Raw genomic sequence first — 57,671 nt, 5'->3', positions numbered from 1 at the left:
GCAGGTAACCGCAACATCTGCGGTGGTTTTTCGGTACTCACTTTGTCGGTATGCATAATATTGATTCTCCTGTTTTAAACGCCACTACCCCTGATGATTTGCCTAACGCTTGCATTAGCAATGCTAAAAAGCAGCACACCAGAAAATCCAGCCATAAAAAAAGCCGCTCTAAGAGCGGCTATAAATCGAAATTTTTAAGCTTATTTCCGCTCGTATTTTCCCAAAATTGCTGCCCAGATACGCGCAGCCACAGGTCGTACCACATTTGGTGATACGATGGGAGACACAACGGAAACCACTTTGACTAAGTTCATGCGCTGATCATGCGCTTAAATTTTGACAGGTGCAAGACATTTCCAGATAAACTCAAAAAAATTTAAAGCACTGGAAAACCTTGAAATTATTAATAACGCCAAAAGTTAAAATCACATCAGGCCCTGTTTTTAAATTTTATGTTAAAGGTTCTCGTTGCTATCTGAATGCAATACTTGCTGCACACGCTGCTGCAATACCGGAATAACTTCTGCTTCAAACCAGTGATTGCGCCGTAACCAGAAAATATTACGCGGGCTTGGATGGGGCAAGGGAATGATATGCGGCCAGAACTCGCGCCAGTTCATCACATTTTTGGTGAGCGAATCATGGGCTGCTTTTAAGTGATAGGCCTGCGCATACTGGCCAATTAAAATGGTGAGCTCAACATTCGGCAAGGCTTTTAATAGCTGCTCATGCCATGTTTTAGAACATTCCAGACGTGGTGGCAAATCACCCGACTTGCCCTTTCCCGGATAGCAAAACCCCATTGGCACAATAGCCACTTGGCTTGCATCGTAAAAGGTTTCACGGCTGATTCCCAGCCAATGGCGCAAGCGGTCGCCGCTGGCATCATTAAATGGAATCCCGCTATCATGTGCTTTCCGACCCGGCGCTTGCGAGGCAATCAGAATTTTTGCTTGCGGGTTGACTTGCAAGATTGGTCGCGTGCCATGTGGCAAAAAATCAGCACACTGCGTACAGTGCCGAACCTGCTCAAGCAAGCCTTCAACCTGGGAGATATCAGTGGTAGAAATACGACTACAGTTCTGGGACAAAGGTTATCCATATATGATCAGATCAGCTTTTAATGGGGGCTCATCAGCAGCTTCTCAATGTAATAAACTCTTAGTCATTGTCAGATCATCGTATTATTAATGACCTGAAAAATACAAAACGCTAAGCCTCTGGCTGATGACAAACCGCTTCTATATTGTGTCCATCCGGGCCGATGACAAATGCGCCGTAATAGTTGGGATGATAATATTCACGAATACCGGGCGCACCATGATCAGTTGCTCCGGCAGCCAGTGCAGCCTGATAAAACTGACGTACCTGTTCACGGTTTTCCGCCACAAATGCAAGGTGCATGCCCTGTTGTACCGGAATTTTCTCACCCAGCCAGAACGATGGCTTTGCATCCTTGCCAAAACCTGCCCAGCCGTGGGTTTCAGTAATAAGCTGAATGCCAAGCGGCTCTAATATGCTGCAAAAAAATTCCTTGCTGGTCTTATAATGACTGACAGAAAGTCCAATATGATCAATACACATGGTTTTTAATTCCTTCATTTAGCGATAATGATTTTTGGTTTTTGCAATAAAAATGATGATTAAAACTTTTTATATCAGTGTTTTTTAGCGGATTGCTGAACGCAACACAATCAATTCAATTTATAAGACCAATCAAAAAGCAGTTACCCCAAGTCCTGCTTAATGATATGTTTTGCAGCCTGATAACCCCACCAGGCAGCTTCCTCAAAAATCGAATAGCCTGATAAATCAGCGTGCGCAAATAACAGACGTGAGTGATGTTGCTGTAGGGCAAGCAATCCCGTATTTTCAAAGCGTCGGGGTAAAGGAGTTGCCATTGCATGACCACGGACGGTGATATTAACATGCTCAACACATTGCCAAAATCGCTTGCCATACACTTGCAGCAAGTCATCACTGGCTTTTTCAAGCAGCTCCTTCTTGCTCGCATGACGCAACCAGTAACGAATCTTGTCAGGCTTGTCAAAATCAAGCGCTGTGTAGGCAGTGAAGACAGTACGCGGTGGTTTCGCCACCCGTATCCACTGATGGGTTGCAACCACATAACCCAGTCCTTTGCCCTCATACACCACATTATCCCAGGCCAGTGGCTCATTTTTTAGTTCTTCAGGATATTGCTTTAACGTAAAATTGGACACCAGCCAAGGCGCATACGCAGGTAAGTGCTGGCTGGGATCAAAACCATACTGCTGAATATTCTCAACAAGGCGGGCTGCCATATAGAGCGGCATAGCACAAATCACCTGTCTGGCTTTAAAACAGGCAGTATGTATCTGCTGGCCGTAATAGCTTGCTGTCCATACTTCAACATAATCTGGATGTTCAATAATCTTGGTGGCAAAACCAGCCATTGCCTGTGGTATGGGCTGAGATTGAAATTCCTGAATATTTGTGCCCTGAAAATTGATATAGGCCCTGATTTTATTGGACAAACCTGCCAAGCCATCAGGCCACACCAGATAACTGGCATGTTCCGCTTGGGACTGCACCCGTGAGGCAAAGTAATGCAGTCCTGCCCAAGCCGATACCTGATCAATTCCCTGCCCGTAATCATCCCGACAGCAGTAATTCAGATACCAACGCAACGTAGCTGAGTGATAGTCATTTTGATCCAGCCATTGCCTAAAAGTGAGCTGATCCAGTTGTCGCCACTGTGCATCCTGTGAAGAAAGCGCCACTGGAATTGCAAACAAGGGCTGCTTATCCTGCCCTGTCGAACGGCCTAACTGGTGAACCAATTTAAAAAAACGGATGCTGTCCTGATCCTGCGCAGGCAATAAATCACTAAGCCACTGACCCTGATATAATAGCCGCCCCTCAGGCGCATTGGTTAGCAGCCGTTCATCATACGCAGGTCTGGCCTGATCCATATTTTGCTTAAGAATGCCTAGATCAGACAGCAATTCCCGCACATGACTGGACTGTTCAGATGGTAAGCTCAGGTAGTGCGCACCTGTTGGAAAGCTGAGTTCACGGTCATACCCCCCTGCATTGTTACCATTGGGTTCTGGTCCTTCCAGCATCACAAATCCAATTTTTCCCTGTTTCTTTAGCTGCCATGCGGCAGTTAGTGCTGCGGCGCCACTCCCTAAAATGAGGATATCGCATTGATGCTCAGTCACAGGTTTATGATGTATCGGGTGATCCCGCAAATAATGCCCCGCTGCCATGCCCGGATAATCCACATTAACTGGCGGCAAGCCACCGAATTTATGCTGATAAATCGACCAGGGAATCAGGGTTGCACCACTTAAGCCCAATGCATGAGCCATAAATCGACGTCGGGAAAAATAGGGTATTTTCATGCAAATTTCTGGTTTTTAGCCTTAGCGTATGTTCTGGTGCCAGTCCTGCTCAAAATAGCTGACCAGTGCCTGTGTATTCAGATAATTGGGCTGCACCTGTTTGGGCTGCATATCCTTGGGAAAAATAAACATATCCTGAGTGGATGCCTGATCCAGAAAACGGGTTGGCACCTGATAACTGCGTGGAATCTTAAAATCATTAATTCGCCCTGCCAGCACAAATCCCCACTCACCAAATGAAGGCACATAGGTATGATAGGGTTTGGTATAAGCTCCGGCTGTTTTTAGGGTTTCTACTACGCACCAGAAGGCATGTGGCGCAAAATAGGGTGAGGTTGACTGCACTACCAGCTTGCCATGTTCAGACAAATGCCGGAGTACCATGCGATACATCGGCACTGAATACAGCTTCCCCAGTGAAAAATTGGAGGGATCAGGTAAATCAATAATAATCACATCAAACTGTTGTCGATTGCTTTCCAGCCATTGTCCTGCATCAGCATGCACAATGTGCATTTTAGGATTACGAAAGGAATTGTGATTCAACTGGGCCAGAGTTGCTGACTGTTTAAATAAATCAGTCATTTGCTGATCAAGGTCAATCAGGGTAATTTTTTCAACCTTTGGATATTTTAAAACTTCCCGGGCAGCCAAACCATCACCACCACCCAAGATCAGCACCTGTCTGGCATGTGGGACCATTTCCATTGCAGGCAGCACTAGCGCCTCATGGTAGCGATGCTCATCCCTCGACGAAAACTGCAAATTGCCGTTTAAAAACAAGCGCACATCATCATGCCAGCGCGTCAGGACAATACGCTGGTAGCGCGTACTTTTGCTATAAACCACTGGATCGCCAAAATAGGATTGTTCAGCCCAGAAAGTGAGTCGGTCAGCAAATAAAAAACCGGTTACCAGCATCAGTAATACCACCGATGCCTTGAGTTGAAGCTGTCTGGCATACTGCAATTGGTGCCTAAATACCCGGATCGTCAGCATGGCAACCAGTACGTTTAAGATCCCAAACAGTAATGCTGTCCGTGCCATGCCCAGTTTTGGTGCCAAAATCAGTGGAAACAACAGTGAAACCGCCAGTGCACCCAGATAATCAAAGGTGAGCACCCGGCTAACAATTTCCTTAAACTCGGCCTGATGCTGGTTTAAAACCCGCATTACCAGTGGAATTTCCATGCCGACCACAGTCCCAATCAGCAAAACCACCGCATACAGCACCATGCGAAATGGTGCATCGGCAAATGAAAAAATAATAAATAGCAGCAGTGCCGATAGTCCGCCAATCAAGCCAACCAGAAGCTCAATATCCACAAAACGGTGTAAAATATCTTCATCTTTAATATAACGGGTCAAATGGGCGCCAATTCCCATCGCAAACAAATAAGCCCCGATAATGGATGAAAACTGTAAAACAGAATCCCCCAACAGGTAACTGGCCAGTGCAGCAGCAACCAGTTCATACGCCAACCCACAGGATGCCACCACAAAGACTGAAATAATTAAAGTTCGATTAAGCATTTAAAATATTAATCATTTGTTTATTATAAAGTAGCTTAACATAGCTTGATTCACATCGCCTGACTCCCATTACTGCAAGGCACATCTTAGGTAACGATGGGCTGAGGCAAATACTGACAATACCCATTTGTGGGAACTTAAATGACAATCATACTGACACAATATCTTTTATATCTAAAATACATGGGCTTAAGCTTGTTTGTACTCATGATTTTTGCGGTGGTTTACGTTAAGGTCACTCCGGTTAAGGAAATTACTCTCATCCGTGAAGGTAATATTGCCTGTGCCTTATCATTTGGCGGTGCACAGATTGGCTTTAGTATTACCCTGGCTTCCAGCATCATGCATACCATGAATATTCCCAGCTTTCTGGTCTGGTCGTTTGCAGCAGCGCTAGTGCAAATCCTGATTTTCTTTGCTGGCAGTCGCCTGATTCGGGATGCCAGCATGCACTTGCAGAACAATAATATTGCAGTGGGTGCATTGTTTGGCTCCCTGTCACTGTCTGTTGGGCTAATCAATGCCGCTTGCCTGAGTTAAACTACACATATCCCATGATATGGGTTTATTGAATTTATTTGATTATAACAACTGACTTGCATCACCTTTAGGAGAACAACAATGTCACTCGGCAGCTTTATCAAGAAACAGTTTATTGACGTCATCCAGTGGGCAAAACCCGATAACGAGCTGTTGATGTGGCGCTTTCCCATGCAGGATGAGGAAATTCAAAACGGCGCCAGTTTGACGGTGCGTGAATCACAAATGGCATTGTTTGTGAATGAAGGGATTGCTGCCGATGCCCTTGCGCCGGGTTTGTATACTTTAAATACCCGTACACTTCCGGTGCTGACCAACCTGAAACACTGGGACAAGCTATTTGAATCACCCTTTAAATCGGATGTGTATTTTTTTAATACTCGATTGCAACTGTCCAGACGCTGGGGTACGGCGCAACCTGTTACTGTTCGCGATCAGGATTTTGGCATGGTGAGCCTGCGTTCCTTTGGCATGTATAGCTACCGGCTGGTCAATCCTGCGCTATTTTTTCGTGAAGTTAGCGGTGTTGGCAGTGAATACACAGGTGCTATGCTGGAAGAACAACTGCGCAATATCATTGTGACCCATTTAAGTAGTGCCTTTGGTAACTCGGACATTCCCTTTATTGACATGGCAGCCAATCAGGTGTTGCTGTCCCAGAAGATGACTGAAGTGCTGGCGCCTTCATTCGAGCGTCTGGGCCTATTACTGGACAGCTTTACCGTAGAAAGTATTACCCTGCCCGAAACGCTGCAAAAGAAGCTGGAAGAACGTATTTCAATGGGCATTATTGGCGACATGAACCGCTATACCCAGTACCAGACAGCCACCAGTATTCCGCTGGCTGCCCAGAATGAAGGTGGACTTGCAGGTATTGGTGCAGGTTTGGCGGCTGGCATGGGCATGGGACAACTGATGGGCAATGCTATGAATGCTTCTCTATCGGGCCAAACACCTGCGCATAATCCGCAAGCGGCCACCGCAACACAGCCATCAGGCAATGAAAATCCTCAGGCAAAACTGGCAACCCTGAAAACCTTGCTGGAACAAAACCTGATTTCCCAGCAGGATTATGATGATGCCAAAGCGGAAGTCTTGAAAAAATTATTGAGTCAGTAATTTGGACTAATTGCAGAGGTCTTAGCGGAAAACCTGATGGATTCAATTTTTTCAACAGTCTGCCCCTGTTGTGGTGCACCAGTAGCAGTCTATTCGGCAACTGCAGTGGTGGTGGTGTGCCAATATTGCCAAAGCTCACTGGTGCGCACAGAGCAAAGCCTCACTGATAGTGGTAAAAAATCCGCGATCATTGAGGATTACTCTCCACTTCAACTGTATAGCTCAGGCACTTTTGAGGGCAAGGCCTTTACCCTGATTGGCCGCTCACAAATCCGTTATGACCGCGGCGTATGGAATGAATGGTATGCCCTGTTCAGTGATGGCAGCTATGGCTGGCTGTCAGAATCAGGCGATCAGTATGTGTTTACCCGCTTGCAAGGCAAGCTGCCCCCTGCCTATAAACTATCGTTTCAGCAGCTAAAAGCAGGCAAAAGCGTCCTTAACTATCAAACCGTACGCTATATGGCAGCCGATGTGCGGCAAGCTACAGCAGCTCAGGCCAATGCACAGGGCGAACTCCCCTATCCAGTTAAACAGGATCAGGCTTTAAAAGTTGCAGACTTTCGCAGCGAGCAGCGCTTTATTACCCTGGACTTTAGTGAAAATGGCCAGCAGCCCATTGTCTACGCAGGCACAGTGACCACACTGGATACGCTTCACTGCCAGAATTTGCGCTCCAAAGACACCATACTGCAACAGGCAGGCAAGTTAAAAGGTGAGCAAAAAGCCAGCCAGTGTCCACAGTGTGGCAGCCGGATTATCTGGGCGCAGCAGATGACCGAGGATGCCATTTGCAAAAGTTGTCATGCGCATATTGATTTAAGCACCGATCAGGCTCGTGTTATCGAAGTCTATAATTTTCGCCAAAAGACTGAAAAGGCCTTTAGCCTGTCACTGGGTGAGACTGGCAAGATTGATGACGTATGCTGGACAGTCATTGGTCTGGTTAAAAAAACCGAAATTGAAAGCAGCGATGCATGGCGCATCATGTTGGGTGAAAGTAGCCGCATGTCTATCACTACAGAGGGCTGGCTGGAATACCTGCTGTATAACTCGAAAAAAGGTTTTCTATGGCTAATTGAAACAACCCAGCATGAGTGGGCAATCTCAACCACTTTAAATCAATGGCCAAAATTGAACCTGAATCAACAGCCCTACAATGATAATGGGCAACTGATGGGCAAGTTATATGATTACGGGGGCCGGGTTGATTATGCAGCAGGCGCTTTTTACTGGCAGATTCAGCCTGATGACATCACCTGTTATAGTGATTATGGCACTGAACAACTCAAGGTTTGTGCTGAATATAGCAAGTACGAGATGGCATGGAGTAGCAGTAAGGCAGTCAGCGCTCAGCAGGTAGCCACATGGTTTCAAAAACCAACATTGCTGTCAGCAACGGCAGGACAGCGAACAACGACAGAACAGCGTAATCGGGCTGCCCTTAATCGGGTTAATCGTAAAAATAAATTCCAGCAAAAGTCCGGTAAAGGAGCCGCCATATTCTTGCTACTAGCTTATGGATTAATTAATCTTCCGGCATTTTTTATGAGTTTTTCCAGCACGATTAGCCTGCTCATTGTTTGTGGGGTCAGTTATCTTATTTATGTGCTTTTAGGAAAGCCATTTGATCAAGAAGCATAATAATGAAAGAGACATATTTCTGGTTTTATGTAGCCATTATTATATTAGCTACCTTATTTAATTACTGGCTGGTCAGTGAGAATCGTGGCTGGAACTCCAGCACCTCAGGGGGCGGCCATTACAGCAATACCGGAAGCTGGCATAAATAATATGAATAGCCAGAATTTAATTGCAATTGGACAGCATAGCTTATTAGATCTTTATGGGATTAACGCTGATCTGGCCTGCAATACTGAAAAAATTGAAGTTATACTTCGTCATGCTGCAAAAATTGCCAATGCCACTGTTTTGCAATCACATTTTCACTCTTTTGGCCTGTATCAGGGCGTTACTGGTGTTTTGCTGCTGAGTGAATCGCACATGAGTATTCATACTTGGCCAGAATATCAATTTGCCGCGATTGACATTTTTATGTGTGGAGAACATCAGATTGAGGTGGCTTTAAGCTATTTACAAGAAGCTTTTGAAGCCGAACACAGTAAATTAAGTAATTACAGTAGAGGAATACCTTAATGAATTTTTTCATTAAGGTATTTAAACCTTTAACGTAATAAACCTAACACAGGACATTTATAAGGTACTTTCGTACCTGCGCCATCAATTGCCCTATAGGTTAATGCCTTCAGATTTTTGCGGTACGGTAAATTCTCAGGCAAAACAATATTCCAAACCAAACCTAAATTACTTAATGCATTTAGCGCCCACCAACCTGGATCAGGCTGATTATCATAAATTCCTAAAATTGCTGATTCTGGATAGGCATGATGATTGTTGTGCCAGGATTCACCCATGGTAATGTATGAAGCCCATTTTACATTATGCCCCTGCACAGCCGCTCCTACGACCTCATTGTCCATTTCACCATGGTTATGGGCAAAATAGCCAATCAGCCAATGCCCTGTTACAGAAACCACAATTCTTGCAGAAATACCCCAGATAACCCAAGATATACCTCCAAGTGCAAATAAGATTAGCAGTAATGGAAGCTGTTGCAGCATCCATGTTTTTTCCATAAAGCGGTAAACTGGATTATCTCTTAAAGACTTTTCAGGTACAAAAACAGGCGGATGCTTGAGCTTTAAATCACAATATAATTGCCACCAACCATCTTTCCAGATCGTTTCGCCATGACGTAAATAAGAATGGCAATCTGCCTGCCGTTGTGCCCAATCTCTTAAATCATGGGTGTATACCATCCCGAAAGGTCCAGCCAGGCCAACAAGTGTCCCTAAATGCACAAATCTTAGGGCACTGATAGCTGTGATGGATTAGCTTACGATGCATTCCTAATGAGTGCCCAAAGCATAGCGTTGCAGCAGTCGTAAACAAAAATACCAGTAAAGTCTCTAAAGAAAAGGTATAGATTCCACCAATGATAGTAATGGCTAGATGGGTGAAAATCCATAATGATTTTATAGGTGACCATCTCACCTGCCCATCAACCGCATTGGTTAAAGGACTTTGCATCTTGATGCGAGCTATTTCAATTTTTTCTATCATTACAAGCTCCTAACAGGGCTTACTACGTTTAATTTGTTATTAGTTGATTTATACTGCTTATTAAAATAATTTCCAATAACTTTGTATACATACTCAAATTTAAATATTTATAACCTGATGAAATAAGGCACTGCCGATATCACCGCTCCAATTAAAATGAGCAATCCTGTGTTTTCCACAAAATACGGAAAAATCATTAATATCAGACCACATAAAAATGGCACAATGGTTTTTTGCTTTTTGCCGTAGATAAAGTAACCCAATCCAATTGAGCTAAATAGTACACCGAGCAGTAGCTGACTGGTTTCCATCACGCTGTCCTAATTCATAATCATCTGTTTTTTACTTTCGTTTGCTGATACAAAGCAAACGTTCCATTTTAGGAATATCCGAAACTTATATAATTGTTTTAGTCAGAGCTATCAATATGAAAATTTTAAATTTTTACACTTTATTTTCTTTAATACTGCTTTCAACCATATCAATAAGTAATGCTGCTCCTGCGCCTTATTCTGCCACCAGTGAACCAAAAGTCTGGGTTGGCCAAATCTACGCATCCTACCTCGCCGCACAACATTCCACAGCAGCGATAAATCAACCTGAAAATTTTACGGATGTTATTATTCATCGTGCTACTCCTCAGTTAACCAAATTATTAAAACTGGAAAACACTTGCACGCAGCAGGAAGGAATCTGTGCATTGGATCACGACTTTATTGTTGCTGGACAAGATTATGAAATTAAAAAACTAACCATTTCAAAGTTTATAACCGATAAAAATAAAGGTTATCTCAAAGTAAATTTTGAAAACTTTCATGTACCAACTCAGGTAACTTTTGAATTTCTAAAAATTAACAATAACTGGAAAATCAATAACATCATTTCTGGTGTGATTAATCAGCAATCATCTAACCTTCAGCATGATCTTAAAACCTATTTCAATAAATCCGCTCAACAGTAGCACTTCTACGCCTTAGCAGAAGTGTAAATTTATTGACGCCTCTGCTTTTGAATGGTTTTTTCCAGCGAATCGGCAAAGGCCTTTTTTTCCTTATCCGAAATGGGTGGTGGCCCGCCAGTCTGTACCCCTGCCCCACGCAGTACTTCCATATAGTCACGCAAATGCAAACGTGCACGTACATTGTCCGGTGTGTAAATATCTCCACGCGGATGAATGGCAGTGCCGCCTTTTTCAATCACCTGTGCGGCCAGTGGAATATCCTGTGTCACCACAATATCACCAGCCTGCATACGCTCGACAATTTCACGGTCTGCACTATCCGCTCCATGCGTCACCTGAATGGATTTAATCCGGATAGACGGCTTAATGCCCAGTGGCTGATTGGCGACAAACGTAACGCCCAGCAAGTGACGATCCGATGCCCGAAAAATAATATCGCGCAAAATGCGAGGAATAGCATCGGCATCAATCCATAAATGAAAACTGGCAGGTGTTTGTGGTTCGGTCATAATAGGTTAAAGATTGAAATTTTCGTTAAGCCTAAAATGGATGGCTCAACAAAGCAATTATGATTTTTTATTCTTATCAATAACAGTGAAGTCTGATACCCCACTGTCATTGCAACATTACGAATCAGCGCGGTGCCATACGGATTGCACCATCCAGACGAATCGTTTCACCATTCATAAAGCTGTTTTCAACGATGTGCACGGCAAATTGGCCATATTCACTCGGATGTCCTAAACGCTTGGGAAACTGGGTCATTTCAATCAATGGCATTTTCACCGAATCAGGTGAGCTATTCATCAGCGGGGTATTAAAAATTCCCGGTGCAATGCAGTTTACTCGCACGCCAATCACTGACAGATCACGCGCTAACGGTAAGGTCATCCCAACAACACCGCCTTTAGATGCTGAATACGCCACCTGACCAATCTGACCATCAAAAGCTGCCACGGATGCAGTATTGATAATCACGCCACGCTCGCCATCCTCATTAACCGGTGTATTATGCTGCATGGCTTCAGCCGCTAGACGGGTGACGTTAAACGTGCCAATCAGGTTAATCTGAATTACCTTGGCAAACGTGCTTAACGGATGCGCCCCATTTTTACCCACGGTACGCGTTGCCGAACCAATGCCAGCGCAGTTCACACAAATATGTAAGCCACCAAACAGAGACACCACTTGCTGAATCGCTGCATGCACAGCCACTTCATCGGTTACATCAACGGCTAAAGCACGCACATTATCGCCATGTGCCGCATTTAAACGATTCGCTACTTCATCGCCTTGCTGCTGGTTCAGGTCAAAAATCACCACCTTGGCGCCCTTGTTTACAAAGGCTTCTACCGTTGCCAAGCCCAGACCTGACGCGCCACCAGTAACAATGGCCACTTTATCCTGTAAATGCATTACCTGCTCCTTATTACCACTTAGGGGATTCATCTAAAAACCGAAAAATCATACCTGAGATTCATCCAAAATTTATTAGCATTATTTGCCACAACCTAGGCCAAAAACACCGCTTTATCGGCTCTACAAAATTTTACGTAGTATAGATTTTCTATAAAAATTAACTTTAACAATAACTTATTAATATCATAATTTAAAATGATGAGTATAACATAATCATATTTTACCTAAATACTTTGCCTAATTTACAAATCAATCAATTGATTTTTAAAGATTTTTTAATATAGCAAGTCACTTATTGGTATAAAAAGGTATCTTAAATAAAAACTGCTTTTGTGGTTTAATAGACCAACAATTTTTCTGGCGCTGTAATTCGTGATCCGAATATGCGCTTCTACATTAAAGATAGGCCTCACCATGACCAAAGTGAACGCACCTGAATTCGTTCGCCACCCTAAACTGATCGCTTGGGTGGAAGAAATTGCAGCATTGACGCAACCTGACCGCATTGAATGGTGCGACGGCAGTGAAGAAGAAAACCAACGCCTGCTGGACCTCATGGTTGCAAACGGCACTATGCGCAAACTAAACCAAGAAAAACATCCAAATTCCTATCTTGCTAATTCCAGCCCATCTGACGTTGCCCGTGTTGAAGACCGTACCTTTATCTGCTCTGAAAAGCAGGAAGATGCCGGTGCAACCAATCACTGGACTGATCCGGCTGAAATGCGTCAAACCTTGAATGGTCTATTTGAAGGCTGTATGCGTGGCCGCACCATGTATGTGGTTCCTTTCTCCATGGGTCCACTGGGAAGCCATATTGCACACATTGGGATTGAGCTGTCTGACTCTCCTTATGTAGTTGTCAATATGCGTATGATGGCGCGTATGGGCAAAGAGGTGTACGACGTGCTGGGTACTGATGGTGAGTTTGTGCCATGCGTACATTCAGTGGGTGCGCCGCTTGAAGCTGGCCAGCAAGATGTTACCTGGCCGTGCAACGATACCAAATACATCGTTCACTACCCTGAAACCCGTGAAATCTGGTCTTATGGTTCAGGTTACGGTGGTAATGCATTGCTGGGCAAAAAATGTCTGGCGCTGCGCATTGCTTCAGTCATGGGCCGCGATCAGGGCTGGCTGGCTGAACACATGCTGATTCTGGGCTTAACCAGTCCACAAGGTGAAAAACATTACGTTGCGGCAGCATTCCCATCTGCCTGTGGCAAGACCAACTTTGCCATGCTGATTCCACCAGCTGGCTTTGAAGGCTGGAAAGTTGAAACCGTCGGTGACGATATTGCCTGGATTAAGCCGGGTGAAGATGGCCGGCTGTATGCCATTAACCCCGAAGCTGGTTTCTTTGGTGTTGCGCCAGGTACTAATACCAAAACCAATCCGAACTGTATGGCTACCCTGAACCAGAACGTGATTTATACCAACGTTGCGGTGACTGAAGATGGCGAAGTATGGTGGGAAGGTTTAAGCAAAGAAGCACCAGCAGGTCTTACAGACTGGACTGGCAAGCCGTGGACACCTGAATCTGGTAGCAAGGCTGCGCATCCAAATGCCCGCTTCACCGTATCTGCCAGCCAGTGTCCATCCATTGATGCGGACTGGGAAAACCCAGCCGGTGTCCCGATTTCTGCCTTTATCTTTGGTGGACGTCGTGCCGATACTGTACCTTTAGTGGTAGAAGCATTTGACTGGGTGGATGGCGTATATAAAGCTGCGACCATGGGTTCTGAAACCACTGCTGCTGCTGTTGGCCAGCAAGGTATTGTTCGTCGTGATCCGTTTGCCATGCTGCCATTTGCTGGCTACAACATGGGTGACTACTTCCAGCACTGGCTCAATCTGGGCGAAAAACTGGAACAATCCGGTGCCAAGCTGCCCAAGATTTTCAATGTGAACTGGTTCCGTCGTGATGAAAATGGCGACTTTATCTGGCCAGGTTTTGGTCAGAACATGCGCGTTCTGGAATGGATCATTGACCGTTGCGAAGGCCGTGCTGAAGCCACTGAAACCCCAATTGGCTATGTACCAAGCTATGAACAACTGAACTGGACAGGTTCTGACTTCACTGCTGAACAATTTGCACAAGTGACCTCACAAAGTGCAGAACAGTGGAACACAGAGCTGGAGAGCCATGCTGAACTGTTTGATAAAATCGGCAACCATGTGCCAGAAGCGTTGAAAGCGCGCCGTGAACAGTTGGTTCAGGCTATTAATGTTGAAAAAGTAGCCTAGTTTCAGGTTGCTTTAAAAGAGTCGCTTTGGCGGCTCTTTTTTATGCCTGCTATTTGCTTTTTCAAGATCATCCATTTTTTAAGAGTAATTGATTTTTAGTACAGCCGGCTTTTAATGACATCATTTGCACAATTCAGGAAATTTTGTTTTTAAATCTTGTGCAATAATTTCTGAACGTTTTGCCTACCACCCCAATTAAAGGATAACCCTCATGATAAAAAATGACGAGAACAACAATCGGATTGCTAAAACAAGGCTAAAACAGGCCGCGTGGTCACAAGCTACGCTACTGGGTTTAATGATGGCGGCTATGGGACTTACGGCCTGCCAAAGCATTCAACCTTATAATGGAAAAACCGGTTATCAGCGTGAACCCAGTAATCCGGATCAGGTGATTATCAGCTATACACTGGACAGCAAAACTACCGATCAGATAATCAGCCAGAAGCTGCAAAAAGCCTGTGCCAAAGAACTGGGATTAGCCCTGAACACGCCAGTGAACATTAATATTTTGGATCAAAAAGAATTTGCCAATCTCAACCAGCAGGAAAGCTTTAACAATAACGTCAATAACAGCACTGTGCCGCTAGGTAATAGTGAGCGCACTTCATTTGGCTTGTCTGCCACGCCCAAACTATCAAATAGCAGTAATACCGCAGGAATGGACATGCTAAATGCCAGTCCCAATACTTTAAAGCAAGTTACGGCTGCCTGCTTACGTTAAGAATATAGAAAATAAAAAAAGCCCGATGCTATTGAGCAGCGGGCTTTTTTGGGCAAGACTTTAATCAACCCATTAAAACCAGTGGATGATGCGATATTGCTTAAGCAGTTATTTTTTACTTAAGCGCTTTGGGTCATCAGCTGTTGCCACTGGATTTTCTGGTAACGGGCCAACTGGTTTGCCAGTCGCCAGGTCAAAATATACAAGGGAAAATAAAAGCAGTAAGCGGCCAGCATCCACTCATAGCCATTAAACCAGTCGCCTACTGTGGCGGCCTTAGCCAGTAGCACCACTGCCACGATTTTACAGGTATTGGCTGCAATCAGAATTACCCACCACACTGGAACCAGCCAGTGCTGAATACCATGACGATGGTTTTTGGGAATACTGGTGCGCCATAATTCCCGCATCATGCGTAAGGAAAAGAAAATGCTGATAAACAGGTTGGCAAATTGCTTGAGATTATTAATCAAACAGTGCTCCACCTGCTGAAACAGCGCAATCAGGTTTCGCTTGGCGTAATATAACCAGCAGAAGGCAAAGAAAGTCAGCATGAGGATGGTGAGGCTAATCTGGGAAACCCGCAAAATGCCATCCAGCATTAGCATGTGTGACAGGTCAGGATTCAAGCTGTCCAGTGCGGCCAGCGATGACTGCCCACGCAAGCGCTGCAAGCTGTATAAACCATGCAGCAGGCCAATGATGGTCAATATGGCAGGGGGGAAAAGCAGAGTGTATAAGCAACGATTTAACCAGACTAAATCGGTATAACGATAATACTTCACAGTAATATGCCTTTAATATTTTAGGTGTTCACTGGATAAGTGACTGATTCTAATTTTAAATGTGTACCGTGAGCGCCCTATAAAAAGCTTTTCAAGGTTCAACCGACTGCTAATATAGCCAAATTTAACCTTGAAATGCCATCTTTTGCCGATAAAATGCGCCCAGCATTAAATTTTCTTAATCATTAACCACAGAATTTATAGTCACTTGATAGTGCGATAAAAACTTACATTCCTGAATTCTTTCGCTTCATCCAGATCAGGCCAGGTGGTCGCGCTACGTTCATCCACTTTTTCATAAGCCGGGTGTGAAAAATTCTTTACCCGCGAATCAGCCACCCAGACCTGTTTGCCAAATTTCAAAAATTCATCCAGAAAAAACCGGTTGCTCTGATCGTACAGCACATCGGCAGCTAACAGCACATCCGCCTGTTCAGTATAGGCATACAGGTCATCCAGATATTCCAGCTCAACCTGATTCAGCAAGGCATTTTCCCGGCAGGCAATCAGGCTAATCTGGTCAATATCACAGGCAATCACCCGTTTGGCACCTGCCATTTTTGCGGCAATGGCTACTACACCAGAACCTGCACCAAAATCCAGTACCTCTTTATCTTTTACATGATGCGGTTCAGCAAGTAACCACTGGGCCATCGCAAGCCCGGAAGCCCAGCAGAAAATCCAGTATGGCGTGTCATTCCAGATGCGCCGCACCACTTCATCATCCATGCGCTCTGTTGGCAAATCCGGTGGAATTAACCACAAATCAATCAATGTGCCGGGCAAACGCTGGCAACTTAAACCCGTGGCTGGAATCACCTGATGTAACGCCTGTAACAACACTTCAGGCGCTGATGCTGGCGCTTGCTGCGCTCCTATACTGGACACTGCCTGCATTTAACCCAGTGCCTTTTCAGCCGCTTCGACAGTCTGGCGGATGAGCGTGGTAATGGTCATTGGTCCCACCCCGCCCGGTACAGGCGTATAGCTGCTGGCAATGGCTTCAATGCCAACCAGCTCAATATCGCCAACGCCACCGTCCGCGCGTGGGTGAAAACCAGCATCAACCACCACTGCACCTGGCTTGATCCAGTCTTTTTTAATCAGCTCGGCCTTACCCACTGCACCAACCACAATATCTGCCTGCTTCACCAGCACAGGTAGGTTCCGGGTACGGGAATGACAAATGGTCACGGTGGCATTGGCAGCCAGTAGCATCATGGCCATCGGCTTGCCCAGAATCGCACTACGGCCAACGACTACCGCATGCTTGCCTGCAATCTCAATGCCGTACTCTTTTAAAATGGTCATAATGCCTTGCGGTGTTGCAGAACCATAGGCTGGCTCGCCCATACTCATGCGGCCAAAACCCAGACAAGTGACGCCATCTACATCTTTATTCAGGTTAATGGCATCAAAACAGGCACGCTCGTCAATTTGTTCAGGCACCGGGTGTTGTAGCAAAATGCCATGCACATCCGGATTGGCATTCAGCTTTTCAATTTCAGCCAGTAATTGCTCGGTGGTCGTGGATTGCGGCAGTTCAATCTTGAGCGAATCCATACCCACGCGGCGGCAGGCGTTGCCTTTCATACGCACATAGGTAGCCGACGCGCCATCATCACCGACCAGAATCGTGGCCAGAATTGGCGTACGTCCGGTTTTTTCTTTTAAGGCTGCCACGCGCTGGCTTAAATCCTGTTCAATTTTTGCAGCTAATGCACGACCATCCAGCAAGTTTGCCACAATCATTTCTCCGCAATTTTATGACTATGCGCATGATACCTTAAATGCAGGCATAAGTTTTGACGTGAATGCTGTCTTTTTAGCCATAATGTCAGCCTGATTTGCTTGTATTTTTTTTTCAGGCTGATAATATTGTCGGCCTGAACAGCGGTCATAAAGCAATGCTTTTTCGCTGGCAAGACAGGCAACCATGCCAGTCATGCAATCAGTTGGCGCGATAGCAAAGCGGTTATGCACCGGATTGCAAATCCGATTAGTCCGGTTCGACTCCGGATCGCGCCTCCAGTTTCTTTTTAGAAACCTGTTGTTATCAACTTGGCCCCGATGGTGAAATCGGTAGACACAAGGGATTTAAAATCCCTCGCCTTAACGGGCGTGCCAGTTCGATTCTGGCTCGGGGCACCATTCTTCAAAAGTTCATATTTAAAAAATTGTCATAAAAGTGCCTCCTTTAATATTACAGGGTCTGGTAGTTTTTTTATTTATGGCTTATTTTCCCCTTCCCTATTTCAACTCCTGAAAATTTACTGCTATTCTGCCGCTCTCTTAAATTTTTCAAAAAATAATGGACTTTTTTGGTACTAATCAGCCTTGGTTATTATTCAAACATCCGCTAGTACGCGAACTGGCCTTTAGTATTGCGAGTCCACCCCTGCTCGCGCACTGGCCTGAATCGCTGGCATTAACGACAAATCATTTAATGCCGACGCAAGATATTGCGTTGCCAGACGACAGCTTCTGGCAAAAGCACTTTGCCAATTACCTGCCGCGCTTACAGCAACTGGATGCTCATCCGCTGCCACTTGAACAGCATATGCTCACCTTGCGCAATACAAGGTTGGGCATCCGGTTTGAACATTTACTGGCATTCTGGCTACAGGATAGTGCCTATCATCCTTTTACCTTGCTGGGTCGGGGTATTAAACGTATGGAAGGACAACGTACATTAGGTGAAATAGATTTTTTAATTTTAAATCAGGACACGCGGAACATAGAACACTGGGAAGTTGCCATCAAGTTTTATCTGGGTGAAGGCAATTTGTGTGCAGAACAATGGCTAGGTCCTAACCGGCGCGATAGTCTGGATCGAAAACTTAAACATTTGTGCCAGCACCAGTTTAATGTCAGCCATACCGATGATCACACCATCAACTTGCGTCGTGCTATTGTTAAAGGTCGTTTATTTTATCCGGCTGGCACTACTGTAGATTTCCCTGAGTGGTCAACGCCCGAGCATTTAACCGGGTTTTGGAGCTATACCGTCCCGCCTGCACCGGCAGGGTTTAAATGGCATTATGCCAGCCGACAGGAATGGATGGTAGAAAACACGCATTTTCCTTCCAATGAAATTCCGCAGAACGCCAAATCAATTCACTATCCTGTATATTGGCGCAATGGCCTTTATTTGTTGTTAAACGCTGAAAACAAAGTAGTTTTACATTTCATGTTACGGATTACTGACAAAAGCCATAAATTCCTCAATAATCATAACACTTTGAAACCTAACCCTAACGCAGCAGATATTTTCAATCAGATATCAATCATATAAGTTTAGAGCTACAAACTATATTGTATTTTCTGGAGAGAAACATGAAATTAATCGCTGCTCTTGCGCTGGTAGGTGTTGTTCTAACTGGCTGTAACACCATGAAAGGTTTTGGTCAGGACGTTTCAAAAGCAGGCGACAAAGTAACTGATACTGCTGCTGATACCCAGCACAAAATGTAATTAAGCCTTTATTCAGCTTAAATAGACTAGCCCATTGTCAATTCGATAATGGGCTTTTTGTTAGTAACTGAGCTTTTTGTTAGTAACAATGCTTTGATACAGACAGCTTTTTATTGGGCACGCTTAGTCATCAATACTGCAATAAATTAATCAATGTTATGATATCGCAACGGTTTAACATATATTTGATTAATTCATGACCACTACCGATTTGCATCCCTCTGACCTATCTAATAGCGATACCCTTGACCTTAGCCTGCAACTGTTACGCTGTCCTTCTGTAACCCCAAATGATGCCAATTGCCAGACTATTATGGCCGAGCGACTGGCTAGAATCGGTTTTCAGATTGAAATGATGCGCTTTGGTGACGTGGATAACCTTTGGGCACGCCGTGGTACCACTGGCCCATTATTTTGCTTTGCGGGCCATACTGATGTGGTGCCTACAGGTGATCTGGCAAAATGGTCATGCGATCCATTCCAGCCGGAAATCCGCGATGGCAAGCTATATGGCCGCGGCAGTGCCGATATGAAAACCGCACTTGCAGCCATGGTAGTATCCTGTGAACGTTTTGTCGCCCAGCATCCCAACCATCAGGGTTCAATTGCCTTTTTAATTACCTCTGATGAAGAAGGCCCTTCCATTAATGGCACGGTTAAGGTGATCGAGGCTTTAGAGGCACGTCAGGAAAAAATCAAATGGTGTCTGGTGGGTGAACCATCGAGTACCAGCAAGCTGGGTGATATTGTCAAAAATGGCCGCCGTGGCTCACTCAATGGAATTTTGACGGTTCTGGGTAAACAAGGGCATGTTGCCTACCCGCATCTGGCCGATAATCCTATCCACCGGGCCGCACCAGCATTAGCAGCACTGGCTAGTGAAGTATGGGATCAGGGCAATGCATTTTTTCCAGCCACCAGTTTCCAGATATCCAATATTCAGGCTGGAACCGGTGCCAATAATGTGATTCCGGGTGAGCTGGAAGTTGTATTTAATTTCAGGTTTTCAACTGAAGTGACCGCTGAGCAGTTAAAGCAGCGCGTGCATGATATTTTAGATAGTCAAGGCTTAAAATATGAATTGAAATGGACATTGTCTGGTCAGCCTTTTTTAACGCCTGAAGGAGAACTAGTGGCTGCAGCACAACAGGCCATTCGTGAGGTACAAGGCATTGAAACCACGTTATCCACCAGTGGCGGCACGTCTGATGGCCGCTTTATTGCCCCAACGGGTGCACAAGTGCTGGAACTGGGTGTGTTAAATGCGACGATTCACCAGATTAATGAACACGTTGATGTCAATGATCTTGAACCTTTAAGCGAAATTTATCGGCAGATTTTAACTAATCTATTGGCTTAGATTTTTTTAAATAATTGATGGTTAATCACAGCCAGCTTACCTAAGCTGGCTATTTTTTATTTTATTACTTTAAAGCAAGATTAAAACCTAAGAAGCCAGTGAGGCCAGATGCTGGTTGATTTTTTCAAAATCCGGCACCTGATAGGATTGTTCTTGCATTTTAACTACCTGAAACACGAAAGGATCATTGGCAGGCTGTTGGTCCTCATCATGCAAGCTTGAAATACGGACGCGCTGGGAATCCGGCATTTTTTCAGTTAGCAGGGCAAAGCGCTGACCATTTAAACTTTCAATCACCAGTGCCACTGGCTTGGCAATCTGGGTATTCACCAGACTTAATACAGGCAAATTGTTGTCACGCCATTCAATTTCCTGAATACCGGATTCTGCACTCAAGGCTGCCAGCACCAAATTTTGTGGAATTAGCCAGGGCAGTTGCTGGTCTGCATCAATCACATAGACATCAACAAAGCCTGTTGTTGTAGTGAGCAGACTCATCGTATAGCTGGCCTCGTGATTATTACTCATTACTGTTCTCCCTACTTTGTCTATATTCCAAGGCAAGCTGTTGTGCCAGCCCTTCCGGTGTTTCATTAAAACAGACTTGCCCTGTGGCACGCATCTGATCCGGCTGGCTAGCTGAGGCACAGCTTTCCGAGGTTTGTGCCCAGATTTTGCCACCACAATTAATCTGATAAGCCGCTGAATGACTGCCGTCATCCCCCATGCCACTAAAAACAATGGTCAGTAGCTGGTTTCTAAACACGGTACTGGCACGATGCATCATGGTGGTAATAGAGGGCTGATAAGCACCAGGCCAACTATCAGTCTGCATCACCACCCGCCCCTGCCGGTCAAAGTTAATCTGGTGCTGGGCAGGAACAATATAGACCTTTCCCATGTCCAGTGGCATTTCAGAGCGATTCAGCATTTCAAATGTCCACTGGTTATGGCGGCTTAAAATGCGGGGAAGCTGTGATTGCATGTAAGGATCAATGTGCTGTACCAGCAAAAAAATCACCGGCAAATCAGGCGAAACCTTATCCAGAAATGCCTTTACCGCCTCCAGTCCGCCCATCGAAGCAGCCAGTAAAACCACACGCCATGCTGCTGGCAACAGTCTGGCACTTAGGATCTGTTTGGCATTACCCGCCAATGCAGAGTTCAAGGCAACTGCATTGTTTAAAATAGGCACCTTATCACTTAACAAGGTCAGCAGCTTGCGACTAATGGCTTGCTTCCAGCGTTTATAAAGTATTTGTTCGGTAAAGGCTGGGGCTGCTGTCATTCCCATGAGCATGGGCTGGTCAAAGCCAATCTGCTCCAGTAGGTCATCTTCATTTTCAACATCAATAATCCACAGGTCCGGTTGTTGCTGGGCAATTGTGGCGTCAAACTGGCGTGAGGCCAGACAATGCATGATTTCAAAGCCACACGCCTGACTCACATCAGTCAGGGCGTGGCGTTGCCGTGCGTCATCTGCAACGATGATTAACTTTGGAATCATCTCACCACTACTACAGCGTTAATGCCATATCAAAGTACTGCTTAAAGGCTACCACGGGTTAATTGCTTGCTGCGGCAAGTAATTCCTCAATATTCTGTAGTAACTCAGCTTCCTGGAACGGTTTACCCATATAAGCATTTACGCCTGTCAGAAATGCACGCTCACGATGTTTTTCACCAGTACGGGATGTAATCATGATAATTGGCAGTTCATTGGTACGCTCGTTATGGCGTACCAGCGTGGCAACCTCAAAACCGTCCATGCGTGGCATTTCAATATCAAGCAGCATGATGTCTGGTGTTACCTCTTCCAGCTTCTCAATGGCATCCACACCATCTTTAGCAGTTACCACATCATAGCCTTGACGCTCAAGCAAGCGCGACGTTACTTTGCGTACAGTTACAGAGTCATCCACCACCATGACTGTACGTTTTTTGCTTTCCTGTCTTGGTGCTGTTTCAGTAACTTTCTGAGTGCTGACTGCCTGGTTACGGGCTGTGGCAGAAGCACGACGTGCCAGCGCCTGTGCATCCAGAATCACAGTAACCGAACCATCGCCCACAATGGTTGCACCTGAAATCATGTCAATGGAAGTTAACTGCTGGCCTACTGGTTTTACCACAATCTCGGCACGTGAACCCACCAGTTGGTCAACCTGGATTGCTGTGGATTGACCCATGCCTTTTACCAGTAATACAGGCAGGGACATACTTTGTGATTGAAGGTTTGGTGCTTTTATGCCCTGAATGAATTCACCCAAATATCTCAGGCGATAGTTCTGGCCATCCAGGTTAAAGCTTTCATCATGGCTTTGATAATATTGTTCCAGTGCCACTGGTGATACCCGAACAATACGGTCAATTTGTGACAATGGAATGGCAAACTGGCGATCCGCCACACGCACCATCAGTGCATCTGCAACGGCAACTGTTAGTGGCAAGCGCATAGTAAAGCGTGTGCCCTTACCCTGCACAGAATCGACGTGCACAGTACCGCCCAGCAGCTTGATTTCGCTTTGAACCACGTCCATGCCCACACCACGGCCAGAAATCTGGGTGATCTTGTCTGCTGTAGACAGACCAGCATGGAAAATAAACTGCATGACATCGTAGTCATTTAATTTGGAATCGGCACTAATCAGGCCACGCTCAACTGCTTTTTGACGCACTGCCTGAATATTAATGCCTTTGCCATCATCTTCAAGCGTCAGGATAATTTCATTACCCTGCCGTTCAATATTTAATTCAATCTGGCCAACGGCCAGCTTGCCGGCTTCCTGACGCTGCTCCGGAGTTTCCAGACCATGATCCACCGCATTACGCAACATATGCTCAAGTGGTGCCACCATACGATCCAGAATAGTACGATCCAGTTCGCCCTCAGCATTATTAATGATCAGTTCAGCAGGCTTGTTTAGCTCGCCTGAGGTCTGACGCACTACCCGCTGTAGACGGGGTAACATTCTGGAAAATGGAACCAGACGGGAATTCATCAGGCCATCTTGCAACTCGGACTGAATACGTGATTGCTGCAGTAAAAGGTTTTCAGTATCACGGATTTTATCTGTCAGGGTATTTTTAAAATCCACAAGGTCAGAAGCAGATTCTGCCAGCGATTTTGACAACTGGTTAAGCGAAGAATATTGATCCATTTCCAGTGGGTCAAAGTCAGTATATTGCCCACGTTCCTGCTCGTGACGGGCCAGAATCTGTGACTCAAGCTCGCCTTCCATGCGGCGCAGCTGTTCAGCCAGACGGGCAATGGTCAGCCCCATCTCATCAAGCACAAAGCCAATGTTATTGACACCCATTTCAATGCGGCCACGATTGATCGCATTTTCACCAGCAAGGTTAATCATTTTTTCCATCAGACTGGCGGAAACACGAATCATCTCATTGCTGGATGCCTGCTCAGTATTCTGGCTATTAAATAAACCAAACATGGAAGGCGGCTCAGTACCATCGCCATGTACCTCAGTAATGCTTTCCTGCTCAAACAGGGTTTGTCCTGCATAATCCTGACGGAACTGCTGATTTGCCTCATCAAAGCGTGGCAGACTGGTGAGACTGTCAGCATCCTTACGGAACAGTTGTAAGGTCTGGATCAGGGCAACAGGCTCAAGTGGTTGCTGGTTATGTTCCAGTACAGTAATCGCATCATTCAGCCAGTCATGGCATAGTTGCAGCAGACTACCAACCAGTGCGGGTACCGTTTTTTGCACAGTAGCCAGATCTTCATACACGAATTCAAGTTCATGCGCAAAGTTGGCCACGCTGGTAATGCCTGCCATGCGGGCACCACCTTTCATGGTATGCAGGCTCCGTTGCAGTTCCAGCAAGGCACGCTTGTCTTTGCTGTCTTTGAGCCATTGCTGCAATAACTGATTACTGTGTTCAACCTGCTCCTGAGCTTCCTCAAGGAACAGGCTCAACATGTCCGCATCAGGACGGTCTTCATCATTCCATTCCTGCGCGCTGGCATACGAACCGCGTGCCCCGCCTATAGGGCTACTTGTAATAATTTGCTGCGGTAATACCTGCTGTTCTGGCTTGGCTTGCTCTGGCACAGGCTGCGTCGTTTCTGTGGCAACAGGTGCTTTGGTAATTTCACCCTGATCAGCCAATTGTGCCAGATTATTGGCGCTTTGACTGGCATCCGGTTTTTGTGTTGTTGCTGCAGAGATATCAGGCGTGGCAATTGCCGACGTTGCCGATACAGTATTAATTCCCTGAACCAGAATACTGTCGTTACCTGTATGCAAGTAAGTACGCAGCAAGTCCAGCTCGGTTTGGGCATAGAAAGAAGTACCCTGCAGTTGTAGCTGTTCAACCTGCTCGGCCACAATATCCTGTGCATGACGCATAAACTGAATCAATGCCGGTGTTGACTGTAATGTCCCATTGACCAGTCGCTCATATACCGTTTCCAGCTCGTGGCCAAAATCACCCAGACTGCTAACCTGTGCCATCCTTGCGCCGCCTTTTAAGGTATGTAAATGGCGTTGCAGGACTTTCAACGGTTCAATATCAGAAGGATTGTGTTGCCATACTACAAAGCTTTGGTCAATTTCATTAACCAGCTCCTCGGCCTCTTCCATGAAGATTTCAAGTAACTCGGCATCAACCTGATCGTCGATCACCGACGCTACCGGGCTTGGCACAGCAACAGAAGACTGCTCCAGCGATGCAGACAGTTCAATATCCTGACCCTGTATTTCTGACGGTTGAGCTTCTGTAGTTTCAGCTTCCTGAGCAACAATGCTTTCAGCTATAGATTCTGTAGACTCAGCCTGTTCTGTTTCTTCTGCAATTTCGGTTACTTCTTCTTCCACCACAGCTAGGCATGCTGGATTGAAATCATGCGCCAGAATATCGCTGAGTTCATCAATAAGCTGCATGTCCAGTGTTGGTTTTTGAGTGGCAGCCAGTGCATCAAAAATTTCCGTCAGGGCATAATGGGCACTTAACAGACATTCAACATGATTTTGTTCAATTGCTTTGGGCGGAACATCTTTTAGCTTGTAATAAACATTGGCCAGATACTGGGTAAGTTGCTGTAACGGAGTAATCGGTGTGGCCAGCGCAGCGGCATGCAATTGCTGGCTTTGCTCAGTCAGGGTGTTTAGATAGTCTTTAATATCTGCACTGCCCAAATGCTCTTCCAGTTCATACTCTGCATCCAGAAGTTCATTCAGTGGCAAAGTCAACAGTTGCGATACAATGCCCGCATTAGAGGGTGCACCACCTGCAATGGCTTCACTTTCTTCCTGAGCAGCCTGCTGGGTAACCTGATTAACCTGTTCAATTAATTCCAGATCATGTGCTTCCAGTTCTAGAGTCTGACCACTTTCCAGCGCCTCCAGATGGCTTCCCACACATTGTACAAACCGCTCTAAAAAGCCAATATGCGTGGCTGAAACAGGCAAATGCATGCGGATAAGACGTTTAAACTCTTCTTCCAGTGCACCCGCCAAACGATAAATGGAATCCACATGAGACATGGCCGCACTACCGCGCAGGGTATGCAGCGCCCGAATAACATGATCTGGCACTTCTTCATGTGCATCTTCATCAGCAATAAAGGCATGCAGTGCATCAATATGTTCTTCGGCTTCCTCAACAAAAATATTCAGACCTTCCTGGTCTGCCATCATATCTTCATTCACTGACGCCAATACTGTAGGTTCAATGGCATCAGCCTGATTTTCAGCAATTTCAGTATCTTTAGCAGTTTCCGCTTGTGCTTCGGCAAGCGCAGTTTCCGCCTGTGTCCAGGGCAACTGGTCAGCGGTAACGGACTGTCCCTTGCTTAACAAGTTAGCAACGGCAATATAAGCGCGCAACTCAATAGCAATTTCCTGTTTGGCTGCAAAATTCTCTACCAGTTCAGGATAAATTGACAACACGGTTGAAATCAGCTCAATCATGACCGGTGTCACTTCAATGGTGTTATCCAGCACCCGGTTGAGCATATTTTCAATAGACCAAGCCAGTTCACCTGAGGCCTTGGCCCCGACCATACGGCCCGAACCTTTCAGGGTATGAAATGAGCGGCGAACTTCCTTAAGGGTGGCAAAGTCCTGTGGCTGGGCAGACCATTTTGGAAAGTTTTCCTGCAGGCTTTCCAGCACCTCAGTCGCTTCCTCAACAAAAATTTCACGAATATCATCGTCTTCGGAAAAATCATCTTCCGGCAATGTGATATCAAAATAGGCCTGTGGAACCTGAGGCTTAACAACAGGCTTGGACTGTTCCTGTGAGGGCTTAGACATTGCTTCCCCTTCTATTGATGACAGTAACTCCAGTGGAGTTTGATCGTGAAATATTTTTTCGCCGCCTACGGGTTCAACCGAAGTATCTTCCTGCGAGGAAGAAACCTGCTGCAAGACCTGTTCCAGCTTGTCCAGCACTTTCTCATCATGGAAATGTGCGGCCAACTGATCCAGATAATATTCCAGTGAAGCAATTACCTGTGCAATCAGATCAATTTGCCCGCGACTGGTCGTATACTGGTTTTGCAGTAAAGTCTGGTTCAGAGTTTCAACTAACTGGTTAACCAGTGACGCTGCCCGATTCAAATTTAACAGGACAAAAATGCCTTTTAGCTCATTAAAACGTTGCGGTAAATCTTTAAGCAACTCGGCATCACGTTTTGAAGAACTATAATTAAAAAACTGATTTTTAATGGATTCCAGAGCTACTCTGGACTCACGCACTACAGCATTATGCGCATCACTAATAATTTTCTGGTCATTGAGCTGCGTTGCGCTATTGGACTGGGTTTCAAATGCCTGTACCAGATGATTCAGCTGCTGCTCAATATCATTTAAATGATCCAGCAACTCTGCGGTTTGCAAGCGCCCAGTGTTATTGAACTGCTGAGTGAGCTGTTCAAGTCCTGTACTAATATCACGCCAGCCCGTAAGTTCCAGTAAGCGTACAGCTTCAGACAATAAGCGCTTAACCTGCATATTGTCCAGTTTGGCAGGTTGTGACAGTTTAGCCCGCGCGTCCTGAACCAGTGCCAGAATCTTGTCCAGTACCAATGGCGAGGTAATACTGCGGTCATCCATTGCGGCATTTATGGCCTGCTGATGCAAGGCAAATTCATGCTCAAGATTAAACTGTTCAAACAGCTCCAATAATTCAAACAGCATGCTTTCATCATACTGTTCCTGAGCCAGCATACGCTCTAAACGTACCAAGCTATGCTTTAAGGCAATTGAGCTTAAATCAACTTTACCTTCATACATGGCCTGATGCAGACGGGTTAAGACTTGCCATAGCGCTGCATTTTGCAGATTATTGGCACCTGCTGCAAAAAAACGGGCAACCTTGACCAGATTTTCAAGATTATCCTGCTGCTTTGGATTTAATAAAAATTCATTGAGCAAGTGACGATAAATTAATGTTGTTTTTTTCCACGTATCGTCATCTAAAACTGACTGCACCTGATTGGGTTCAACCAATAAATTATAATCAAGTTTTGGATAGGCGGTGCTGGTCGACAGCTTTTGTGCCTGTAATAACGAACGAATTTCTTTAACAGTGCGATAAATATTTAACGGCTGCAAACGTTTGGTTTGATGCAACAGCTTGAGTTCGCGGCTTAAGGTTTGAATTCCACCCAATAAAACCAGTTGCTGGCTAAAATCAATACTATTGGCTGCTATGGCTTCTGCCAGTTGCTCAAGGCTCTCGGATAAAATGAGTGGATCAAGCAATTCAGTCATGGTGAGAGTACCACTGACCTGATGCAGTAACTCCGCAGCCTCTGTTAATTGTACAGCTTGCTTGGCAGTCTGAACGATATCCTGGGCGTTTTGCAGCGTTTCTTCTAGTGAATCAATGACCCAGCCTAATGCCATGGCAGATTGCTGTGTGGTTTCTTTGTGCGAAGTGCTCATATTATCCAATTCAGATGCAAACTTTTTCATATGCCAGCGTCCCTGACCATTCAATTTTTTTCAATTGCGGGTGACGCCACTCAAGTACTTCACCAGGACCCAATACCAGTATCCCACCAATATCCAGACACTTGACCAAGGCATTCAAGATATCACGACGGTCAAATTTCTTAAAATAAATCAAAACGTTTTGGCAGTAGATAATGTCCAGTTTTCTAAACGGCAATCCAACCACATTCATCAGGTTAAACTGCCGAAAAAAAACTTTTGACTTTAAATGTTCTGCAATTTGCCAATAATGCTGGCCTAGCGCAGAACCATAGTTAGAACGAAAACGGGCTGGAATTTGTTCGGCCTTGCGTGCCAGATAAACCCCTTCTTTAGCAGTCAGTAATACCTGCTGACTTATATCGGTGGCTAGCACTTCATAACCATACATGGCAAACCGATCACCAAGCATGGCCAGCGACCACGCTTCTTCCCCTGTGGAACAGCCGACACTCCACAGTTTGACAATTTTATTGGCTTTAACCAGGTACTGCTCAACCAGCTCAAAAGAGGGGGAGTGACGAAAAAAAGAGGTTTCATGTACAACTAAAGACTCAGCCAGACGTTGCCATTCTGCCTTGTCTTTGCAAACCAGTTGATAATAGCTGATTGCATCCAATGCATATTGAGCCATGTTTTTAACAATGCGTTGCTCGAACAGCTGATGCTGTCGCGCTGGCAACACCATGCCAATACGCGACTCAATCAGTGAGCGCCACAATGTAGCCAGCTCATTACCCATTAAAGACTTAAAGCCATCTTGTGCCAATTCATCCATGACGACACTCTCAAACAAACAAGTCTTAATGATCTTCTGGTAACTTGAAGTCAGAAACAGAAGCACGCAACTCAACAGCCATTTCAGCCAGATCACCCACCGACTTAGCAGTGTTGATCGTACCTGTCGTGGTTTGGGTTGTAATATCATGAATAATATTCATGGTATTTGAAATATGACCTGCTGAGGCTGCCTGCTGACGTGCTGCATCAGAAATGTTCTGAATCAAGTCTGCCAATGTACGCGATACAGTTTGCACCTGATCAAGTGCAATACCTGCGTCCTTAGCTAGGTGCGCACCACGAACAACCTCACTCGTGGTTTGTTCCATGGAAATAACCGCTTCATTGGTATCACTTTGAATGGTTTTAACCAGGCCTTCAATCTGCTTGGTTGCTGCCGCAGAACGTTCAGCAAGGCGCTGTACTTCATCAGCTACCACCGCAAAACCACGACCCGCCTCACCCGCCATCGACGCCTGAATTGCAGCGTTCAATGCCAGAATGTTGGTTTGGTCAGCAATGTCGTTAATCAGCGATACAATGTCACCAATTTCCTGTGAGGATTCACCCAGACGTTTAATACGCTTGGACGTTTCCTGAATCTGTTCACGAATAACATCCATACCTTCAATGGTGCGCTGTACCACATCAGCACCTGTATAGGCAATGTCTACCGAACGTTCTGCTACAGCCGCAGATTCCATCGCATTGGCAGATACCTGGTCAATAGATACGGCCATTTCATTGATTGCCGCAGAAGCTCCTGCAATTTCCTGAGCCTGATGTTCGGATGCATCTGCAAGTTGCATGGCAATCGACTGGGTTTCCTGCGAATAGTCTGCTACCTGTGCAGACGTCGAATTAATACGCGATACCAGCGTACGTAACTGGTCAATCGCAAAGTTAATCGAGTCTGCAATCGCCCCGGTAAAATCTTCAGATACAGTGGCATTGGTGGTTAAATCACCTTCAGCCAGGTCACCCAGCTCATCCAGTAAGCGTAAAATCGCAGTCTGGTTCTGATCGTTTTCTTCCTGAATCTTGTGAGCACGGTCAAGGTCAATTCTTGAACGCAAGCTAAACAAGCGGTTCAGGGCATAAGCAATTAGACCCAGTGACAACAGAAGAATAAATCCGGGAATAAAGTTGTTATAACGGGCATTTACACTATCAGACAGTCCATCCAGTTTTTTCAGCATGCTGTCAGACTGGGTAAATACCTGTCCTGCCGCATTACGCACCTGGGTAATTTTCGGTGAGTTCACCAAAACCTTGGATGCAGCGATCTGAATAACATCGTTATAGGTTTCCTGAATAGATTGCAGGGAACTACGCAGGGAAGCGTTGGTAATACGCTCAACCCCCAACTCTGCATCACCACGCAACTGGCCATTTAGATAACGTCCAAAATCTTCAGCGTCAGTACTAAAGTCATCAGCAGACGCCACAGAAGCTTCATCACCCGTTAATACCGAGTTTACCGAACGTAAAATACGCTCTGCCAGCCAAACCTGGTTTTTAGCAAGTGCAACCTGACTATTGGGTGCATTTTCCCGGACCAGACCATCAACAACGACATTATATTCAGCCTGAACATCAGGAATTGCTTCAGCAATACTGGTGCCAATATCATTGAGAGAGTTAACAGTTTCCTGCTGCGATAAAATCAGGGTGACACCGTCATTGATGCTACCCCACTGCTTATCCACTTCCTGAATAGATGCAGAGCTTGTGCCATAAATATCATGCACGTCTGACAGGCGCTCGTTAAACTCATCCTGAGACACTTTAAGGTTCTGCGCTGCCTTGACATTACCAGACACTGCAGCTTCAGTGGCATAACGGGAAATCTGCTGTGATAGCAGGCGTAATTCACCGATGTCACGTGTTAGGTTATTGGCATTGGGTACATTGACAAATAGGTAAACCATGGAGATCAGCGTAACAATCAGGCCCGCCATTCCCAGCCACAATAAAGGCTTAGCTTGTTTTGGGTCACCAAAAATAGAGGCCGTGGTATCCCAGTAGGCTTGAATATATTTAAGCCACTTTGGTGTTCCCGTATTGCCACCCCGCAACGAAAAAGGCATCTTTTTCTCGCCCAATTTTAAACTCATTCCCAAAACTCCCTAATTCTTTATCTCTCCGACCCCATAAACTTTTATTAGGCAGAAGCATTCAAATAAGCCTGATCCTGTATAAGCTTACTAAATAAAAAAACATGCCATTGCTGTCCATGACGTTCGAAATAGCCGCTGGTGTACTGCGCCAGTGCATCCGGCAACTGCGCATTTGAACTAAAATAACTGTGCTTGTTAAAGTGATGGATCCCCATGACCTGATCAACAATAATGCCCCCATAATTGTTGGGCCGATCAATAATCATCACTTTGCTCAGTCTGGTAATTTCGGTTTCTGGCAAGTCCAGAAACATTGCAAGGTCTGTCAGGGGAAGTAAACGTCCGCGCACATTGGCTAAACCACGCATCCAGCTTTTTGCACTTGGGATGGTGGTACTACCGGGAACCGGTACAACTTCAGCTACCTCGCCCAGTGGTGCTACAAACTGATAGCCTGCGAATCGAAAGGCAATGCCTGACCAGCGGGTATTCTGGTTTTCCTGCCCACCCTGTTGCCGTTGCCGTCCATAGTCGGCCAGGCGCAAAAGCTCAATAAATCCACGGGCTGCCATGATTAAACTGCCGAGAGAAGTTGATGAATAACTCTTATCAGGGAAGTTTCTTCAATTGGTTTGGTCAGGTAATCACGTGCACCCTGTCTTTTTCCCCATACCCGGTCAGTTTCCTGATCCTTGGTACTGACAATAACAATCGGGATATGCTTGGTTTCCGCACCACGAGTCAGTTGTCGTGTCGCTTGAAAGCCGTTAATGCCAGGCATAACCACATCCATCAGGATCAAGTCTGGCAATTCGGCACGTGCTACGCTAATGCCATCAGCACCGTTAGCTGCCTCAAGCACTTCATGTCCGTTACGTTGCAGAATCTCGCGAAACCGGTAAGTTTCAGTTGGAGAATCATCAATTACTAAAATACGAGCCATCCTGCTGCTCCTTAAATATTGACGTGCTGGCGAATGGCACTAAATAATTCTTCTTTACTAAATGGTTTTGTCAGATATTCATCTGAGCCAACAATTCGGCCTTTTGCCTTATCAAACAGGCCATCCTTACTGGAGAGCATGATGACAGGAGTCTTTTGGAAGGTCTGATTATTTTTAATCAGGGCGCAGGTCTGGTAGCCATCAAGACGCGGCATCATGATATCCACAAAGATAATATCAGGATTTGAATCGGCAATCTTGGCCAGTGCATCAAAGCCATCAACTGCTGTAAATACGGTACAGCCTACTTTTTGCAGCAGTGTTTCAGCAGTTCTACGAATCGTTTTAGAATCGTCAATTACCATTACCTTTAAGCCAGAAAAATTTTCTTCCATTGGTTTCGTCTTCCCGTGTTATCTTGAGCGCAAGTTATATGGGTGTTTATTCACCATCACTTGCTTCCCCCATTTGCTACTCACTTTTTAGCATACCTGCAGCAGTTTTGCCAATGCAGAAATGCCAGGGTTTGAACCATAGGTTCACTATTTTTTGTATTTAGATGTTGTAATAATCAGTTTTATACCTATTAAGACATTAAATGGACAGAAATGCGTTTTTAATTTCATTGAAAAGTCGTTGCCCTTATTAAAGTGCTTTTCTACAATGGTAGACAGGAAGTTAGAATGTACTCATTCTCTAATCAGGATACGGATATGAGCCAGTCTTTTTGCAATGCGTCATCACTGCTGAAAACAAATATGGCCTCTGTTCGAGTTGCTGTGATTAACAGCATGCTCGCCTGTATGACGTCCTTCTATGCAACCCCTGTCTTTGCTGATGCCTATGATTACTCAAGCTACTCATCCGGCGCTAATAACCCTCAGCCCATTATTCGCTGGTATCGTTATTATAATGGTAGTGGCCAGCCAAGCCTAAGCAGTACCATTACCGATCAGCACCTGAAATATGGCTATGAAGCGCTTGACCGCAATATGCAGGTGATCAAGCGGGTTCCTCCCTATTCAACAGAAAGCTATGCCCGCCAAAAGGCCAAGCGTGATGCTGAAGCTGCCAAGCGTCAGGCTGATATGAACCTGCGCAGGACCTATGGTTCGGCAACCCAAGCGGTTGCCAAGCGTAATCAAATGCTGGCCGATATGGCTTCACGCAAGAGCTACCTACAAACCCAGCTCGCTGGTTTGCAACGCATGCTGAGCAAGGATATTGCCCAGGCTGCAACCTATGAGCGTCAAAGCAAGCCTGTACCGGCAATGCTGCAAAAAAGCATTACAGACAATAAGAAGAATGTATTGGAAGCCCAGCAAAACATTCAGGCCATTAATGAGCGCCAGCAACAGGTCATTCAGCAATATGACGATATTATTCGCCGTTTAAAAACGATGTAATTCTCATAAACCTCAAACTAAATAATGCTCAAATTTAAAGCTTTTGCTATGATAGCGCGGGCTTTGATTTACTGTCACGGACGTTATAAAACCTATAAGCCATTAAAATTACAGCGAATTTTGTAGAAAATCCTGCATTTTTCGTTAAATCGCCATGTAACTTTATATAAAATCTGGATTTGATTTTATGAAAATTTTAAGCGTGTTATCAGTACGGCTATGCCTTGCCTGTACCTTTTGTGTCATGTTATGGGGCTGTCAAAAAACCGAGACCCCCTCTACCCCGTCCACTTCTGAATCCTCAGCACCTCGTCAGCTTGAGCTGATTGGAACTGACCTGATAAAACCCCAGTATCGTAGCCTGTCAAGCCAGATCAGGTTTACAGGCACCCTGCAGGCGCGTCAGCGGACTTCTGTTCAGGCGCAAACCTCAGGCACAATTACTCAGGTCTACGCTGATAATGGCAATCAGGTACAAAAAGGACAAACCTTGCTTCGCTTAAACAATCAGGATGATCAAGCCCGCTTGCTTCAGGCCAGGGCAAACTATACCGCAACCAAGGCACAGGCCGATCTAAGCCAGAACCTTGCTGAACGTAACCAGCGTTTGTTCAAGCAGGGATTTATTTCTGAAATTGAATATGAGCGTAGCAAGGTAGATGCCCGTGCCCAGCGTGAAAATATGGCAGCACAGCAGGCGCTGGTCACTATTGCACAAAAAGCGGTAAGTGATGCAGTGGTGAGCGCACCGATTTCGGGTGTTGTGTCAAATCGTCAGGTACAGGTTGGCCAGACTGTGGCTCCGGGTCAAACCCTGTTTGAAATTGTGGATTCTACATCACTTGAATTGCAGGGTTCAGCACCGGATACGCAAAACAGTATTCAGGTCGGCCAGGCTGTCCAGTTCCAGCTTGCCGGACAAAGCCAGCCTGTCTTTACAGCACGTATTTCCCGTATTAATCCGGTGACTGATGCGGCCAGCCGCGCGGTGCAGTTTTATGCCACCGTTACTAGTCCGGCATCCAGCCTTGCCATTGGCAATTATGTTGAGGGATCTATTCAGCTCAATAATAGCCAGTCCGGTCTGGTATTGCCAGCGCAGGCCATTCAACACGATAGTGCGCATCAGATGTATGTGTGGGTTGTTCGCCAGAACCGATTGCATAAAGTAAATGTTGAAGTCGTGATACAGGATCAGGCCAGTAACAGCGTACTGGTTAAAGGCATTCAACCCGATGATGTCGTGAGTCTGGTTAAATTTTCTGAACAGGCCAATGGAAGCCCTGTCAAGGTCAGCTAAGCCCTGCCCTTTTGTTTTTTTATTGTTTGAATACACATGGACTGGCAACGTCGATAATAAGGTAAAAATATGTGGCTCACCCGAATTAGTGTCAATAATCCTGTATTTACAGCCATGCTGATGCTGGCATTAATGGTGACGGGTCTGGCTTCATGGCAGCGCATGACCGTTGAAGAATTCCCGGATATTGATTTTCCCTATGTGGTGGTTTACACCACCTATCCGGGTGCATCGCCTGAAATGGTGGAATCCGATGTCACCAAAAAGCTTGAGGATTCCATTAATACCATTTCGGGTGTAAAGCAGGTTATTTCATCTTCCAGCGAAGGCTTGTCCACAGTGATTGTGGAATTTAATCTGGATGTACCCTCAACGCTAGCTGCGCAAGATGTGCGCGACAAGATTGCCATTGTGCAGCCTCAATTGCGTGATGAGGTGGAAGACCCGCTCATTGAACGCTATAACCCCAGCGATGCTCCAGTGCTGTCGGTGATTTTCCGCTCCAACAATATGCCCATGCGTGACCTCAGTAACTATCTGGATCAACGCATTATTCCACAGCTGCGCACAATTTCTGGCGTGGGTAATGTCAATATGCTGGGGGATGTACAGCGCCAGATCCGGATTGAAGTGCTGCCGGAACAAATGCAGGCGCTGGGAGTCAGTATTAACCAAATTATTGACGTGTTGCGTACGGAAAACCTGCAACTGCCCAGTGGCACACTCAAACATGGCAATCAGGAGTTAGTGGTTGAAGTCAAGGGACGGCTACAGAATCCGGTAGATTTTAACCGCCTGATCGTGGCACGGCGTAACCAGACCCCGATTTATTTGTCGCAAGTGGCCAATGTGGTTGATAGTCAGGCCGAAGCTGATACGGGTGCCTACTTTAATGGCAATAATGCCGTCAGTCTGGATATTTTAAAAACCTCTGAGGCTAACGTTATTAAAGTCGTTGACCAGAGTAAGGCGGTGCTGAATGACATTAAGCAGCAACTGCCTGCCGGAGTGACTTTTACCTTAAGTTCGGATCGGGCCAAATCCATCCGGGCGTCTATTTCAGATGTGGTCAGAACCCTGATTGAAGGCGGCGTGCTGGCCATCTTTATTGTATTGCTGTTTTTGGGGTCGTGGCGCTCAACCATTATTACCGGGCTAACCCTGCCTATTTCACTGTTTGGCACACTGGCTGTCATCTGGGCGTTTGGTTTTAGTATTAACCTGATGACCCTGATGGCAATGGCGCTGTGTATTGGTCTGCTGATTGATGATGCCATTGTGGTGCGTGAAAACATTGTACGCCATGCAGCCATGGGCAAGGATCATAAACAGGCAGCACTGGACGGCACCCGGGAAATTGGCCTTGCCGTACTGGCAACCACCCTCACTATTGTAGCGGTGTTTTTGCCGGTTGCTTTTATGGGCGGGATTATTGGTCGCTTCTTTTACCAGTTTGGCGTGGCGGTAAGTGCTGCCGTGCTGCTATCCATGTTTGTCAGTTTGACGCTTGATCCCATGCTGTCGGCCATCTGGCCGGAAAAACCGGAAATTGATCAGAATAAAAACTGGTTTCAGCGCTTTTTGGATAGCTGTACCCGGCAAATTGACCGATTAAATGGCGTTTATACCCATATTTTAAAATTTTGCCTGCGTTTCCGCTTACTCACGCTGGGTGGCGCGCTATTATCGCTAGTGATTGCATTTATGCTGGCTAGCCTGATTGGTAAGGAATTTGTGCCAACACCAGATTTGGGCGAGCTTAAGGTTCAGTTTGAAACGCCGGTGGATTCCACCCTGCAATACACTGAAGCCAAAGTGAAACAGGTTGACCGTATTTTGCGTGATTTCCCGGAAGTGGTTACCACCTATGGCTCGATTAACTCAACGGGAAGTCGTGGTCGCAACCGTGCGACATTGCGGGTGAGTCTTAAACCCAAAAGTGAGCGTGAACGTGGCCTTAAGATACTGGTCAATGATATCCGGCAGGAATTGCAGGCCGTTGCCGGTATTAAAGTAACGTCCATTTCAGCCGATGATGACAGCATTTCCGGTGGCTTAAAACCCATTATGGTGTCAATTACTGGCCCCGAACTTAATGAATTACAAAAGCTATCTGACCAGTTTATGGCCAAGGTTAAAACTGTGCCTGGTATTGTGGATTTGCGTTCCTCATTAGCCGAACCCAAACCTACGCTGGCAGTACAACTGAACCGTGAAGCCGCCAGTGACCTGGGACTGTCAGTCGGACAAATTGGACAGGCCCTGCGCCCTTTATTGGCCGGTGATAACATCACGACATGGCAGGATCCGCATGGCGAAAACTATGATGTCAATGTCCGCTTGCCAGAAAGTGGCCGGCAAAACCTGAACCAATTGCAGAACCTGTATTTTACTTCCAGCAATTTAAGCCAAACCCGGCAGCCCAGCCTGATTCCCCTGTCACAGGTGGCTACCTTTGAACAAATGCTGGGCGCTTCACAGATTAACCGGCGCAACTTGTTCCGCGAAGTACTGATCGATGCCAACACTTCCGGACGTCCGGCAGGTGATATTGGCGAAGATATCAAGCGCATCCAGCAGGACATGAAGCTACCACCCGGTTATAAATTCCAGACGCTTGGCGGTAATAAGAATATGGAAGAGTCCATTGGTTATGCCACTACAGCACTGATTCTGGCTGTGCTGTTTATTTATATGGTACTGGGATCACAGTTTAATAGTTTCCTGCATCCACTCACCATTATGGCATCCCTGCCCTTATCGCTGATTGGGGTGTTCCTGGCCTTGTTCCTGTTTCAAAGTACCCTCAATATGTTTTCCATCATTGGCATTATCATGCTGATGGGTCTGGTGACCAAGAATGCCATTTTGCTCATTGATTTTATTAATCAGGCCGTCGAAGAGGGAGTATCGCGTGAGCAGGCCATTATTCAGGCCGGGCAAACCCGCTTGCGTCCCATTTTGATGACGACCAGCGCAATGGTGATGGGCATGGTGCCGCTGGCACTTGGTTTGGGTGAAGGTGCCGAACAGCGTGCCCCTATGGCTCATGCCATTATTGGCGGGGTATTAACCTCTACCCTACTCACGCTGGTGGTTGTTCCAGTGATTTACACCTATCTGGATGACATGAAAAACTGGACGGTTCGTCAGGTGCATAAATACAAAAAAACCAGTTCTTCGTGAGCTGGTTTTTTTAAATAAACGATATTCAGATTGTTGAAAAAGCGTCTTTATGGCTTAGTCGAGTTGCTGCTCACGATAATAATTGAGTTCACTCATGTCATGCGCGCAGAACACTTCAACCGCATCACTATGCTCATCAATCAATTGACGCACTCGTTTGACATAACCAAGTCGCTGTTTATTATCCACAGCTAACAGATTTTCACATTGCTTCATGGCAGCCGGAGCCTTGCCATATAAACTGCGGCGATCCATATACAGGTCACCCACATGAAAAAGCCACTTACCACTGGATTGTTTCACTGCAACACCACAATGACCACGGGTATGTCCATGTAATGGCACCAGTATAATTTCTTCCTTAATACCTTTTAGCCGCTGAATATTTTCAAAGCCAAACCAGGTATCCGTGGTATTAATTGTCGCTGCCCATTTGGGATTAAACTCAAACTGCTTGGCCCGGTAGCGCAGCTTGTCACGCCAGTGTGGCCGTAGCGCGGCTTCAATTTCGGTACTACACGCATGAATTTTTGCTGCCGGAAAATCAGCAATGCCACCTGCATGATCCAGATCCAGATGCGTGAGCACAATATGTCGCACCTCACGGCGATTAAAGCCCATCTGATCCAGTTGAAACAGCGCTGTTTCTTCCAGCTCCAGTTTTGGTCGCATCAGGTTCCTGAACGTATGCCCTAGATGCTTTGGTGTTAGTACATCCTGTACCCCAAGCCCTGTATCCACCAGAATTAGGCCCTCACTGGTTTCAATGGCCAGACAATGGCAGCACATAGTGGCAGGTTGCAGCCAGCTTCCCTTGCCTTCGAGTAACCGTTGACAACTGGGGCAAAAAGTTCCGCAATTTAAATGATGAATTTTCATTATTGTTAAGCTAATCCTACAAATCCATTTAACGATACTACAGGGTTATTGTACAACAATCCTGCCTAATACATCTTTGAACTTTATTTTATGTCAGTCGAGACGTTAACCACTCAAGGGTATGTTAACTTTTGTAAGCATTGGCGTACATCAATTGGGGTTGTGGCGTCTGTTTTGGCGGGGTCAAATGCGAGATGATGTGTTTAGCGAATCAAGGATGACATGGCACGGATTAGCCATAAGGATAGCGCTAGCTGAAAGGTTGGCAACAATCGCAAGGCTCGATGGGATGTATCGAGAACAGGATGTACAGCAGGATGCTAAAGGAATGCCCGACCATTCAGGATGAATATTGTCGGGCTTTTTTATGCCTGAACCCATACAAATTATGAATGTTAGCCTGTAAAGTCCTTATTATCATTTGCTAGTGCTGCCTGCAAATTTTCACGCGCTTGCTTTTCATAGCGGCTGTAAAAATAATCTGTCTGATAAATGCGTGGTCGCTGATAAAACCCAGCCAGCACTTCCCTGCGCTTGATATTGAATAGTGCTAGTGCCACAAAATCATATTCTTCCCTGATTTGCTGCTGATATTCGGCAAAGCGTGCAGGCATAGCGCCTAAGATGGCGAGGTCAATATCCACCATCAGTTTGTCCTCATTATTGCTGGCCTGATGATGCTGGGTTGCCATGATCAGCTGGTTCACTTGTTGAATGATTATTGGGTTAACTTTGCAACGCTTCAGGAATTGCGCTGCCCAATTTGCACTTTTTTGCTCGTTACTTAAGTGTTCATTGCTTATTTGCTCATTATTAAGCTGCTTACTGTTAGGTTGCGCATTATTAGCCTGTTTATGAGTTGACTGCTTAGGCAATGGATGGGTTTTATAAATAGCATCATGAAACCATAAGGCAATTTCTAACAGCGTAGGCTCTACGGCCAGATGGCTAACCTGCTCAAACAGGCTAATGCACTCAGCAAGATGCTGCACACTATGATAGGCACGATGCGGTTCAGCATAGCTCGCCAGTAATTCCTGATAAACCTGTGTCACAAAGGCCTGATCAGCAGGCAGGTCTAATTGCTGGCAAAGTCGCTGCCATGATCTCTTAAGCAGTTCTTCATACAACTTGATTTGTGGCGTAGCTAACATACTGGTTTTCTCATGGCGTATTAAATATTGCGTCATTAGAGGGATGCTTTTCCTTTTTATAGCGCATTTCATCAAAAAACTGTTGGCTTTGGTTAAAACAGCCTTCCTGTTAGTTCGGCAATATCAGTTTTGGCAGCATGAGTATGGGCTTACAAAAAAATTTCTGTCTGCCAAGATGTGATTTAACGTAAAATTCACATGATTTTAAAATCATATTGTTATTCAATCGGGACAGTTAGTGTGTTTATTTAAACAATAGAGTTTACTTCGACCCAACCCGCTGATTGTTTTAATAGTTATATTAAATTTCACCTAATTACCAAAGTCAGGATGATGTGTGCGTAAAATTGTGCATATTGATATGGATGCGTTTTATGCTTCTGTAGAAATTCGCGACCAGCCAGACCTACGCGGTCAGCCTGTGGTGGTTGCCTGGGATGGCCCACGCTCAGTAATTTGTGCTGCCTCTTATGAAGCACGCCAGTTTGGGCTACGCTCTGCCATGTCAGTCGCCAGAGCCAAGCAGCTTTGTCCACATGCCATTTATATTACGCCCAGTTTTGATAAATACCGTGAGGTATCCCGGCAAGTTCACGACATTTTTCATCAGTATACTGATCTGATTGAACCCTTATCTCTGGATGAAGCCTATCTGGATGTAACCCGCAATTTTAAAAACCTGCCTACTGCTACCGATGTGGCGCAGGCCATTCGTGCCGAAATTTTTGCACAAACCCGTCTGACCGCCTCAGCCGGTGTTGCTCCCAACAAGTTTTTAGCCAAAATTGCTTCAGACTGGAACAAGCCCAATGGGTTATGTGTGATTAAACCCAGTCAGGTTACGCAGTTTTTACCAAACTTACCAGTAGGAAAAATTCCGGGTGTGGGTCAGGTTACCCTGCAAAGAATGCAGATACTAAATATTCAAACCGTGGGTGAGCTGGCGCAGCATAGCCAGGCAGAGCTGGCACATCATTTTGGCCGCTATGGCTATCGGCTCTATGATCTGGCACGCGGCATTGATGAACGTCCGGTGAATGCTAGCCGTGAGCGACAGCAAATTTCCAAGGAAACCACCTTTAGTGAGGACAAGTTTCTGCCTGAGCTGGGCGAGCACTGGCACCATCTGGCGCATCAAGTATGGGAGCAAATGCAGAAAAAACAGATGAGCGCACGCACAGTCACGATTAAGCTCAAAACCAGTCAGTTTAAAACCATTACCCGCTCAGTCACCTACTCCAGCCATATTCCACATTATACTGAATTTCAGGCAGCTGTATTGCTTATGATTGAGCGCCTGACCCCTGAACTTAATCATCAACTCATGTTCCGGCTGGCTGGCGTGGGCGTGGGTGAACTGGCACTACAACAGCAACAGGCCCAGCTTCGATTGCTTGAATAGACACAGATTACTTGAATGGGCTCAAACCCTGTATTCGACTACTAATGGCTTAAATGTAAGCCACATTCGCGCTTTTCTTCTCCCTTGGTGGGATCATAATAATCCACATTATCAGGTAGCTGATGCGCTGTTAAATATTCATACATATCGCGCGATGACCAATGTAGTAAAGGTGCAACCTTAATCAGACCATCCGGGTTGATACTGACAGGCTGCATTTGTCCCCGTTCAGCCGTGTCACTGGCCCTTAATGCGGTAAACCACACTTGTGGCGCAGTTTCTTGTAAGGCCCGGGCAAAAGGCTCCAATTTCACTTCTTCAGTAAAGGCGGCATGACGCGGGTCATCAAGCGCCGGGACTGCGCCTTCCAGCGCTTCACGATGTGCACGTGAGCGTTTTGGCAGGTAAATTTTCAAGTTAAGGTTTAAGCGTTTGGTGACTTCATCAGCAAAGCAGTAAGTTGCCTCAGTATTATAGCCACTGTCCATCCAGATCACAGGAATGTCCGGCTTCACCTGTGTCAGCATATGCAGCATTACCGCTTCATACGGCCTAAAATTGGTGGTACAAATTGCAGGCTTGCCTAATCCCAATGCCCACGTAATTAATTGCTGGGGATTTTTCCCATATTTCTGATTTATAACGTCAAGATCAAAATTCATTCTTTATTCACCCTTATCCGGCATTGCATTACAGGCTGCCAGCACATTTACTGTAATACTGCTTCTAACATTCTAACATTCTAATATTCATGTTCTGTTGTGGTGAGGCTAGTTATTACTTTAGTAAAAAATGCCTAATGCCGATAAGCCGATAATCAAGCTGGCCAGCAGAATCATGTGGTTCCAGCGTTTATTAGAATATTGATCTCGCCTTAAAATAAGCTCGGCCATAAGCCACGGAATAATGATGAGCGCAGTAATATCGATGATGCTGAAATAACTAGCCTGCTGTAGCCAGTTTTGCTGGATTAGACTAACAATGGCAAATACCGCAGCGCACAGTAACCCTGTCCGGTACAGCAAACGCCAGTACACCAGATGGCTGAACTCACTATAAAAATCGTGCTGCACATAAAGATAACGGTTGGGGAGATTCATGGCCGACTCCTTTGTCAGCAGATGACCTAAAAAGTAAAGTCTATAGATCTAAACTGCTGAAACTCTATGTTATTTTCAATGCTACTTTTCTGTAAAATTTTTGAATAATCAAGGATAATTAGCTACTATTTGTAATTTTTACTGTTGAGTTAGAAGCTTTTGTAAACATGAGCTTAACTTTAACCAATCACAATAATAAAGCTATCACCATGCGCTAATCTGAGATTAAAAATTAATGTTCAGATTGGTTTATGCTTATTTTCCCACAGTATTGTAAGACTATTTAGTAGGCGGCAATATGCCAGTCATGCTGCTAAAACACACACTATAATCGTCGGCTGTAATAGCAACTTGTTGATCCACTCAATCGTTTTAAATCTATTTGTTAATTATTAGTGCTGCGACGTATGTCTCAATTTCTGACATAACCTGAGCCAAAAGCCAGGATAAATCACCAGCCATAAACCTGCGATTAATTGCACCACAATTCCTGTAAGCCCCAGAATACTGGCCATATCCAGTGCTGGTGTAACAGGGATAAATGCTAGTGACGCCGGTAACTGGGCCAGTGAACGCACAACAAAATAAATCCCTGCAAACTGAAACAATACTTTTTGCGAATCTTCACCGAGTGCCAGCGTTGTTTCTGTCTTGGCAGTAGTTAACACAGATGCGGCAGTTTTAAATACCAAATAAGCAGCGACAAGGCCAATTACTAGAAAGCAAGTAATCATCCAAAAGTAAATTACAGCAGGAATAGCTTTTTGCTGATATTGCTCCAGATTAGTAAACAGCATTACTAAACTGGGAATGTTTAGGAACATCTGTAACACCAGCCAGATTGCAATCAGCTTTAAAGCCACAGCGGTAATTTGTTGGGTGATCATGCTTTGCCTGAATCTTAAGAACAGCACCCATAGTAAATGCAAATCGTTCAACTTTATGTAGCTGGTTTTTTACGGTATGAAAATAGCAAAGTCTTGTACAGCAAGCGTTTAATCATACCTGCACTAGCATGATGCCCATACATGAATACGAGTAGTTGATTTCATAAAAACCTTTTTAAAACTTAATCATAGCGTCGGTGCTCTGTTATATTTTTATAAAAACTATTTGGTCTTTAACTATTAAAGTATGAAAAAAATAGGGGATATTAAGGAGAGCTACTTGCTAAAAATTACTTGATTTTACAAGAAAAAGTGGAGAATTTAAGTTTCGCTTAATAAATTAGAATAACCACTTTTACTAAACAGGAAAAATCAAATGTCGCTTCAAATAATTGATAAACCCAATCTTTACTTTTCAGCCCAGCTCTTAATTAATAACTTACTGGCTAAAATTGTTGAAGGGCACGTAATTAATAATCAGATTCAGTACCACTTATTTGAGCTTAAGCAGGTCTTTCGGGACAATATTGCGTCAACGACCACTCATCTCGAAGCCATTGCTGACCTGACTCAAACTTATGTAGTACTGCACAGCGAAACCAATGAAGAAGACGGCATTCCATTTATCACTTCTTTTAGCATTAATGGCGAAAACAATACCGTGACTATTGGTTTAAACCCACAAGCGATTGAACTAGTTAAAGGCCGGGATTTTCAGATTAAAGCCATTGACTAAGATTTAAAAAACGCACTGACAGGGAGTGCGTTTTAACTCATTGAAGAAAGCTAAACATTCAAAAGACATGATGCACGTCATGTTTACTTAATTTAAGAATTAACCTTTTGTACTTAATAAAACTAAATGCTAATTGGCTTATTTTTCTCTAAATCAACAACGCCTTGCCCGCAGTCCTGATCATTGGCTTGTGAACTTGAATAACCAATAAAAGAGAAACCCATCGCATTATTTTTAGAGCTGGTATATGCTACTATCTGATAGGTACAATTTGCAACCGCCTGAATCGGCACAGAATCATACGTGTAATAATCAATTCCTTCGGGCGAACCATGCACATAAAATATTTTAACAATATGGAACCCTGGCAATAATGCAACTGAATTTGCCCCTTCTCCCACGCCCCACTGCCTTGGAACATCTACGCCATCTACCGCCACAATGCGGATCATCTCATTGGCTAAAGTGCCCCGACGATAGTTATTAGAACCCTGAATTGTAGACTTTTGGGTTGGTGGCAATGCAGCGCCTTTGTACATCTGCACATAACCATTACTATTGGCACAGCCTGCTATAATTATGCAGATTGCTGTTCCTGATAAATTTTTCCACATCTACTCAATTCTCTGTTAATTTAAAAAACCCCCACTATTGCTAGCAGGGGTTTTGAATAACGCTAAGTGAAACGCTAAGATTAAATCTTAGTTTTTCTCTTTGTCGATGATCTTGTTGGCTTGAATCCAAGGCATCATCGCACGCAGCTTGTTACCAGTTACTTCAATACCATGTGCAGCATTCAGACGACGGCGTGCAGTCATGGATGGATAGTTCAGGCTGCCTTCAGAAATAAACATCTTGGCATATTCACCAGATTGAATGCGTTTTAATGCATTGCGCATGGCTTCACGGGATTGCTCGTTGATGACTTCTGGGCCAGTCACATATTCGCCATATTCCGCGTTGTTGGAAATGGAATAGTTCATGTCGGCAATGCCGCCTTCGAACATCAGGTCAACAATCAGTTTCAGCTCATGCAGACATTCGAAATAAGCCATTTCTGGGGCATAACCGGCTTCAACCAGTGTTTCAAAGCCCATTTTAACCAGCTCAACCGCGCCACCGCACAGTACTGCTTGCTCACCAAACAGGTCAGTTTCGGTTTCTTCACGGAAAGTGGTTTCGATGATACCAGTACGGCCACCACCAACACCTGACGCATAAGACAGTGCCAAATTACGCGCATTGCCAGAAGCATCCTGATAAATCGCAATCAGATCAGGTACACCTGAACCGCGCTGGTATTCAGAACGTACCGTGTGGCCTGGAGCTTTAGGCGCAATCATGATGACGTCCAGGTCTTTACGTGGAACAACCTGGTTGTAGTGAATGGCAAAACCATGAGCAAACGCCAGCGTTGCGCCTTGCTTGATGTTTGGCTCAATCTCGTTTTTGTATAGCTGAGACTGGAATTCATCCGGAGTCAGAATCATGACCACATCAGCAGATTTAACGGCATCTGCTACTTCAGCGACTTGTAAGCCAGAGTTTTCAGCTTTTTTCCATGAAGGAGAGCTTTTACGTAAGCCGACAGTAACATCCACGCCTGAATCTTTCAGGTTTAATGCATGGGCATGGCCTTGTGAACCATAACCAATGATGGACACTTTTTTGCCCTGAATGATGGAAAGATCGGCGTCTTTATCGTAAAAAACTTGCATGTGAGGTCTCCGAGTAAAACTTTGAAATTAAATATTGGGTATCACCTGCTCCAGCCCTTTAATAAATTAAAGAAAAGCTGGAGTGGCCTTAAAACTTAAACGGTTAAAACTTTTTCACCGCGTGCAATGCCTGACACACCGGAACGAACCACTTCCAGAATGGTGTTTTCAGACAGCGCTTCAATAAAGCCATCCAGCTTGTCAGTGGTACCAGCAATTTGGATCGTGTAAGTTGTTGGCGTTACATCAACAATCTGCGCACGGAAAATGTCAGCAGTCCGCTTGATTTCTGCACGTGCAGCGCCTAATGCCTTAAGCTTGATTAGCATGAGTTCACGCTCAATATGCGCACCTTCTGACAGATCAACCACCTTAACCACTTCAATCAGCTTGTTCAGTTGCTTGGTGATTTGCTCAATCTTGTGCTCATCGCCATAAGTGGTTAGGGTCAGGCGGGACAGGGTTTCATCTTCAGTCGGCGCAACATTGAGTGTTTCGATGTTATAACCGCGCTGGCTAAACAAGCCTACTAGACGTGACAATGCCCCGGCTTCGTTTTCAACCAGTACGGAAATGATGTGGCGGTTCATGTCCGCTCTCCTTTTGCTAACCACATGTCACGCATGGACTGGCCCGCAATCTGCATTGGGTAAACGTGTTCTTTTGGATCAACCATCACATTGATAAATACGCATTTATCGGTAATGGCCATTGCTTCCGCCAGTTTGCTTTCCAGCTCATCCTGATGATTGATCTGGATGCCAACATGGCCATAGGATTCCATCAGTTTAGTGAAATCTGGCAGTGATTCCATATAGGAGCTGGAATGACGGCCTTCATAGTTCATGTCCTGCCACTGTTTCACCATGCCCAATGCACGGTTGTTCAGGCACAGGATTTTCACTGAAATACCATACTGCGTACAGGTAGACAGCTCCTGAATACACATCTGGATCGAAGCTTCACCAGTAATACAAACTACCTGTTTTTCCGGGAAAGCCAGCTTGCATGCCATTGCGTATGGCAAGCCAACACCCATGGTGCCAAGACCACCGGAATTGATCCACTGGCGTGGCTCATCATACTTATAGTATAACGCGCCAAACATCTGGTGCTGGCCCACGTCAGACGTAATGATGGCTTTGCCGTCAGTGATTTTATAGAGCGCTTCAACCACTTCCTGCGGTTTCATTTCACCCGGACTGGCAGGCTCGTAACGCAGGCCATGACGCTTGCGCCATTCATTGATTTGTACCCACCACTGATCAATAGCTTCAGCATTTGGCTTTTCAATACCCATTTGCTTAAGCTGGACCAGCATTTCGGCCAGTACCGGCTCAACCGCGCCAACGATTGGAATATGGGCGGTAATGGTTTTGGAAATGGTTGCCGGATCGATATCAATATGAATAACTTTGGCATCCGGGCAGAATTTGGCCGGATTATTGGTCACCCGGTCATCAAAACGCGCGCCAACGCACAAAATCAGATCAGCATGGTGCATGGCCATATTGGCTTCGTAGGTACCATGCATACCCAGCATGCCAATAAACTGCGGGTCAGAACCAGGAAAGCCGCCCAGTCCCATCAGTGTGTTGGTAACCGGGAAGCCCAGACGATGACCAAGCTCGGTCAGCAGGCTGGCTGCATTGCCCTGAATAACACCGCCACCACTATAAATAACCGGACGCTTGGCAACCACCAGCTCATCAATCGCTTTACGAATCTGGCCAGAATGTCCACGCGCAGGCGGCTGATAGGAACGCAGCTTGACCTTCTCTGGATATTCATAGGCAAATTTTTCAGCCGGGTTGGTGGCATCCTTAGGAATGTCCACAACAACCGGGCCAGGCCGGCCACTGGCTGCAATATAAAATGCTTTTTTGATGATTGCCGGGATTTCACTGGCATGACGCACTTGAAAACTGTGCTTCACGATAGGACGGGAAATACCCACCATGTCCGTTTCCTGGAATGCATCTTCACCAATCAGATGGGTTGCCACCTGACCGGAAATGATGACCATCGGAATGGAATCCATATAGGCTGTTGCAATTGGTGTGACAGTGTTGGTTGCACCGGGGCCACTTGTGACCAGTACCACGCCGGTTCTGCCGGTTGAGCGTGAATAGGCATCGGCCATGTGCCCTGCTGCCTGCTCGTGACGCACCAGTACATGTTGCACTTTGTCCTGCTGAAACAAGGCATCATAAATATGTAAAACGGCGCCGCCCGGATACCCGAAAACGTGCTCAACACCCTCATCCGCTAACGCGCGAATGAGCATTTCTCCACCAGATAAAAGTTCCAAAATGACTCACCCTGTATGCTGACTAATGAAAGGAATCACTAATCCTTGAATTTGACACAACGCCATACCGACTCAATTAAACAGTCAATATGACAAAATACCACTGCGACTTTGGTAGGAAGATGACGGAAAACCTTTTTACAGCATTTGTTGTGACTGCTGTACCGCGTCAGATACTTTTTGGGATGGTAAAGTACCTGCTATGAGCCAAACACACCCGAGTGGGGTCTGATGTCTACCAAAGCAAAACGTCTGCCGCCGAAGGGTGATCGGCACAAATCGTTCAAATTTAAAAAGAGAGCTATTGTTTTATTTTAAGCCAGTGATGTCAAGGAAAACCTGCAATTTTCTTGCACGATTACCGCAAGTTTTTAGCGATTAAAAACGGCTCTCTTTACGAGAACGCCGTAGAGCCTAAACCTGCTACCACATATAGTAATATTACTTGCGAAACAAACCGAATTTAGCTACTTTGCACTAAATTATTGCGATGTGGTAGGGAGTTCCATCGTATGTTAAAAAATAGTCCAGTATTTAGACCTTTAGCTTTATCGTCCACTGGTTTGCTCCGTAGCTTATCAAGGTTTTTTTTATTTACTGCAAGTTTAACTACACTGGTCTTGGCGCAATCCGCAAGTGCAGAAACTTTTTACAAGTGGGTTGATAAAGCCGGCTCTACGCACTATACCCAGACGCCACCCGGTAAAAATAGCGCCAAGTCTGCCAAAAAAGTCTATATTGATGATCTGGCCCCGCCAACCCCGGTAGCCCCCGCCAATACTGAAAACAGTAATAGCAATGCAAATACTGGCACTACCAATGGCAATTCAAATAGTGGCAACGCTACCAGCGTTATGGATGCCAACCAGTTGGCCAATGCTGCAACCAATGGATCTGTTCCCAATACTAATGGTCAGCAGCAAGCTCCTCAGACCACCACAGCGCCACAACCTCAACCAGTCATTACTCCGATTACCCCGCCACCAGCCAATCGCCTGATTGTTCCAACACAGGATCAAACCAGACCAGCGTTTAGCGAACGTTAATGGCTTAAGGGAAAATTTAGTTTATCAATGAATCCATAAGTAGATGACCATGCCTGCAATTACTCAAACACTCAAAATTGGATTATTGATTAGTATCACCACTCTGCTGGCTACGACGACACAAGCCCAGCAAGTGTATAAATGGAAGGATGAAAAAGGAAGGCTGCATTATACGCAGACCCCGCCGCCTGCACGCTATGCTCAGGCAGTCAATATCAAGGAACGGCCAACGTCTGTTCCGGCTGTTAATGGCCAAAAAGTAGCCACAGGAAACGCTGCGCCCAACACAGATAACAAAGCACCAGCAAATGCAAGCAAGCAGGCACCGAAACTCAGTACTAGTGACTGTAAAGCCATGCAGGACAATCTGGCGTTACTGCAAACCGGACGTCGTCTCTATGAAAAAGATGCTGGTGGGGAACGTTCCTATATCACTGAGGAACGCCGGGCCCAGCAAATCCAGACCTATCAGCAGAATATTGCCAATGGTTGCAAATAGCTGTTAATAAAAACAGGATGGCTGCTTCAATATTTTTTAACAGGCCTACATCCATTTAAAAAATTGGTAAAAAATAACGATGTTGTTGACGAAAGCGCGCGCATTTTGCATTTTTAGGCTATGCTTGCGCTCAAGTTTTTATGATTGCCTGTTTTGTGGTTATGACAACATCCAATACTCAAAGTTCTGAATATCAATTTGCCCAAATCGAACCAGCTATCCAGGCTGACTGGGAATCACGTCAAAGTTTTGCAGTGGCTGATAAAACCGGCAGCCCGCGTCGCTATGTGCTGTCCATGTTTCCTTACCCGAGTGGCAAACTGCATATGGGCCATGTGCGTAATTACACCATTGGCGATGTGATTAGTCGTTATTACCGCTTAAAAGGCGAAACAGTGCTGCAACCCATGGGTTGGGATGCGTTTGGCTTACCGGCTGAAAATGCGGCCATTGCCCATCAGGTTGCTCCGGCCAAGTGGACCTTTGAAAATATTGACTACATGCGCCATCAGCTCAAAAGCCTGGGCTTGTCCATTGACTGGAAGCGCGAAATTGCCACCTGCACGCCAGAATACTATCGCTGGGAACAATGGTTGTTTGTCCGTCTGTATAAAAAAGGTCTGATTTACCGCAAGCTGTCGACAGTAAACTGGGACCCGGTAGATCAAACCGTTCTGGCCAATGAACAGGTCATTGATGGCCGTGGCTGGCGTTCTGGTGCGCTGGTAGAAAAGCGCGATATTCCCATGTATTACTTCCGCATTACTGATTATGCACAGGAATTGCTGGATGATCTGGATCAGTTAGCACCAAAAGATGAAACAGGTGGCTGGCCGCAACAAGTGCTGACCATGCAGCGTAACTGGATTGGCCGCTCGCAAGGCATGGATATTACCTTCCCGTCTGCAAATCCGGAGATTTATGCCGAGGGATTGACAGTATTTACCACCCGTCCTGATACCTTGATGGGTGTGACTTATGTGGCCGTTGCAGCCGAGCATCCGCTTGCTATTAAAGCCAGTGAAAATAATCCCGAACTCAAAGCATTTATTGAAGAATGCCGTATGGGTTCAGTGGCCGAGGCTGATGTAGCAACTGCCGAGAAAAAAGGCATGCCAACCGGCCTGTTTGTTAAACATCCGCTGTCTGGTGAACAGGTTCCAGTATGGGTGGCCAATTATGTGCTCATGAGCTATGGCTCCGGTGCAGTCATGGCAGTGCCAGCGCATGATGAACGTGATTTTGAATTTGCCAATAAATATCAGTTGCCAATCAAGCAAGTGATTCAAGTTGCCGATACTAATGATTATAACAATCAGACCTGGCAGGAATGGTACGGTAGCAAAGATGGCAAGCTGGTTCAGTCCGGTGAATTTGATGGCTTAAGCTATCAGGGTGCCTTTGATGCATTTCTGGCTAAATTAGAACCACAAGGCTTGGCTAAATCGAAAGTACAGTTCCGTCTGCGTGACTGGGGTGTGTCCCGTCAGCGCTACTGGGGCTGTCCAATTCCCATGATTAACTGTGAATCATGTGGACAAGTGCCTGTCCCGGAAGAACAGTTGCCTGTGATACTGCCCACTGATGTTGTGCCGGATGGTTCAGGCAATCCGCTGGCCAAAATGCCTGAGTTTTATCAAACCACCTGCCCTAGCTGTGGCGCAGCAGCCAAACGTGAAACCGATACTCTGGATACCTTTGTGGAATCCAGTTGGTACTATGCACGTTATGCCTCACCGGATTATGTCGGTGGCATGGTAAAACCGGAAGCCGCACAAAGCTGGCTGCCGGTCAATCAGTATATTGGCGGCGTGGAACATGCCATTTTACATTTATTGTATGCCCGCTTTTTCCATAAGCTTATGCGTGATGAAGGCGTCGTTCAGGGTAATGAACCATTTACCCGCCTGCTGACGCAAGGCATGGTGCTGGCAGATACCTTTTATCGCGAAGATGCCAGCGGCAAGAAAATCTGGTTTAACCCGGCAGATGTAGAGCTGGATAAAGACGATAAAAGCCGGATCTTGGCAGCACGTTATAAAGGCGATGGGCAGCCCGTCAATATTGGCGGTATGGAAAAAATGTCCAAGTCGAAAAATAATGGCGTTGATCCACAAGCCATTATTGACCGTTTTGGTGCCGATACTGCCCGTGTATTCATGATGTTTGCAGCACCACCCGATCAGTCTTTGGAATGGTCGGATGCCGGTGTTGAAGGCTCACACCGTTTCTTAAAGCGGGTCTGGCGTCAGGCTCAGCTGCATCTGGAAAACACGCCGACTATTCTGGCACCTTTGCAAACGACAACGCTGGGTACTACCGCTCAGGAATTGCGTCGCAAGCTGCATGAAACCATCCAGAAAGTGGGTGATGATATTGAGCGTCGTCAAGCCTTCAATACTGCCATTGCTGCATTGATGGAATTGCTCAACAGCATTGCCAAGTTTGAAGCCAAAGATGACAATGATTACGCGATCGAACGTGAAGCCATTACCAATCTGCTGTTGTTGCTGGCACCGTTTGCGCCACACTTGAGTCAGGCCTTGCTGGCACAGTTTGATATTGATCTGGTCAATGCCCGTTTTCCGGAAGTGGACGCCTCTGCCCTTACTCGCAACACCCAGACCATTGTGGTACAGGTGAATGGCAAGCTACGCGGCAAGCTGGAGGTGGGCCTGGATACCAGTGATGATGAGCTTAAAGCTTTGGCCAAGGCCCTGCCAGAAGTTCAGCAGTTTTTGACTGGCCCCACCAAAAAAGAAATTGTGGTCAAGAACAAGCTGGTAAATCTTGTGGTATAAGCCACAGGATTTACTTTGATCGACTATAAACTGGCTATAGGCTTTATAGAGGAACAATAGGCATGAAAAAACCACCAATACTGACAGGAATAACCTTGCGCCACTTGAGTTTAAGTCTGGCTTTGGGGTTAGCAGCCGTAAGCATGAGTGGCTGTGGTTTTCACTTGCGTGGCACCCAGGCTGCTGCTATTCCTATGGCCTATAAAAATGTTCAGGTGGATTTACCCAAGCAGGCCGAAGCCCTGCGTGAACCACTCACCGTTTATCTGCAATCATTAGGTGCGATAGTCAATCAGGACAAAAGCGCGCCTATCATCAAGATTACTGATTATCAGCAAACCCGTCAGCTACTGAGTGGCCGCCTGACCGAAGTACAACTGCGTCTGGCGATTACCTACCACATTGAAAGTAGTTTGGGCGAGCCATTAACCATTGATTACAGTGTATATTCACGCCGCAGTTATCAGTATGATATTGCAACGGTAAATACTGAAAATCAGGAAGAAGCGCACCTGATTGAAGAAATGAATCTGGATGCCGCCATGCAGATTGCGCGCCAGTTGCATGCAGGCCGTATGCAGTACGCCACTGCTAATGATAAAACAACTGCGCCCTAGTTTATTATGCGGCTGGATTATCGGGGTGCGATGGGACGAGTTGCCCAAGCCAGTGGCGTCTGGCTTCTGCACGGTAACGAGCCGCTGCTTGAGCAAAACCTGCTGAACGCCCTGCGCCAACACTGGCAATCCCAGCACATTGAACGTCAGCGCTTTGAAATCAATACCGTCAACGACTGGCGTGATGTGTTTAATTCACTAAATAGCCTGTCATTATTTTCTGAAAAACTAGCCATAGAAGCGCATGGCAATATCAAGCCAGATGCTGCCGGACTTGAACAACTCCAACAATTTATTCAGTCACCTGCAGATAATACCCTGGTTATTATTATGCCAAGGCAGGATCAGGCGGCACAAAAAACCAAATTTTACCAAAGCATTGATGCCAATAGTGTTGTGGTTCAGCTTAGCCTGCAAAACATGCAGGAACGTCTGGCCATTTTGCAGGATGAAGCACACCAGCTTGGCGTTCAACTGGCGCGTGATGCCTGGGAATTGTTATTGGCCCAGACTGAAAATAATCTGTTTGCCGCACAGCAAAGCCTGTTACGCCTGAGTGATTTATATCAGTCTGACCATGTGATTGGCCTTGAAGACTTACAAGCAGGCCTGACAGAACAATCACGCTTTAGCAGCTTTGACTTGGCGGATGCTGCCTTACAGGGCAATGCATTACAGGCCGTTAAGATTCTTGGCTTTTTGCTGGAATCCGGAGAAGCCGACAGCCTGATTTTATGGGCACTGTCCCGCGAAATGCGCTTACTCATGCAACTATTTGAGCAACCGGGTCAATACCAGAAACTGGGAATCTGGCAAAACAAAACCCGGTATTACCAGCAAGCATTAAAACGTATTTCCGGCAAACAGCTCATGCAATGGCCTGCTTTGCTTCAACGCACCGATGCCGCCATCAAGGGACTTAGCGAGGAAAATAGCAAAGACCTATTATTGCAGCTAACAATGGCCTTAAGTGGCAAGCCTCTGTTTCATGGATTGACCTAGCCAAGTTCCCTCATCAGGCTCGACTTTAAGTTGTGAATGCATCTAACAGCAAAAAATTGCTCATTTAATAATCAAAAAATAGCATTTATTCGATCCAAAATGGCAGTTAGTGTGAATTTTCATCAACATTTTGCTGATAATTGCTGTTTTTTGCCGACATATCTACTGCTTTTCCTATACCAAACTCAGAACTAAAATAGAGTACGGCTCCAATTAAAATGACTGTAATCATTGCTTTCATGATGCGCTCAAGCCTGCCAAATCTGGAATTGAAATCCTGTTGTAATACTTATTGCAATTCCTTTGCCAACTTGAAAAACCTAAAACTTCTAACAAAGAGGTATAGCGTTAAAAGGCTTTAGATTCGCTTGTTATAAGGCTTGACATGATAAATTTACATTAAGCAGTAACTGGACTACTGAACATTAAAGACTAAATGCTCTCAAATCTTTCTATTTATTATTCTCTTGTTTTATAAAGCAAAGAACCGCCCGAAGGCGGTTCAACAAGCTTTATTACTGTTCAGCAGCAGGATTGGATTACCAAACAGCTTTAAGTCTTGCTTAAGAAATTATACTTGAATCACTTTATTAAAAGTTTACTCGCCAGTCATTTCTCCAAACCATCGCTTTACTAAATATCTTAGGCCTAGAGTAGTCAATTTCGTACTTGACTATTCGACCTTAGGCTACAAACAATCACATTGACAAGCCTCAAGAAATGAAAATATAGTGAGATAGCGCTATTGCAAACAGCGCGCTTAGAATGGATCACGATAAGATCTGTTTTACGCCTTGAAAGGAATTTATCTACTGGATGTAGATGCTAAAAGCAGTGCGATTATGAGTTATTTATAAGTCCAGCTTTTAGCCATCTTTACTCATGGACGGAACCAAATGAAAATGAAAACTCTTGTGGTAGCTATTGCCACTGTTGCTCTCCCTGCCACCAGTGTATTTGCTGCGGCGCTTGACCGTTCTGGTCAATCCATTTCGGCTTTTTTGCAGCCCGGTAACTATGCAGAAATTGGCGTATCTTCCCTGTACCCAACCGTTGAAGGAAAGGATCGTTCCGGTAATGGTATTGCTGACATTGGTGAAAGCTACACTTTTGGCAGCGCAGCCATCAAATTACAGCCCACCGAAAAACTCTCATTCGGCATGATTTATGATGAGCCATTTGGCGCACGGGCAACCTATCGCGGCAGCAATAACTTTACGGCAAATGGCAGCACAGGAACGTTTGGCAATACCTCATCTGACTTAAAAACACGCAACCTTACCACGCTGTTTGGTTATGAACCGATTAATCATTTCAAGGTGTATGGCGGCGTGGCTTATCAGGAAATTGAAAAAGCCGAGGTAGACCTGCGCGGAACAGCTTACAGTGTCTATAACGGTTATAGCTCAACTGGCGACAAAGACAGTGCCTTTGGCTGGGTAGCAGGCATGGCCTATGAAATTCCTGAAATTGCGCTAAAAGCCTCGTTAACCTATCGTTCAGAAATTGAGCACAATGCGTCTACGCAGGAATCCCTGCAAATTGGCAATCTGTTGACTGCGGTTACCAATGGCTTAGGACAGGTTGATGCAGGTTTGTCTCAAATTAATGCAGGTCTGGCTCAACTGGCTGCGCTCCCGGATACTGACCCGCGCAAAGCTGCATTACTCACCCAGCAACAGTCTTTAACCGCAACACGTACAGGTTTAGTCACGCAGCAGGCACGTCTTGCTGCATTAAATGCCCTTGCACCTTCAAGCCTTGAACAAGCCAGCAAGGTAACCACACCCCAGTCTGTCAATCTGGATTTTCAGACCGGTGTGATGGCGGATACCGTGGCCTTTGCCAACTTGCGCTGGGTAGAATGGTCAGGTTTTGCCATCAGGCCTGCCCTGTTTGGCGCTGTTGCCACAGCAGCTTCGCCATCAACAGGTGGTTTTAATCTGGTTGATTATACAGATGACCAGTGGTCTGCCAATGTTGGCGTGGGTCGTAAGCTAACCAATACACTGGCTGGTAATGTGTCTGTGGGCTGGGACAGCGGTGCTGGCAATCCGGTCACTACACTTGGCCCAACAGAAGGCTACTGGAATGTTGGTCTTGGCCTGCGCTACAGCCCGGCGCCACAGGTTGAACTCTCTGGCGGCGTAAAATATTTCTGGCTGGGTGATGCAACGGCCAAAGTGAGTAGCGGCACTGAAGTTGCTGACTTTGAAGATAACCATGCGCTGGCCGTGGGTCTGAAACTGGGTTATCACTTTTAATTGATTTGAGAATTTCGTTTTTTGAAACTGCCCTGTACTGGTTACGGGGCAGTTTTATTTAATAACTAGCACTTTATTTCATTGATTTTATGCCTATTGTTCAGTCACTCTATTGAACCTCACTGGCTTGCATCCGCAGCAGCCAGCGCTTTTCACTCAGCATAATCAAAAAGGACGCCCCACATAAAATGGCAAAGCCCCAAGTCATGGGAACCAGGGTGCCGTTATAAAGCTGGCCGATAATGGTCGCCAGAATTAGCGATAAGATGGAAGCCGATGCCCCAATAATTGCAGACGCCATACCCGCCACATGCCCCATGGGTTCCATGGCAATGGCATTTAAATTGCCAAACAGACAGCCAAATACTGAGAATAGTAGACTGGCATACAGCAAAAACATCCAGAAAGTAATCTTAATACCGCTGTACTGCACCACTAGAAAGCCAAAAGACAGCAAGGCAATAAACAACATGCCATACATGCAAATCGGACGCATACCAATTTTGGCCACCAGCCTTGAATTGGTAAAGGACGCCACACCCATGAGCGCGGCCAGTAGTGCAAAACACAGGCTAAATGTTTCACCGGACTGGCCGAACTGTTGCATAAAAATTTGCTGTGAGGTGCCCAGATAACCAATAAAACCGCCAAAACACAGGCCAGTGCACAACAAATAGCTCATGGTGGTACGGTTGCTGACCACTTCGCGAAAGCCCTGCTGGAAAGCCTTAATTTGCATGGGCAAGCGTTGCTCTGGCAGCAGGGTTTCTTCCAGCCGCAGGGCAATCCATACCCCCACCACCATCGCATAGACAATGTAGAGGAGGAAAATTTCACGCCAGCCTGAAAAATAAATAATTACTT

51 protein-coding genes, 2 tRNA genes and 2 pseudogenes (2 of these 55 cut by a window edge) are annotated in these 57,671 nt (G+C 45.6%); 23 read left to right on the top strand and 32 right to left on the bottom strand.

Going from position 1 to position 57,671, the window contains the following annotated elements:
* The 5 genes from Q337_RS16270 to Q337_RS0100600 all read right to left on the bottom strand — a co-directional run.
* Positions 1 to 17: the start of a DMT family transporter gene (locus Q337_RS16270; protein ID WP_084494768.1), read on the bottom strand. 985 nt of this gene lie to the left of the window's left edge; the window shows 17 of its 1,002 coding nt (coding positions 1–17); its start codon is at positions 15 to 17; its stop codon lies beyond the left edge, outside the window.
* A 438-nt stretch (positions 18 to 455) separates the two neighbouring features.
* On the bottom strand, positions 456 to 1,091 hold the full coding sequence (locus tag Q337_RS0100615) for a uracil-DNA glycosylase family protein (protein WP_211253587.1): 636 nt from the start codon (positions 1,089 to 1,091) through the stop codon (positions 456 to 458).
* 121 nt (positions 1,092 to 1,212) lie between these two features.
* Positions 1,213 to 1,584 carry a VOC family protein gene (locus Q337_RS0100610; RefSeq protein WP_026469923.1) on the bottom strand — a complete coding sequence of 124 codons (372 nt, stop codon included), beginning with the start codon at positions 1,582 to 1,584 and terminating at the stop codon, positions 1,213 to 1,215.
* A 143-nt stretch (positions 1,585 to 1,727) separates the two neighbouring features.
* The gene (locus Q337_RS0100605) at positions 1,728 to 3,389 is read right to left on the bottom strand and encodes an NAD(P)-binding protein (RefSeq protein ID WP_026469922.1); all 1,662 of its coding nucleotides are present in this window, start codon (positions 3,387 to 3,389) and stop codon (positions 1,728 to 1,730) included.
* Positions 3,390 to 3,410: 21 nt separating this feature from the next.
* Positions 3,411 to 4,922 carry a polyamine aminopropyltransferase gene (locus tag Q337_RS0100600; protein ID WP_026469921.1) on the bottom strand — a complete coding sequence of 504 codons (1,512 nt, stop codon included), beginning with the start codon at positions 4,920 to 4,922 and terminating at the stop codon, positions 3,411 to 3,413.
* Between the two features lie 141 nt (positions 4,923 to 5,063).
* Between Q337_RS0100600 and Q337_RS0100595 the strand changes: the two genes are divergently transcribed.
* The 4 genes from Q337_RS0100595 (at position 5,064) to speD (ending at position 8,738) form a co-directional block, all read left to right on the top strand.
* Positions 5,064 to 5,462 carry a DUF350 domain-containing protein gene (locus Q337_RS0100595; RefSeq protein ID WP_026469920.1) on the top strand — a complete coding sequence of 133 codons (399 nt, stop codon included), beginning with the start codon at positions 5,064 to 5,066 and terminating at the stop codon, positions 5,460 to 5,462.
* 81 nt (positions 5,463 to 5,543) lie between these two features.
* Complete coding sequence (locus Q337_RS0100590) at positions 5,544 to 6,581, top strand: SPFH domain-containing protein (protein WP_026469919.1); 1,038 nt, start codon at positions 5,544 to 5,546, stop codon at positions 6,579 to 6,581.
* Positions 6,582 to 6,617: 36 nt separating this feature from the next.
* A complete protein-coding gene (locus Q337_RS0100585) occupies positions 6,618 to 8,225 on the top strand; it encodes a DUF4178 domain-containing protein (RefSeq protein ID WP_026469918.1) in 1,608 nt (535 codons plus the stop codon).
* 84 nt (positions 8,226 to 8,309) lie between these two features.
* Entirely contained in the window at positions 8,310 to 8,738 is a 429-nt protein-coding gene (speD, locus tag Q337_RS0100575) for an adenosylmethionine decarboxylase (protein ID WP_211253586.1), read from the top strand.
* A gap of 29 nt (positions 8,739 to 8,767) precedes the next feature.
* On the opposite strand, the gene Q337_RS0100570 is transcribed toward speD, so the two are convergent.
* Both Q337_RS0100570 and Q337_RS19135 read right to left on the bottom strand, forming a co-directional pair.
* Positions 8,768 to 9,421, bottom strand: a complete 654-nt coding sequence (locus Q337_RS0100570) for a fatty acid desaturase (protein WP_228133056.1) — start codon at positions 9,419 to 9,421, stop codon at positions 8,768 to 8,770.
* A gap of 411 nt (positions 9,422 to 9,832) precedes the next feature.
* On the bottom strand, positions 9,833 to 10,036 hold the full coding sequence (locus tag Q337_RS19135) for a hypothetical protein (protein WP_026469914.1): 204 nt from the start codon (positions 10,034 to 10,036) through the stop codon (positions 9,833 to 9,835).
* Positions 10,037 to 10,152: 116 nt separating this feature from the next.
* Here Q337_RS19135 and Q337_RS0100555 point away from each other — a divergent pair, with 116 nt between their 5' ends.
* A complete protein-coding gene (locus Q337_RS0100555) occupies positions 10,153 to 10,686 on the top strand; it encodes a DUF3828 domain-containing protein (RefSeq protein WP_026469913.1) in 534 nt (177 codons plus the stop codon).
* 29 nt (positions 10,687 to 10,715) lie between these two features.
* Here Q337_RS0100555 and Q337_RS0100550 read toward each other — a convergent pair whose 3' ends face one another.
* Both Q337_RS0100550 and Q337_RS0100545 read right to left on the bottom strand, forming a co-directional pair.
* Positions 10,716 to 11,195 carry a YaiI/YqxD family protein gene (locus Q337_RS0100550; protein WP_026469912.1) on the bottom strand — a complete coding sequence of 160 codons (480 nt, stop codon included), beginning with the start codon at positions 11,193 to 11,195 and terminating at the stop codon, positions 10,716 to 10,718.
* 124 nt (positions 11,196 to 11,319) lie between these two features.
* Positions 11,320 to 12,102, bottom strand: coding sequence for a 3-hydroxyacyl-CoA dehydrogenase (locus tag Q337_RS0100545; RefSeq protein WP_026469911.1), 783 nt, complete (start codon positions 12,100 to 12,102; stop codon positions 11,320 to 11,322).
* Between the two features lie 417 nt (positions 12,103 to 12,519).
* Between Q337_RS0100545 and Q337_RS0100540 the strand changes: the two genes are divergently transcribed.
* A complete protein-coding gene (locus tag Q337_RS0100540) occupies positions 12,520 to 14,352 on the top strand; it encodes a phosphoenolpyruvate carboxykinase (GTP) (protein WP_026469910.1) in 1,833 nt (610 codons plus the stop codon).
* Between the two features lie 211 nt (positions 14,353 to 14,563).
* Entirely contained in the window at positions 14,564 to 15,076 is a 513-nt protein-coding gene (locus Q337_RS0100535; protein ID WP_051526455.1) for a hypothetical protein, read from the top strand.
* 119 nt (positions 15,077 to 15,195) lie between these two features.
* On the opposite strand, the gene Q337_RS0100530 is transcribed toward Q337_RS0100535, so the two are convergent.
* From Q337_RS0100530 to folD, 3 genes are all read right to left on the bottom strand, one after another.
* A complete protein-coding gene (locus Q337_RS0100530; RefSeq protein ID WP_156935664.1) occupies positions 15,196 to 15,861 on the bottom strand; it encodes a DUF4328 domain-containing protein in 666 nt (221 codons plus the stop codon).
* 204 nt (positions 15,862 to 16,065) lie between these two features.
* The gene (locus Q337_RS0100525; protein ID WP_051526454.1) at positions 16,066 to 16,758 is read right to left on the bottom strand and encodes a class I SAM-dependent methyltransferase; all 693 of its coding nucleotides are present in this window, start codon (positions 16,756 to 16,758) and stop codon (positions 16,066 to 16,068) included.
* Entirely contained in the window at positions 16,759 to 17,607 is an 849-nt protein-coding gene (gene folD / locus Q337_RS0100520; protein WP_026469906.1) for a bifunctional methylenetetrahydrofolate dehydrogenase/methenyltetrahydrofolate cyclohydrolase FolD, read from the bottom strand.
* Between the two features lie 211 nt (positions 17,608 to 17,818).
* Between folD and Q337_RS0100510 the strand changes: the two genes are divergently transcribed.
* From Q337_RS0100510 to dapE, 5 genes are all read left to right on the top strand, one after another.
* Positions 17,819 to 17,892, top strand: a tRNA-Cys gene (locus tag Q337_RS0100510).
* A gap of 33 nt (positions 17,893 to 17,925) precedes the next feature.
* Positions 17,926 to 18,012: transfer RNA gene (locus tag Q337_RS0100505), tRNA-Leu, on the top strand.
* A 160-nt stretch (positions 18,013 to 18,172) separates the two neighbouring features.
* A complete protein-coding gene (locus Q337_RS16265; RefSeq protein ID WP_051526453.1) occupies positions 18,173 to 19,156 on the top strand; it encodes a DUF1853 family protein in 984 nt (327 codons plus the stop codon).
* A gap of 41 nt (positions 19,157 to 19,197) precedes the next feature.
* Entirely contained in the window at positions 19,198 to 19,335 is a 138-nt protein-coding gene (locus tag Q337_RS0100495) for an entericidin A/B family lipoprotein (protein ID WP_034279133.1), read from the top strand.
* A 196-nt stretch (positions 19,336 to 19,531) separates the two neighbouring features.
* Entirely contained in the window at positions 19,532 to 20,695 is a 1,164-nt protein-coding gene (dapE, locus tag Q337_RS0100490) for a succinyl-diaminopimelate desuccinylase (RefSeq protein WP_026469904.1), read from the top strand.
* An 87-nt stretch (positions 20,696 to 20,782) separates the two neighbouring features.
* On the opposite strand, the gene Q337_RS0100485 is transcribed toward dapE, so the two are convergent.
* From Q337_RS0100485 to pilG, 9 genes and pseudogenes are all read right to left on the bottom strand, one after another.
* The gene (locus Q337_RS0100485; RefSeq protein ID WP_051526452.1) at positions 20,783 to 21,223 is read right to left on the bottom strand and encodes a chemotaxis protein CheW; all 441 of its coding nucleotides are present in this window, start codon (positions 21,221 to 21,223) and stop codon (positions 20,783 to 20,785) included.
* Positions 21,216 to 22,202 (bottom strand): chemotaxis protein CheB, encoded by a 987-nt coding sequence (locus tag Q337_RS0100480; RefSeq protein WP_026469902.1) that lies wholly within the window; start codon positions 22,200 to 22,202, stop codon positions 21,216 to 21,218. Before Q337_RS0100480 ends, Q337_RS0100485 begins: the two co-directional genes overlap by 8 nt.
* Positions 22,203 to 22,260: 58 nt before the next feature.
* Positions 22,261 to 24,645, bottom strand: a pseudogene (locus Q337_RS19355) (hybrid sensor histidine kinase/response regulator); the annotation flags it as partial.
* Between the two features lie 390 nt (positions 24,646 to 25,035).
* Positions 25,036 to 26,973 (bottom strand): annotated as a pseudogene (locus Q337_RS19350) (Hpt domain-containing protein); the annotation flags it as partial.
* Positions 26,974 to 28,618: 1,645 nt separating this feature from the next.
* On the bottom strand, positions 28,619 to 29,434 hold the full coding sequence (locus Q337_RS16260; protein WP_051526451.1) for a CheR family methyltransferase: 816 nt from the start codon (positions 29,432 to 29,434) through the stop codon (positions 28,619 to 28,621).
* Between the two features lie 25 nt (positions 29,435 to 29,459).
* Positions 29,460 to 31,553 carry a methyl-accepting chemotaxis protein gene (locus Q337_RS0100465; RefSeq protein WP_026469900.1) on the bottom strand — a complete coding sequence of 698 codons (2,094 nt, stop codon included), beginning with the start codon at positions 31,551 to 31,553 and terminating at the stop codon, positions 29,460 to 29,462.
* A 47-nt stretch (positions 31,554 to 31,600) separates the two neighbouring features.
* Complete coding sequence (locus tag Q337_RS0100460) at positions 31,601 to 32,128, bottom strand: chemotaxis protein CheW (protein WP_026469899.1); 528 nt, start codon at positions 32,126 to 32,128, stop codon at positions 31,601 to 31,603.
* A 2-nt stretch (positions 32,129 to 32,130) separates the two neighbouring features.
* Positions 32,131 to 32,499, bottom strand: coding sequence for a response regulator (locus Q337_RS0100455; RefSeq protein WP_026469898.1), 369 nt, complete (start codon positions 32,497 to 32,499; stop codon positions 32,131 to 32,133).
* 11 nt (positions 32,500 to 32,510) lie between these two features.
* Positions 32,511 to 32,894 carry a twitching motility response regulator PilG gene (pilG, locus tag Q337_RS0100450; RefSeq protein ID WP_026469897.1) on the bottom strand — a complete coding sequence of 128 codons (384 nt, stop codon included), beginning with the start codon at positions 32,892 to 32,894 and terminating at the stop codon, positions 32,511 to 32,513.
* Positions 32,895 to 33,212: 318 nt separating this feature from the next.
* Here pilG and Q337_RS0100445 point away from each other — a divergent pair, with 318 nt between their 5' ends.
* From Q337_RS0100445 to Q337_RS0100435, 3 genes are all read left to right on the top strand, one after another.
* Complete coding sequence (locus tag Q337_RS0100445) at positions 33,213 to 33,905, top strand: hypothetical protein (RefSeq protein ID WP_026469896.1); 693 nt, start codon at positions 33,213 to 33,215, stop codon at positions 33,903 to 33,905.
* A gap of 187 nt (positions 33,906 to 34,092) precedes the next feature.
* Complete coding sequence (locus Q337_RS0100440; RefSeq protein ID WP_026469895.1) at positions 34,093 to 35,205, top strand: efflux RND transporter periplasmic adaptor subunit; 1,113 nt, start codon at positions 34,093 to 34,095, stop codon at positions 35,203 to 35,205.
* 69 nt (positions 35,206 to 35,274) lie between these two features.
* Positions 35,275 to 38,391, top strand: coding sequence for an efflux RND transporter permease subunit (locus tag Q337_RS0100435; protein ID WP_026469894.1), 3,117 nt, complete (start codon positions 35,275 to 35,277; stop codon positions 38,389 to 38,391).
* Positions 38,392 to 38,445: 54 nt separating this feature from the next.
* Here the strand turns inward: Q337_RS0100435 and Q337_RS0100430 are convergent, their stop codons facing one another.
* Positions 38,446 to 39,270 (bottom strand): MBL fold metallo-hydrolase, encoded by an 825-nt coding sequence (locus Q337_RS0100430; protein WP_034279132.1) that lies wholly within the window; start codon positions 39,268 to 39,270, stop codon positions 38,446 to 38,448.
* Positions 39,271 to 39,665: 395 nt separating this feature from the next.
* Positions 39,666 to 40,460 (bottom strand): HD domain-containing protein, encoded by a 795-nt coding sequence (locus Q337_RS0100420; protein ID WP_051526449.1) that lies wholly within the window; start codon positions 40,458 to 40,460, stop codon positions 39,666 to 39,668.
* 301 nt (positions 40,461 to 40,761) lie between these two features.
* Here Q337_RS0100420 and dinB point away from each other — a divergent pair, with 301 nt between their 5' ends.
* Entirely contained in the window at positions 40,762 to 41,826 is a 1,065-nt protein-coding gene (gene dinB, locus Q337_RS0100410; protein WP_211253585.1) for a DNA polymerase IV, read from the top strand.
* 41 nt (positions 41,827 to 41,867) lie between these two features.
* Here dinB and Q337_RS0100405 read toward each other — a convergent pair whose 3' ends face one another.
* The 3 genes from Q337_RS0100405 to Q337_RS0100395 form a co-directional block, all read right to left on the bottom strand.
* On the bottom strand, positions 41,868 to 42,488 hold the full coding sequence (locus Q337_RS0100405; RefSeq protein ID WP_026469890.1) for a phosphoadenosine phosphosulfate reductase domain-containing protein: 621 nt from the start codon (positions 42,486 to 42,488) through the stop codon (positions 41,868 to 41,870).
* A gap of 120 nt (positions 42,489 to 42,608) precedes the next feature.
* Positions 42,609 to 42,926: a hypothetical protein gene (locus Q337_RS0100400; protein ID WP_026469889.1), complete on the bottom strand. Its 318-nt coding sequence runs from the start codon at positions 42,924 to 42,926 to the stop codon at positions 42,609 to 42,611.
* Positions 42,927 to 43,318: 392 nt separating this feature from the next.
* Positions 43,319 to 43,813: a hypothetical protein gene (locus Q337_RS0100395; protein ID WP_026469888.1), complete on the bottom strand. Its 495-nt coding sequence runs from the start codon at positions 43,811 to 43,813 to the stop codon at positions 43,319 to 43,321.
* 376 nt (positions 43,814 to 44,189) lie between these two features.
* Between Q337_RS0100395 and Q337_RS0100390 the strand changes: the two genes are divergently transcribed.
* Positions 44,190 to 44,549 carry a hypothetical protein gene (locus tag Q337_RS0100390; protein WP_026469887.1) on the top strand — a complete coding sequence of 120 codons (360 nt, stop codon included), beginning with the start codon at positions 44,190 to 44,192 and terminating at the stop codon, positions 44,547 to 44,549.
* 122 nt (positions 44,550 to 44,671) lie between these two features.
* Here the strand turns inward: Q337_RS0100390 and Q337_RS0100385 are convergent, their stop codons facing one another.
* The 4 genes from Q337_RS0100385 to Q337_RS0100370 all read right to left on the bottom strand — a co-directional run bounded on the left by Q337_RS0100385 (position 44,672) and on the right by Q337_RS0100370 (position 48,578).
* On the bottom strand, positions 44,672 to 45,163 hold the full coding sequence (locus tag Q337_RS0100385) for a hypothetical protein (protein WP_026469886.1): 492 nt from the start codon (positions 45,161 to 45,163) through the stop codon (positions 44,672 to 44,674).
* Between the two features lie 87 nt (positions 45,164 to 45,250).
* A complete protein-coding gene (gene ilvC / locus Q337_RS0100380; RefSeq protein WP_026469885.1) occupies positions 45,251 to 46,267 on the bottom strand; it encodes a ketol-acid reductoisomerase in 1,017 nt (338 codons plus the stop codon).
* A 95-nt stretch (positions 46,268 to 46,362) separates the two neighbouring features.
* Positions 46,363 to 46,857 carry an acetolactate synthase small subunit gene (ilvN, locus tag Q337_RS0100375; protein WP_034279131.1) on the bottom strand — a complete coding sequence of 165 codons (495 nt, stop codon included), beginning with the start codon at positions 46,855 to 46,857 and terminating at the stop codon, positions 46,363 to 46,365.
* On the bottom strand, positions 46,854 to 48,578 hold the full coding sequence (locus Q337_RS0100370; protein ID WP_026469883.1) for an acetolactate synthase 3 large subunit: 1,725 nt from the start codon (positions 48,576 to 48,578) through the stop codon (positions 46,854 to 46,856). Before Q337_RS0100370 ends, ilvN begins: the two co-directional genes overlap by 4 nt.
* 512 nt (positions 48,579 to 49,090) lie before the next feature.
* Here Q337_RS0100370 and Q337_RS16255 point away from each other — a divergent pair.
* From Q337_RS16255 to holA, 5 genes are all read left to right on the top strand, one after another.
* A complete protein-coding gene (locus Q337_RS16255; RefSeq protein ID WP_034279130.1) occupies positions 49,091 to 49,624 on the top strand; it encodes a DUF4124 domain-containing protein in 534 nt (177 codons plus the stop codon).
* 49 nt (positions 49,625 to 49,673) lie between these two features.
* Complete coding sequence (locus Q337_RS0100360; RefSeq protein ID WP_169733727.1) at positions 49,674 to 50,123, top strand: DUF4124 domain-containing protein; 450 nt, start codon at positions 49,674 to 49,676, stop codon at positions 50,121 to 50,123.
* Positions 50,124 to 50,284: 161 nt separating this feature from the next.
* Positions 50,285 to 52,924, top strand: coding sequence for a leucine--tRNA ligase (gene leuS, locus Q337_RS0100355; protein ID WP_026469881.1), 2,640 nt, complete (start codon positions 50,285 to 50,287; stop codon positions 52,922 to 52,924).
* 62 nt (positions 52,925 to 52,986) lie between these two features.
* Positions 52,987 to 53,541 carry an LPS-assembly lipoprotein LptE gene (locus Q337_RS0100350; protein WP_084494659.1) on the top strand — a complete coding sequence of 185 codons (555 nt, stop codon included), beginning with the start codon at positions 52,987 to 52,989 and terminating at the stop codon, positions 53,539 to 53,541.
* Positions 53,542 to 53,547: 6 nt separating this feature from the next.
* Entirely contained in the window at positions 53,548 to 54,543 is a 996-nt protein-coding gene (gene holA, locus Q337_RS0100345; protein WP_026469879.1) for a DNA polymerase III subunit delta, read from the top strand.
* A gap of 106 nt (positions 54,544 to 54,649) precedes the next feature.
* On the opposite strand, the gene Q337_RS19285 is transcribed toward holA, so the two are convergent.
* Complete coding sequence (locus Q337_RS19285; protein WP_265596959.1) at positions 54,650 to 54,784, bottom strand: hypothetical protein; 135 nt, start codon at positions 54,782 to 54,784, stop codon at positions 54,650 to 54,652.
* Between the two features lie 655 nt (positions 54,785 to 55,439).
* On the opposite strand from Q337_RS19285, the gene Q337_RS0100335 reads away from it, so the two are divergent.
* The gene (locus Q337_RS0100335; RefSeq protein ID WP_026469878.1) at positions 55,440 to 56,807 is read left to right on the top strand and encodes an outer membrane beta-barrel protein; all 1,368 of its coding nucleotides are present in this window, start codon (positions 55,440 to 55,442) and stop codon (positions 56,805 to 56,807) included.
* Between the two features lie 109 nt (positions 56,808 to 56,916).
* On the opposite strand, the gene Q337_RS0100330 is transcribed toward Q337_RS0100335, so the two are convergent.
* Positions 56,917 to 57,671: the 3' portion of a multidrug effflux MFS transporter gene (locus Q337_RS0100330; protein WP_026469877.1), read on the bottom strand. Its footprint extends 463 nt past the window's final position; 755 of the gene's 1,218 nt are visible here — the last part of the coding sequence; its start codon lies beyond the right edge, outside the window; the stop codon is at positions 56,917 to 56,919.

Origin of the sequence: Alkanindiges illinoisensis DSM 15370 (genome assembly GCF_000619845.1) — a bacterium.
In the GTDB taxonomy this organism is placed as follows: domain Bacteria; phylum Pseudomonadota; class Gammaproteobacteria; order Pseudomonadales; family Moraxellaceae; genus Alkanindiges; species Alkanindiges illinoisensis.
This window is presented reverse-complemented; position numbering and strand designations above follow the sequence as displayed.

Bases quoted from the DNA above. Each gene is read 5' to 3' on its own strand.
- Q337_RS0100610 (WP_026469923.1), bottom strand. From the start codon at position 1,584: ATGTGTATTGATCATATTGGACTTTCTGTCAGTCATTATAAGACCAGC.
- Q337_RS0100605 (WP_026469922.1), bottom strand. From the start codon at position 3,389: ATGAAAATACCCTATTTTTCCCGACGTCGATTTATGGCTCATGCATTG.
- Q337_RS0100600 (WP_026469921.1), bottom strand. From the start codon at position 4,922: ATGCTTAATCGAACTTTAATTATTTCAGTCTTTGTGGTGGCATCCTGT.
- Q337_RS0100595 (WP_026469920.1), top strand. From the start codon at position 5,064: ATGACAATCATACTGACACAATATCTTTTATATCTAAAATACATGGGC.
- Q337_RS0100590 (WP_026469919.1), top strand. From the start codon at position 5,544: ATGTCACTCGGCAGCTTTATCAAGAAACAGTTTATTGACGTCATCCAG.
- Q337_RS0100585 (WP_026469918.1), top strand. From the start codon at position 6,618: ATGGATTCAATTTTTTCAACAGTCTGCCCCTGTTGTGGTGCACCAGTA.
- Q337_RS0100570 (WP_228133056.1), bottom strand. From the start codon at position 9,421: ATGGTATACACCCATGATTTAAGAGATTGGGCACAACGGCAGGCAGAT.
- Q337_RS19135 (WP_026469914.1), bottom strand. From the start codon at position 10,036: ATGGAAACCAGTCAGCTACTGCTCGGTGTACTATTTAGCTCAATTGGA.
- Q337_RS0100555 (WP_026469913.1), top strand. From the start codon at position 10,153: ATGAAAATTTTAAATTTTTACACTTTATTTTCTTTAATACTGCTTTCA.
- Q337_RS0100550 (WP_026469912.1), bottom strand. From the start codon at position 11,195: ATGACCGAACCACAAACACCTGCCAGTTTTCATTTATGGATTGATGCC.
- Q337_RS0100545 (WP_026469911.1), bottom strand. From the start codon at position 12,102: ATGCATTTACAGGATAAAGTGGCCATTGTTACTGGTGGCGCGTCAGGT.
- Q337_RS0100540 (WP_026469910.1), top strand. From the start codon at position 12,520: ATGACCAAAGTGAACGCACCTGAATTCGTTCGCCACCCTAAACTGATC.
- Q337_RS0100535 (WP_051526455.1), top strand. From the start codon at position 14,564: ATGATAAAAAATGACGAGAACAACAATCGGATTGCTAAAACAAGGCTA.
- Q337_RS0100525 (WP_051526454.1), bottom strand. From the start codon at position 16,758: ATGCAGGCAGTGTCCAGTATAGGAGCGCAGCAAGCGCCAGCATCAGCG.
- Q337_RS16265 (WP_051526453.1), top strand. From the start codon at position 18,173: ATGGACTTTTTTGGTACTAATCAGCCTTGGTTATTATTCAAACATCCG.
- Q337_RS0100495 (WP_034279133.1), top strand. From the start codon at position 19,198: ATGAAATTAATCGCTGCTCTTGCGCTGGTAGGTGTTGTTCTAACTGGC.
- dapE (WP_026469904.1), top strand. From the start codon at position 19,532: ATGACCACTACCGATTTGCATCCCTCTGACCTATCTAATAGCGATACC.
- Q337_RS0100485 (WP_051526452.1), bottom strand. From the start codon at position 21,223: ATGAGTAATAATCACGAGGCCAGCTATACGATGAGTCTGCTCACTACA.
- Q337_RS0100480 (WP_026469902.1), bottom strand. From the start codon at position 22,202: ATGATTCCAAAGTTAATCATCGTTGCAGATGACGCACGGCAACGCCAC.
- Q337_RS16260 (WP_051526451.1), bottom strand. From the start codon at position 29,434: ATGGATGAATTGGCACAAGATGGCTTTAAGTCTTTAATGGGTAATGAG.
- Q337_RS0100465 (WP_026469900.1), bottom strand. From the start codon at position 31,553: ATGAGTTTAAAATTGGGCGAGAAAAAGATGCCTTTTTCGTTGCGGGGT.
- Q337_RS0100460 (WP_026469899.1), bottom strand. From the start codon at position 32,128: ATGGCAGCCCGTGGATTTATTGAGCTTTTGCGCCTGGCCGACTATGGA.
- Q337_RS0100455 (WP_026469898.1), bottom strand. From the start codon at position 32,499: ATGGCTCGTATTTTAGTAATTGATGATTCTCCAACTGAAACTTACCGG.
- pilG (WP_026469897.1), bottom strand. From the start codon at position 32,894: ATGGAAGAAAATTTTTCTGGCTTAAAGGTAATGGTAATTGACGATTCT.
- Q337_RS0100445 (WP_026469896.1), top strand. From the start codon at position 33,213: ATGAGCCAGTCTTTTTGCAATGCGTCATCACTGCTGAAAACAAATATG.
- Q337_RS0100440 (WP_026469895.1), top strand. From the start codon at position 34,093: ATGAAAATTTTAAGCGTGTTATCAGTACGGCTATGCCTTGCCTGTACC.
- Q337_RS0100435 (WP_026469894.1), top strand. From the start codon at position 35,275: ATGTGGCTCACCCGAATTAGTGTCAATAATCCTGTATTTACAGCCATG.
- Q337_RS0100430 (WP_034279132.1), bottom strand. From the start codon at position 39,270: ATGAAAATTCATCATTTAAATTGCGGAACTTTTTGCCCCAGTTGTCAA.
- Q337_RS0100420 (WP_051526449.1), bottom strand. From the start codon at position 40,460: ATGACGCAATATTTAATACGCCATGAGAAAACCAGTATGTTAGCTACG.
- Q337_RS0100405 (WP_026469890.1), bottom strand. From the start codon at position 42,488: ATGAATTTTGATCTTGACGTTATAAATCAGAAATATGGGAAAAATCCC.
- Q337_RS0100400 (WP_026469889.1), bottom strand. From the start codon at position 42,926: ATGAATCTCCCCAACCGTTATCTTTATGTGCAGCACGATTTTTATAGT.
- Q337_RS0100395 (WP_026469888.1), bottom strand. From the start codon at position 43,813: ATGATCACCCAACAAATTACCGCTGTGGCTTTAAAGCTGATTGCAATC.
- Q337_RS0100390 (WP_026469887.1), top strand. From the start codon at position 44,190: ATGTCGCTTCAAATAATTGATAAACCCAATCTTTACTTTTCAGCCCAG.
- Q337_RS0100385 (WP_026469886.1), bottom strand. From the start codon at position 45,163: ATGTGGAAAAATTTATCAGGAACAGCAATCTGCATAATTATAGCAGGC.
- ilvC (WP_026469885.1), bottom strand. From the start codon at position 46,267: ATGCAAGTTTTTTACGATAAAGACGCCGATCTTTCCATCATTCAGGGC.
- ilvN (WP_034279131.1), bottom strand. From the start codon at position 46,857: ATGAACCGCCACATCATTTCCGTACTGGTTGAAAACGAAGCCGGGGCA.
- Q337_RS16255 (WP_034279130.1), top strand. From the start codon at position 49,091: ATGTTAAAAAATAGTCCAGTATTTAGACCTTTAGCTTTATCGTCCACT.
- Q337_RS0100360 (WP_169733727.1), top strand. From the start codon at position 49,674: ATGCCTGCAATTACTCAAACACTCAAAATTGGATTATTGATTAGTATC.
- leuS (WP_026469881.1), top strand. From the start codon at position 50,285: ATGACAACATCCAATACTCAAAGTTCTGAATATCAATTTGCCCAAATC.
- Q337_RS0100350 (WP_084494659.1), top strand. From the start codon at position 52,987: ATGAAAAAACCACCAATACTGACAGGAATAACCTTGCGCCACTTGAGT.
- holA (WP_026469879.1), top strand. From the start codon at position 53,548: ATGCGGCTGGATTATCGGGGTGCGATGGGACGAGTTGCCCAAGCCAGT.
- Q337_RS19285 (WP_265596959.1), bottom strand. From the start codon at position 54,784: ATGAAAGCAATGATTACAGTCATTTTAATTGGAGCCGTACTCTATTTT.
- Q337_RS0100335 (WP_026469878.1), top strand. From the start codon at position 55,440: ATGAAAATGAAAACTCTTGTGGTAGCTATTGCCACTGTTGCTCTCCCT.